We start from the raw sequence: 57671 nt of genomic DNA on the forward strand, positions 1-57671 counted from the left end.
TTCTCTTTGTCTGGCAAAATATTTGACACAGCAGGGTAAACGAACCTTCTATCTTAATTTAGAACAAATACATAGCACTTATTTATTTTTTCAGGAAGAGAAGGAGTCTTCTGTGGAAGTATTCTATTATCTGAAAAATAATATGAATAAATTAGTAGCAAAAGTTGAATCATTAAAATCTACCGACAGCTTAACAAACATTGATTATTTTTCCTTACCGGTCTTACCGGAGGAAATGGACCATATCACGGGTGAGGAAGTAGAATTACTCATTCAAGCCCTAAAGGATTCGCAAAGTTATGACTATATCATTGTTGATCTGGACGATTCTTTACATGAGAGGAACCAGGCTGCCATGCGGATCAGTGATGAGATTGTGTGGTTATTAAGCTCTGATCAGAATAGCTTTGCCAGATCACAATATAAATTGAATCAAAATATCCTGGACAAGCATATTGATAACAATAGGCTTCATTTTGTGTTGAATAAAGTTGGATCGAGCCCATTTGCCGGATTTAATAGCTATAACTTCAGTATTGAAATACATATTCCATTTCATTCGCACTGGCTGTTGGAAAATGAACAGACCAAGATGTTGGAAGATACCATTATCGGTGAGAAGTTATTCCAATCCGTTGCAGGGGAGATGGACATCGATATGGAGGTGTCTCTCGTTGAAGGTTAGTAATCAAGAGCAGCAGAATAATCAACAAATAGAAGAGAAGGCTGCACAGACAGAGGATGAAATAACTGCTTTATTGATTGAAAAATTGCGTGAGGTTTTAGACTTTATGCATTCCACCACGAATGAAGAGCTTTTGGAAATGGTGGAAGATACCGTCATAGAGTATGCGAAGGAGCATCAGATGACTTCGCAAATGATCAAGCGTATTGTCGATAGGATGTATCATGCTTTTCGCGGGCTGGGCGTGTTACAGCCCATCCTGGATGATCCCACGATTACAGAGATTATGATCAATAATCATGAGGAAATTTTTATTGAGCGGGATGGTCAAGTTTCCAATGCAAATGTCAAATTTGAAAGCCGGCAGAAGCTGGAGGATACGATTCAGACCATTGTATCAAAGGTAAACCGGGTGGTAAATGAGTCAAGCCCTATTGTAGATGCAAGGCTGGAGGACGGCTCTCGTGTAAATGTCGTCCTGCCCCCGATTGCATTGAAAGGGCCGGCTATGACAATCCGTAAGTTCCCGGAACGTCCATTAATGATTGAGGATTTGATCCGATTTGGTGCCCTTGATGAAGAGGTTGCCGATTTTCTGCAACAGTTAGTGGAAGCCAGGTACAATATTTTCATTGGCGGAGGAACTGGTTCAGGAAAAACAACCTTCTTGAATGTTTTATCAAATTTCATCCCGAAAGATGAGCGGTTGATTTCTATTGAAGATTCCGCTGAATTGCAAATTGTCAATATTCCCAATCTTGTTAGTTTGGAGACAAGGAATAAAAACACGGAAGGAAAAGGAGAAGTTACGATTCGTGACTTAATCAAGGCGTCATTGCGGATGAGGCCGTCACGTATCATTGTCGGTGAGGTTCGCGGTGCAGAGGCGTTGGACATGCTGCAGGCTATGAACACTGGTCACGATGGGTCCTTATCCACTGGTCATGCAAACTCAATTAATGATATGTTAAGCCGCTTAGAGACAATGGTACTTAGTGGTGCCGAATTACCGATTGATGTGATTCGGAAACAAATCAGTTCTGCGATTGATATCATGGTGCACTTAACAAGGTTTCGTGATCATTCCAGAAGAGTCGTACAGATCTCGGAAGTGTTAGGGATGGAGAATGGTGAAATTATTACCGCCCCCCTTTACGTGTTTGAAGAGGAAGGTGAAGACTACCGCGGTAAAATTATCGGTAAACTGAAAAAGACAGAGCATGCTTTGCAGTCTGTCAACAAATTGAAGTTAGCAGGCAAGAATGACGTGGTGGAGCAGTTTGCCAAAGCGTAATGGAAAGTGGGTCAAAGGATGAATATTGAACAAATAATTGGCTCTGTTGTAATTGTTATCCTGATAGGTGTCTTAGTGGGACGTCGTGTAATCAAAGGGAGAAAGACCAGACAGCTGGAAAGGGAACTGGAGAAGAAAGAAGGAGAAATAAGAGAGAAGAGTATAGCAGCGATTCGGAAGCGAAATATCGGTGGAGAGACACTGGTTGACTATGCTGTTTATGAGATGAATTTTCAAGAGAAGGTGAAGTATTCCCTTATCGCGGGTATTGTGATTTTCGGTATTTCTTATCTTTTCTATGATCATCTCATTATTTCGTTCATAGCGGCGTGTTTCGGGATATTTTATCCGAGATTTAAGAAAAAGGATTTAAGAAATAAACGTAAGGATGAACTCAGCTTGCAATTTAAAGAGGCTATTTCTTCTCTCGCCTCCTCTTTAGCGGCAGGGCAGTCGATTGAGAATGCCTTCCGTGATGTATTAAGGGACTTGAAGCTCCTTTATCCAGATGAAAATACTTACATCATTAAGGAATTTCAGCTGATTAATCGGAGAATAGAAAATGGAGAGATTGTCGAACGGGCTATTGCAGATTTTGCCAATCGTTCAGACGTTGATGATATTAAAAATTTCTCTGACGTATTTATCACTTGTAAACGTACAGGGGGCGACTTAGTAGAGATTATTAAACGAACGGCTGATATCATTACCGATAAAATTGAGATACAGCAGGATATCAAAGTTTTGGTTTCTCAGAAGAAGTTTGAATCGAAAATAATGGCGGTTGCCCCCTTGGGTATTACCTTATTTCTGAAAATGTCATCGCCAGATTTTGTAGCCCCTCTATATGAATTCGGTACACCTGGTCCTGTTATTATGACTGTCGTATTGATCTGTGTAGGCTGCAGTTTGTTAATCAGCCAGAAAATCATGGATATTAAGGTTTAGCGGTAAGCAGATAAGGAAGGAGCAGCGATTATGACATTGAAAATCATTATTCTCGTCATTGTAGTAGTGACGCTATTTGGCGTAATAAGGAACAAAAGGGTCTACTCTGCTTTTATTGAGCAATATAAAGATGAAATTACTTTACCAGTCTTAGCGCCGTTTGCTTTTGGAATTATTGATCGATTGAACCTATATAAGCGGATGCCGAAATTAATCAATGCTATCCACCAGAAAATGATTATTCTGCGGGGAAGTAAACTATCCGGAGATTTCACGAAGATTTATTTAGCAAAGATGATTACCTTAATTAACCTGATGCTCTTTTTTACCTTTGTTTTAGTAGAGATCAGTGATGAGGGAAACAGCAATCTGATTTATGGATTCCTCTTGATGATAGTAGTAAGCGTCTTTCTGGTGAAGGATTTGGATAAAAAAGTGAAGCAAAGGAAGGATTCGATTATTATTGAACTCCCGGAATTCGTCAATAAAATTATCCTACTGGTAAATGCGGGTGAAACGGTTCAGGGAGCGATGAAGAAAAGTGTCGATCAGAAGAAGAATCAGATTTATGATTCTCCATTATATTTTGAGCTGAATGAGGCTGTGAATAAGATGTCTGCAAACACCTCTTTCCAGGAGGTTATGAAGGATCTCAATTACCGCTGTGGTATTCAGGAAGTGTCAATTTTTACGACGACCGTGATGATGAATTACCGTAAAGGCGGAGCACTGCTGGTGCAATCATTAAATGAATTATCTGTATCACTATGGGACAAACGAAAAACTGTTACAAGGATAAAAGGTGAGGAAGCATCATCTAAGCTGGTATTTCCAATTATTTTTATATTTGCCGCAGTTCTTCTGATTGTTATATATCCTGCAATAGCAGTATTTTAAGAAAAAGAAAAGGAGAGATTTATGATGGAACAGTTAACAACATTTTTAAAAAATTTCTGGAATGATGAGGAAGGGTTGGAAACAATCGAAATCCTGTTGATTTTATCTGTACTTATTGTTATTGCAATTATGTTTAAAGATAAAATTATGGAATGGGCAAATAAATTATTTAACGATATTGATACTGAAATTATGAACTAATTTAAGTGGAGACTAGCTTGGTTGAACAAGTTTTTTCAATCAAGCTATGTGCTTTCCATAGGGGACACTTTTCTATAAAGATAAGTCATTTTACCATCGAAAATAATAAGCTGAAAAGAAATTTGAATTAGCTACATATGAATTTCTGAGGAGGACCGACCCATAATGATTAAAAATAAACGAATATCTGTTCTATTATTGTTAATCGCAGGTTTGCTGCTGGCAGCTTGTTCAAATGACAATGAACAAACGGAAGAGTCAGAGCCGGCTGATACAGAGCAAACCGAAACAGATACCTCGGAGGAGGGTGCGGAATCAGAATCAGCTGATGAAGCCGCTACAGAAGAAGAGGATGAATCATCCAGTAATGATGCGTATATCGAACATCAGCTTGGATTGAATATCGGTGACACAGCAACCGTTGTAAGCTCATCGGAGAAGTATAAGTATGAAGTGACAGTGAATGAGTTACAATTTCAAGATGAACTTGGAAATGTTCCATCATACGACAACAAATTTCTGATTGCTAATGTAACGGTAAAAAATATTGATGATAGATCCTTTAGTGCCTCTGCTATTTTTGAACCGGGCGTTGGAGTACAAGGATCTAATGAGTATAAACCGCCTGTAGATGCTGAAATTCTTCAAAACGTTTCCGGGATAGAACTATTTGAAGGAGAATTAGCTCCTGAAGACTCTATCACAGGAGATTATGTATTTCGTATAGAGGAAGCAGATAATTATAATCTGGCATTTGGTATTGAATCCGATCAAATTACCACTCGTGCAGAATGGGAATTCAGTGCAAAGGAAATACAATAAATAAATGTTAATCATTGATTAACATTTGCATGAAGGGAGCAACTAATATGAAGCCCTTTATCAAGGAAGAGCGGGGAAGCTTTACGATTGAATCTACCCTCGTTTTTCCGGCTCTTTTAATCTTTACCCTAATCGGAGTTTTCTTCTGTATTATTATTTTTCAAATGGGAACAGCAGGTTATATGGCACATAAGGTTTCTAGTGAACTTGCTTATACATGGAATAACTCATATAAAGACATAAAAACTGGGGACTTCGAGAAATCCAGGTACACGGGGTTAGAGGGAGAGCATGCTGGAGACAGTTTATACTGGCGAGTAACTGACAACGATATTTTAGGTTTTTTTAATTTGAGTGGTTTTAGTGGTGAAAGTTTAATAGAAAAAAAAATGGATAAGTCACTAGTATACGATGGTTCTATTTCTCTCAATGTAAATTATAACAATATTTTAATATACAGTGAGGTAGAAGTAAAAGCTGAATCTAGCTTATTTATTCCTTCTTTTCTAAAAAATATGATTGGCAGCAAGGTCCAGGCAACATCCAGCCATGTGGTTACTGAAACTCCTGAATTAGTTAGGACAGCTAATTTTGCCAAGTATTTATGGAGTGAGTTTGGCAAAGGCGGAGCAGTAGGTGATGCAGTTAATTCCATTAAGAAGTTCTTTGGTGGTGAATAATTTGAAAAAGAAAATAAAACGGTTGTTTTTTAAGGATAATGGATCTGTTTCGATTTATGCCATTATGATTATCTTGCCTATTTTTTTGCTGAATGCACTGCTAATCGATACGCTGCGTATCCTCAGTGCTGAACGTCAAATTGATAGTGCAATGGAGACTGCATTACGTTCTACGATGTCACAGTTTAGTTCTGACTTGGCAGGTGTCGGCTTATTTGCATATGGTGGGGAGGATGCGGGAGCTGATTTTACTACATATATGAATAATCAGTTTTATTCTTCCTCTGACCTGAGTGGTACACAGAATTTATCCAGACCAACGATTACCAATGCAACAGCCAGCTTTGATACGTCAAGAAATCTGGTTGATTATAATGTTTTCAGGCATCAGATTGTGGAGAGCATGAAGTACCAGGCGCCGGTACAAATGGGGACAGATTTATTTGAGTTACTGACAAATAATGATATTTCGTTAGAAGATGTGGAAAAAGCAGAAGAACTAGTGAAAAACTATGAAGAGATTCTGGATTTAATGAAAAAACGAAATGCAGAAATTGATAAAGCAATTGAACAGTTAACTCCTTATAATAAACTGATTAAAGCTGATATCGAAGCAGAGGTTATTGGTAAGAAAGTAACTTCAGATGAAGAAGCCATACCTGAAAACCTCGAAACGTTTCAACAGCTTGTTTTCTACCTTGACAGGTATCAGGAATTAAAGGAAAAAAAAGAAAGTGAAGAAGAATTAACCTCTGATGAAGAACAGGAAATAACAAACTATGAAGATGGAGTAAAAGCAAAACCCTATAAAAGTGTGATTGATATAGAAATGTATCATACAGGCATACCTGAGCATCTAGTAGGTTCTAATAGAGATACAAGTAATCCGGCAAGTGGCACAGCCAAAGATTATAATGATCAGATTAATGAATTAATGGGAGATAGCGAATCATTAGAAGAGTTAGAGGAGTTTACATTAAACGATGAATTTTTTACCACTATCCTGGATAATGAGGGTCAAATCTATGAAGATATACGATTTGACAAATCTTTAGAAGGAAGTCCGAACCAAGATAACTTGGGGACATTCAGTGTGGGTCAATTATTTTTAGCATTTTATGTAGCGATAGAAGGCGGCAATAAAGAGCTTGCCGATGCAATCATCCAGTCGATAGAAAGTAAATTAGGTAATCTGGAAAAAAAGCAAGTGAAAAAAATAGAAGACGAAATGCAAAAATATGATAAGGTGAAAAAAGCATTGGAGAATGTGGATATTAAAGCGGAAGAGGAAGCAGCAGATGAAAGCTTTGGCAGTTTATGGGCGGAATTGAACAAGTACAATGATATTAAAAATCAAATATCAGGTGATAATCAATTGTATGCCGAGCTAGATAGTATTGTCACAGAGTATAACGGAGTCACAGGTCAAGGTGGAGATGCTGAAGAGCCCAGCCGCTTACAATTTATTGAAGACGCATTTACGCGATTTAAAGAATTTGTTGAATTTATGCAAGGTTTTCCTACCTCTGTTCGTAATGAATTGTATATTAATGAATATATAATGGCGAATTATGGATCGAAGGAGCCTTATAAATTAGCTAGTGCGGAATCTTATGCATTTTCTACCAAGAAAGCACAATATATCACTTATGGTTATAATATAGCTGGCATGAATTATTTTATGTTTTTAAAGGACATTGCATTGATTTTATTTGTGGGCAACCTGATTGGACAAGCTGTACAAGGTGGTTTCGCCGGACCATTAGGTTTTTTTAAAGCATTAGGCACGGCGTTAGCAACTACAGCCAATGATTTAATACAACTCACCAATACTTCTAAACTGGATTGGAATCCTTTTTCAGCGTTTGGGGGGAAAGCTATACCAATGAATATGTCAATGTTTCTGAGAATTATTATGGCAATGAAGTCTACAAGTGAGCCTTACAATAATGAAAAGATAAGAAGATTACAAGCCGTAATAACAAGGGAAACAGATGTCAGGCTGGATACTAGCCCATCTTATATTGAGGGGAATGTAGAAGGCAGAATCAAGCTATGGTTTATACCGCAATTAGCCGAGGTGTTGCCAGGTAAAGTAGAGGGAAACTACTATATCTTTGATAGTCGAAAAGTATATTCATATTAGAGGATGTTCAAAACACGTACTATTAACTGGGAGGAATGACCAATGAAGAAACTATTTATTTTATTATTTGCCGTTTTGTTACTGGCAGCGTGCAGTGATGATGGGGAAGCCACAGAAAACAATGAAGAAGCAGCTAACGGTACGACAGAGGAAACGGAATCAGATCCAAACACTTCGGAAGAGGACGAAAATAAAAAAGTGTATCAGATTGGTGAAACAGCAGTCATTACAAGTGATTTGTATGAATTTGATTATCAGGTAACTGTTAATGACTTTTATTTTGCAGACGAAGTAAATGGAAAAACAATGGAAGATGTCATGACTAGTCAAGATGATGATTATACGCTGGCAGTCGTTGATGTAACGATTAAAAACATTAGCGATGAATCCTATATTCCACACCAAATGTTCTCTGCAAATTTATCAGGTATAGATGAGCAGGGAGGAGATACGTCTTATGATGAGTTCTTTCCTGAAGGGGATGAAGAATTGGCACCTGGTGAAGAAGTACAAGGTCATGTAGTGTATGTTGAAATGAGAGATTATCATGACAAATTCGCTTTTAAATATGAAGCTATGTCAGATCAGGAAGTCATTTTTGAATTACCAAACCCGGAAAAATAAATGATGAATCAGGTGAGGAGAAATCACTTCTCCTCACAAATAATCTCCATTATATTCAGATGGCAATGGTTATTTTGATAAAAAAATAGGAGTTGCTAAGGTTGAAAAAATCATTCATGATATTAGGCGCTTGCTTTCTATTACTTGCCGGATGCGGTAATAGTGAGACAAAATCTGAAGGCGACAGTCAGCCGCAAATGTATATAGAAGACTTAGACCAGGAAAAAGCAAAAGAAGCCATTGTAGAAGAGGCGCTGAACATGAACTTTTCCGGGGAAGCATATCAAGCAAGTGATATCGTTCATATAGAGGTCTGTGAGGCATTACATATAGATCATAAAAGCGATGGATTTACAGGGAAATTTATTACGTTTTTTGAAACAAGTGATGGAAATCACAAGGAGCACTTTTTAATTAATGATCAATATGAAATAGAAAAAATAGCTAATTATGACAGGATTCCCGATCGATGTGTGAACATTGACTAAGGCAGGTCCTAAAAGATGAAATGAGGGAGTTATGTTGAGATTTCTAAAAAAAGATAATGGAAGCATTACAGTGGAAGCAGCATTAATCATCCCTCTTTTGCTAACTTTTATACTATTTCTGACTTCATTAGTGAAAATATCAATCGCAGAAATGGCCTTACAAGAAGCTGTAAACGAGACAGCACAGTCTGTAGCACACTATTCTTATTTAGCGATGCTGGCTCAAAACCAAATTCAAAATCAGACAGATGGATTTGTTGATTCATTAACAGATAATGCTGCTGGTAAGCTTGGAAATGATGAAGTAGCTGAATATATTTTAAACAAATTAGGTGAGGTGGGGAAAGATGTCATCCCTACATCTGGAGAAGCACTTAACCATTTCTCTGATAGTATGTATCAAGATATTGTAAAAGGAATGTACCAGGAAAATGTGCCCTCTTCAAGCTTTTTCAGCCCGGAGAATATTCGTGTAACTAATTCTTCCTTCCCGCATGGGACAAGCGGGGATGCCGCAGATGTCAGGATTGAAGCAGAGAATACGATGCAAATGGTGCTTCCCTTCTTTGAGAAAGAGATCAAAATTAAGAAGGTGGCAGTGGAGCGTGGCTGGGTTGGAAATTAGGAAGGAAGGTGATCTGAACATTGCAGGGAAATTTTATTTTATTAATTATCTTTCTGCTCGTAGTAGCTTATTTCGATATCAGTAAACAGCGGATTCCCAATTGGCTTAATGTAACAGGGATTTTGGCAGGTATTTTATATCACTTATTTATACATCAAATCGACGGTTTATTGCAATCTGTGTTCGGAGTGCTGGCCGGCGGCGGGATTATGCTTGTGTTATATATATTTAAAGCAATCGGTGCAGGCGATGTAAAACTGTTTGCAGCGATTGGTGCGATTACAGGGGTGCTGTTCACCTTATATGCTACGATGTATTCGATTGTTTTTGCCGGTATTATTGGCGTTATTATTTTATTATTCACCAAAACGATTTTTATTAACATGCTGTTGGCTTTTATACATATCAAGGAGAGCATCCAGAAGCGGTCATTAACACCGTTAGAGTCGTTTAAAAAAAATGTGTCTAACCGTTTTCCGTTTATATATGCAGTTGTACCTGGTGTAATTACTGCATTTTATTATATGTATATCGCTTAAGGTGCGTGTTCAAAAAGTTATAAAGTTAGAAGCAGTCGGCTAAATTCTTAGGAGTTTCTGAACGGGGATGCATTCCACCGAAAAGGGTTGATGACTTTTTAGGCATCCTTTTAAAGAATAGAAACAGTATTAAACAAAGGAGGAATAGCTCGTGTCTAATCCATTGGAGCTATACCATATAGACCAATTAGAATCGAATGGCGGCTATGTGAAGCTGAAACAAACAAATGAGAAAGGCTTCACCGCGGATGATTTTCAAGATCTGCAATTAAAAATGATTCAATCAAATCATATTCCAAGATTATTACCGATAAGTCTGGAAGAAATAAATGAAGAAATCACTGTATTTTATAAAACAGAGGGATTACGCAAGTTGCGCCCTTTTGCTAAAGAACGTCCACTTTCAATGCAAAACTATTATGCTTTGTTTATTAATATTATTCAAGCCTTACAAGATTCAAATAATAATATGTTAAGTGAAGACCATTTTGTCCTTGATGAAGAGTATATCTATATTGGTGACGGCTATCATCAGGTTTATTTAATGTATATCCCATTAAAAGAGGGAGTGACCAATTCAACGCTTTATGAGAGCCTGAAGAAATTATTATTAAATATGGCAGGTGAGGTTAAAGGGCTGAATGGTGTGCAATTCAAAACCATCCTGAATTATATCAAAGACCCGGGTTTTAGCCTGCATGGTATTAAGCAGTTATTGAGTCAATTGCAAAAGCAGGGGTACCAGGGGGAGGATGAAGAAGCGGCCTATCAAAGAGAAGCTTCCCAGCCTAAAGAAATCATAAAGATAAAAAAAGTACGAAAAATGCCCCCTCTTGCCAGCAAGATAAAGACGTACTCTATTTTAATTGGTGTGTTATTGTTAGCCGGAGTATGGCGGTTATATATGGACGCAGGCAATACCGCTATGCTGATTGTTTCCATTATCTTGTCCCTCGTCGTTATTGCCGGGGTGTATGTGTATTGGTTTGTTTGGAGGCCGGGTGTCAAACCGATTATTACAGAAAAAGAAGTCAAAGTGAAAAGTAAGCCGGCCAAACAGGTGGCTTTCCGTAAAAATAATAAAGAAACAAATGTAGTAGAGCAACAAACTGTGGAAGAAATATCAGCTACGGCAATCACAAATAACCAGCAGGTGCAGAACCAGGGCGTTACGGAGTTTGAACCAATAACTTCCTCCGATGAAGAAAAGCAGGAAGAAATAAATGACCAAACAATGTTACTAGATGAAACGGAAATGATTCCAGAGCAAAGCAGGAAGAAGATCAGAAACTATTTAGTAATTGATCGTGATGGGGAAGAGGAAGAAATTCATCTTGAGAAGGATAACTTTGTTATTGGACGTGCAGAAAAGGGAACTGACTTGATCGAAAAGGCTGTAGGTATTTCCCGCTTACATGTGGAGCTGGTCAAATTATCGGATACTTATGGCATTAAGGATCTTGGAGCCAAGAATGGAACCTATATTAATAATGAAAAAATTATTCCCTATAAAATTTATGAGCTATCAAGTGACGATAGCATTCAAATTGGGAAAACAGTCTATACTTACAAGGTGTCCGAATGAATAATACAAAGCTGAGCAAGGTCATACAGATGGAAAAATTCAGTTTAACGCCTTCTCTTGAGAGATCGAATCAAGATGCATTTGGTTACTCCAGTGATAGACTGTCGTCCGGACAGGAAGTACATCTGACAGTGATTGCAGATGGGATGGGAGGTCACTCTTTAGGTGATGCTGCCAGCCGTTTTGCTGTTGACTATGTGTTGACATGGTGGCACAGCACTATTTGGATGAATGAAGAACCAGCATCCTTTCTATCGACCTGCAAAGAGAAACTAATTACCCTTTTTCATGAGATGAATGATCGCTTGATTGAGATCGGTAAATTAGAACAGGCGGATATTGGTACTACCTTAAGTGTTCTTTTATTTATCGGGGATCAATACTTTATCTGCCATGTCGGTGATAGCCGGATCTATCGTTATCGGGAGAATATCATTGAGCTGGAAGAGTCAAATGGTGATACGATTGATTTGAATAAAGAGAAGGTATTTCTCCAGTTAACGGTTGATCATTCCTTTGCTTCTATGCAAGTCGAGGAAGGCTTAATGACAGTGCAGGAAGCAAAATCTCATAATAAAGCCCACTATTTAACCCAATGTATGGGGGTGAAAGGTGAAGTAGAGCCATACACTGCTTCCGGTACTTTTACCGCTTCAGATTCCTTTTTGTTGTGCACAGATGGATTTTATACGTTATTTACAGATAACGAGTTAAATAAGGAGTGGGCGGCACAGATAGAGAAAAAGCAGTCACTGGAAGGGATTATTTCTCACTTTTATGCATTAACGAAAGCAAAGAAACGTACCGATGATGCGTCGGTTCTAGCGGTTAATTTTAATCAAAGAACTGAGGAATAGCTATGTGGAAGAAGCATGAGATGGTTCAGCATAAATATGAAATGATTGATTATGCAGCGGAAGGCGGGACATCTTTGTTGTATGAAGTTAAACTGACTCACGGAGAACATGCACTGCTGAAGGTGGTAAAGAGCCCGGACACTTTATTGAACAACCAAATTGATAATGAAGCAGCTATCCTTGCTACAGTAAAGCATGACCGAATCCCGAAGCTATATGATAAATTGACAGTAAATCAATACTATAAGGCTGTCGTAATAGAAAAATTAGAGGCTGTTGATCTTTCTGAAATAGTCGAAAAAGGAAAAAAGTTTACTTGGGAGGAAATCCTGGATATTGCAAAACAATTGGCTGACATTATCCAAGCCTTTCATCAGAATAAACCGGCAATCGTTATTAGAGATATTAAGCCATCTAACATATTGCTTGCTGAGGATCGGCAGGTATATCTGGTTGATTTTGGTATATCCGCTACTGTCGAACAGGCAGGACAGGTGAATGCATTAGGTACAATTGGTTATGCCGCTCCAGAGCAGTTCGAGAATGGTGTAGTGGATCTCCGCTCGGATTTATTCTCATTAGGTGCGGTTTTATTTTATTTAGTGAGTAATGGCAAGAATATTTATGCGAGTGACCATGAGATTATTCTTCGTAATCGGCTTCCCAAGACTTTTGCCAATATCGTCATAAAACTGACAGCTACGAATCCGGATAAACGTTTTACCAGTATTGAGAAGGTAATCTCTGCATTTGCCAAAGTAAACAGGCCCTACCGGGAGCGAATGAAAGAGCTGATTCATTCCCGCAACAGATAATATGTTATGGAGGTGAGCAAGATGAAGGAACAGAAATACGGCACTATCAAAGAAATGGCTGATCAAGTTATTTATGAAATTCCAAAATCGCAAACGAATATAATAGATGCAGAGCAATTGGAGGAACTGAATAGAAAGGATGATCTTTTCTTCGATTTCAAGCGGTATTCACTTGATGGTGATGTTGTCCGTATTTATTATCAGAAGCCCCAAGGATATAAGCCTTTATCCAGCTTTAAGCCTAAAAGTAATGATGTGAAGGTTAAAGCAGCTATGACTATATTGGCTGTCGAAAAATTAGTTGGTACACAGTATACTACACTTATCCATCCAGATAATATCTATGTCAATGAACAAGGAGATGTCCAATTTGCGCAGCGTGGTATTCGCTTTGTTTTATCAACGGACGAGCTGACGAGACGGCAGGTGGTACGTGAAGTAAAGCCGATTATAATCGGACTTTTTAGCGCAGTGAATTATGAAGACGTAAATAGCAGTAATATGGATGAATTGGCGCAAGAACAGCCGATTATCAGAGAAATACAGAAGGCTGTGACGATAAAAGAGTTAAGAAATGTGATTAGTCAGTTTGCAACAACAACAAATGCCAGCAAGGCTGATGGTATACTAATGAAGAACTTTCAAAAATATAACAAGTCCAAAATAATTGTACCTGCCGGGTTAGTGCTGGGGATGGTTTTAGGTATGCTTCTGCTTTATGTCATTAAGGTTGTACCAATGACAGAAGCTTCTACTGCAGATGCAGATCAACAGGAAGAGCTCACGGAATTAAAAGAGGCATTAGAAGCGGAAATTGCGGAAAATGATAAAATAATCGATAGTTATTATCTGGCAGTAACTGGCCAGGTAGAAGAAGCCATTGCCGGCTTTGAAGGTGTAGAGAAGCTAGATGAAGAGGCACAGCACGCCTTAATAGAGCAATATATCAAACTCGGAACAGTTGACAGCCTGAACAAGGCCAGCAAATTGGACCCCTCTTACCATGTTAAAGTGGTTAAAGAGTTAAGATCGATAGAGGGAGAGGAAGCCGAACAAGCCATTCTTGAGATGGAGTCCGATGCCCCAGAGGTAACGATCGAACAAGCATGGATTAACGAGGATTTTGAGCGTGTTATAGATATTTATGATGATATTTCTGATAATGATCGGGCTAAATATCTCGCCGGAAGAAGCTATCTGGAGCTCGATAATCACAAAGAAGCTCTGAAGCTCGGCGAAGAGCTGAATAATAAGGATTTGCAAGTGGACAGTCTGAAATTGAAAAAAGAAGAGATTAAATCAAAGGATATGAAGAAGAAGAAAAAAGAGAATGAAATAAAGAAAATAGATAAACAGATTAAAGAAATTAGAGAGAGTTAATGGACTGTATCAGTAGATGCAGTTTTTTTATGAGGAAGGTGCAGCGATTTCCTGGAATAAATTTGATGCAGTAATGAGCTGTGTGAATCTTCGTAGTGTTTTAGTTAAGATATAATATATAGGATGAAATTATATATGGATTGAAGTATTCATATTTCCCCTTTTATGTAATGAAAATGAATTATGTATTCTATTACTTTAAAACGTTATAATGTTATGTTGACTGAATGGGGAATTAATGATAATCTATTCCAAACAGAGTTAAACCAAAAACGAGATTATATGTTTAGATAGTTATCATATAAGTTTTTATTTTAATGACTAAGATCGGTCAAAGGATGATGGAAATGGCAGATAATATGGTTCTACAGAATATAAAAATGCTGGATGGTACTTCTGTAGATATTGTGATAGAGAATCGAAAAATTGTTAGTATTGCTTTACCAGGAACGGCGGCTGGTGAAAAAGTAATCGATTATCAAAATAAAGCTTATGTTTCCAGCGGCTGGATCGATATGCATGTACATGCCTTTCCAGAATTTGATCCATATGGAGACGATATCGATGAGGTCGGCTATAAAGCAGGAGTAACAACGATTATCGACGCAGGGAGCACAGGAGCTGACCGGATTCAAGATTTAGCTGACAGCTCCAAAAAGTCTAAAACAAATGTATTTGCATTTTTGAATATTTCCAGAGTTGGGTTAGAGCGGGTAGATGAATTATCAGACTTATCTTTATTAAATAAAGAGGTATTAAAGCAAGCTGTCCATGAGTATAAGGATTTTATCGTAGGATTAAAAGCAAGAATCAGCAGCAGCGTAGTGGGGTTGAATGATATTGAGCCTTTAAAAATAGCGCGGAAATTCTCTAAGGAAACAGACTTGCCGTTAATGGTTCATATCGGCTCAGGACCGCCGGATATTCATGATGTGTTGGATTTACTGGAGGAAGGGGATGTGATTACACACTTTTTGAATGGAAAGAAGAATAATTTATTTGATGATAAAGGAAAACCGCTGCCTGCATTTTTAAAAGCAATGGAGCGTGGTGTTCATTTAGATGTCGGGCATGGTCATGCAAGCTTTTCGTTTCAGACAGCTGAACAGGCGAAGGAATACGGGATTCATTTTCACACGATCAGCACAGATATTTATCGAAAAAACCGGCAGCATGGACCAGTATACAGCATGGCCAATGTATTAAATAAATTTCTGTGCCTGGGTTATTCCTTAAAAGAAATTATTGATGCAGTAACAGTGGACGCGGCAGCATGGTTAAATAAACCGGAGCTTGGCCGGATTGCGATAGGGGATATTGCCAATCTTACCCTATTTTCTGTAGAAGATGAGACAATAGATTTAATGGACTCAGACGGTGAAATACGTCAGGCGGAGCAAAGAATCACAGTCAAAGGAGTGGTTGTTAATGGCGAATACAATACATGCTAAGTACGGGTTGAAGCGGGTGATTAATGCAAGCGGAAGAATGAGTATCTTAGGTGTTTCTGCTCCATCAGATACCGTCATGGAAGCGATGAAATCCGGCGGTCAGAGCTATGTTGAAATCTCAGATTTAGTAGATAAGGCAGGAGAACATATTGCTGGGCTGCTTCAATCCGAGGCTGCTGCTGTTGTCAATTCTGCCTCCAGCGGTATTGCACTTTGTGTTGCAGCGATTGTCACAGAAGGAAACCGCAGAAAAAGTGAAAAACTGCATCAGGAGGCTATTCCCAAAAATGAAATTGTTATGCTGAAGGGCCATAATGTGCAGTATGGTGCGCCAGTAGAGACCATGATTGCTCTTGGCGGAGGAAAGCTTGTGGAAACAGGCTACGCTAATGAGGGAAGGAAAGAGCATATTGCGGATGCGATCAATGAAAATACAGCCGCCGTTTTATTTGTAAAATCGCATCATGCTGTCCAAAAAAATATGATTTCTGTGGAGGAAGCCTGGGAAGTTGCGCGGGCATATCGTGTTCCATTCATCGTTGATGCAGCAGCTGAAGAGGACTTGAAAAGATATGTAAAGATTTCCGATTTAGCGATTTATAGTGGATCGAAGGCGATTGAAGGACCGACATCTGGTATTGTGGCAGGGAAAAAGGATTATGTGAAGTGGGTAAAAACACAGCTCCATTATATTGGAAGAAGCATGAAGGTTGGCAAGGAAACAACATTTGGACTGCTGCAGGCATTGGATGAATATTTTGTAAAAGAAGATAATAGTGAGGCTGAAAAGAGAAGCTTAGAAGCACTGCAATCACTGAATACCATCGATGGTATAACAGTAACTATCGTGCAGGATGAAGCCGGGCGTGCAATTTTCAGAGCACGGATTCACATTGATTCTGTTGTGGCAGGAATCACCGCCAAAGAGGTAAATGACAAGCTTCGTCACGGGGATATAGCCATTTATACGCGGGATTATGGGGTGCGTCAGGGCTTTTTTGATATTGATCCCCGCCCATTGCAGAGGGACGACATGGATGTAATTGAATCGGAATTAAAATCCATTTTGGGGGGAAGCAAATAATGCAGATCCATTCTCGTTTTTATAAAAGTAGAGTCGCGCTAAATGTATTAGCGAATAGTATTGAAAATGCAAAAGAAGTCTTCGATGCAGCAGAGGGACATGTGCTGGTGGGTGTGCTTTCTAAGGACTATCCAACAGTGGATGCAGCTGTTACAGCCATGAAAGCATATGGAGAAGCGATTGAGGATGCTGTTTCGATTGGATTGGGTGCAGGTGACAACAGGCAGGCCGCAGTTGTTGCAGACATTGCGAAATATTATCCAGGCTCCCATATTAATCAGGTTTTCCCTGCTGTAGGGGCAACACGGGCAAATTTAGGAGAACAGGATAGCTGGATTAACGCACTGGTATCGCCGGCAGGCAGGGCGGGATATGTCAATATTTCTACGGGACCGGTTAGTGCAGCAGCTGGTGAGGCGGCTATTGTTCCCATTAAGGCTGCGATTGCACTTGTCCGTGATATGGGTGGAAATGCCTTGAAATACTTTCCGATGAGAGGGTTACAATCAGAAGCAGAATTCCGTACTGTTGCCAAAGCCTGTGGTGAGGAAAACTTTGCTTTAGAGCCAACAGGCGGGATTGATCTGGATAACTTCGCTGCCATTTTAGAGATTGCTTTAGAAGCAAAAGTGCCTAAAGTGATTCCGCATGTGTATTCTTCCATTATTAACAAGGAGACCGGAAAAACCAATGCGGAAGATGTTAAAAAGCTTCTGACTATCAGTAAAGAGCTGGTTGATACATATGCCTAAGAACATTGTCGCATTTGGCGAAGTAATGATGCGCTTGCAGGTGCCGGGTTATGAATTACTTTCGCAGGCAAGTAATTTGCAGTACTCTTTTTCAGGCACGGGAGTCAATGTTGCATCTGCTATGACAAAGCTTGGACACAACGGTTATCTAATCACAAAGTTGCCGGACAATCCCTTGGGAGATGCAGCAATAGCCTTTCTGCAGCGCTTAGGAATAGAGAGGGACTTCATTACAAGAGACGGTAAGTACATTGGAGTGTATTTTTTAGAAAATGGCTTTGGGCAGCGGGCGAGCCGGGTCACCTATACCAATCGTTTAGAGAGTACATTTAATACGGCAGATATTTCTGATTATGATCTGGATTTAATTGCAGCGAATACAGATGTTATTCATTTTTGCGGCATCAGCCTGGCGATGACAGATAATGTTCGTACAAGTATGAAAGCGCTGGCTAAAAAGGTAAAAGAAAACGGCGGGCTGATTTGTTTTGACTGCAATTATCGCCCTTCCTTATGGGAGAGAGGCTATATGGAAGCGAGACCGTATTATGAAGAGCTGCTTTTACTCGCAGATATCGTTATGATGAATGAAAAAGATGCGCTATATATACTAGGAGTGGAAACGGAGAAAACGAAGAGAAAAGACCAGCTTCAAGATGTTATTCCAAAAGTAGCAGCAAAGTACAGCATTCCGATGATTGCGGGTACTCACCGGGAGATTAATGAGGATAATACACATTCTTTGGAAGGTTATCTGTATAAAGAGGATAAATTTGTATTTTCGAGCGAGCTAACCTTCCCTGTATATGATCGTATTGGTGCAGGAGATGCATATACTAGCGGTATTCTGCATGGGGAATTATCGGGATTTGCACCGGAAAAAACAGTGTCATTTGCAGCGGTTGCAGGTATGCTGGCGTGTACGATTGTTGGGGATACGCCGATGGCAACGGAAGCGGAGATTTTAGCTGCTATGTCGGGGAGTGTAGGGGATGTGAAGCGGTAAGTGAAGGTGAAGAATAAGGAATGCATATTATGAAGAAGGATTAAAGAAGAAGGGCTCCCGTATCGAATCACGATACAGGACCCTTCTTCTTTAATGGATTTATAAAAAAACAAAGCCGCCTACTCCATCTCTATGATAAAGTTAGGAGTAACAGTTTTCTGAACAAAAAATAATGACGGTCAGGTGATCATTATGCATAGAGATCTTTCCCCTCTTTTTGAAGAACTCCAGAAAATGCGGGATAAATATTTTCATACAGAAATTTTCAAGTCATCCCTTCACAGACGGGCAGTGCCTGATAAGTGGAGTGTTGCCGAGTCGATTTATCATTGTTATTTGTTGCTAAAGCTTACACGGATTACATCAGCCTATTATTTACCGGTTGCCCGTTTTTATATGAAGCTTCGCCGCCCAAAGGCGAAAAAGTATATAAGTGATATGCCGAATATATATCGTGGGAAGACGATGAAGGCGCCCTTTATTTTAAAGCCGAAAATGAAGCGGGAATATACGCTTGCGGAGCTGAGAGATCTACTGGAGGAAGAGACAGAAAAGATGAAATTATGTGTAGCGTCTCTTACGAAAGAACAGTGTTACTGGATTAGATATCCAGACCCTGTACCGAAATATCCAAATGTTGTGCAGGTGGTGAAGCTTTTAAGGATTCATGAGGAGCATCATTATAAGGTGGTGACAGAAAGGGAGTCTAAGTTTAGAAGGGAAGAATGAGGAGGAGTATCTTTAATGCGTACAATTATTGCAGAAGAATACCGGGGCGGAAGCTTAGAGAATAAGCATAATGGAATGATATGCGTGTTAAATGAAAAAAAAGAAGTTATTTATGCAAAAGGAGATGTGGATCATACTCCTGTATTTTACCGATCTGCCATGAAACCGATCCAGGCGATACCTGTATTCGATACAGATATTGAAGAAATATATAGTCTGGCGGCAGATGAAATGGCATTGTTTTGTGCATCACAGCGAGGGGAAAGCTATCATCAGAAAAGCTTAAACGCTTTAATAAATAAATTAAATTTAAACGAAGAATCACTTATCTGTGGTGAGAGCTACCCCTTAAATGAATCTCCTAAAATTGATTATATTTGTAAGGGTCATAAAAAACGGAAGCTGTTGCATAATTGTGCAGGTAAACATCTCGGTTTCCTGGCTTATTCAAGGGAGCTGGGGCATAGCATGGAAGGTTATGGAGAATTTAATCATCCGATTCAGGAACGAATTAGAGCGGAAATTGAGGCTTTAAGTGAATTTCCCAAAGAAAAAATGAGTGCAGGAAAAGATGGCTGCGGAGTACCGGTATATGGCGTCCCGCTGCGAAATATGGCTTTATCTTATCTTAAATTTGTGAAGCCGGAAATGATGAACGATAAGAAAAAAGAGAAGATATTGGAGAGAATTGCTGACACCATGCAGGCTCACCCGGAGATTATCGCATCTCATAATTTTATCTGCACCGTATTGCTGGAGGATGAGAATATTATTGCAAAAGGCGGGGCGCAGGGAGTATATTGTCTTGCTTTGAAAGAAGAGAAAATCAGTATTGCATTAAAAATTCAAAGTGGAACAGAGCTGCTCTGGCCATTAGTTGTTGCTGAAATTTTAAAGAAAATAAATTATAAAAATAAGCAAACCATTGCAAACTTATACCAATTGCGTTCCTCTAAGGTACTGAGTGATGCCGGGGAAGTAGTCGGCGAAACAAAAATTATCCTATAGGGAGACGTGAATGTTAAGTAAATTTGCTTTATGAACTCATTGTTCATCGAAAGGAGCTTTGGAATGATTGAATGTATTGTCCAAAATGCAGAAGATGCAAAGAATGCTGAAAAACTGGGAGTAACAAGGTTAGAATTGGTTTCAGCCATCCAATTAGGCGGGTTGACACCAACTTATGGAACGGTCAAAAGTGTATTGGACAGCGTTCAGATACCTGTGCAGGTAATGATCAGACCGCATGATTATGGATTTATATATACTTCAGATGATAAAGAGGTTATGAAGAAGGATATTTCTTTACTAGATGAAATGGGGCATAATCGGATTGTTATTGGGGCATTGAACGAAAATAAAACGATAGATACCGTGTTTCTCGATGATTTATTCAGGGAATTTCCTCGTTTGAATGTTACATTTCATCGTGCTTTTGATGAGGTTAGGGATCAGACAGAGGCCTATCATACTTTAGCGGCTTACCAGAAAAATATTCAAAGGATTTTAACTTCTGGCGGTGCAGATGATTGTGCGGGAGGAGTGGATGCTTTAAGGGCGCTTGTTCAATTACAGCATAAATTGCAAGGACCAGGCATCTTGCCGGGAAGCGGATTGGGTGTTGATAATATACGGGCTTTACATAATGTGATTCAAGCGGATGAATATCATTTTGGGAGTGGGGTTAGAAGGAATCGGTCTTTTGAGGAGAGGGTTGATAAGGATAAGGTGGAAGGGGTAAGAAGTGTTTTGGGTTGAAAGGTGCATCCATTCGGTATTGGCAGTGAAGTCTTTAAATGTGGGAGAAATACCATTATAAAGCGGCGGTTTAAAGAATTAGGATTGCAGAAGGATGAAAAGCTTTCGATGGATATATACTTCAAATAGTTATTGAAGCAGTTTATATGACTACCTTTTTTCTTCGGAATATGATTCAATAATGACATGAATTGATTAATGAATGGAGAAGATTATGTTACATTTTCATATTATTGCCCCTTATCAAGCAATGATTCCTATTATAGAAGAATGTCAGCAAATGTTTTCAGATATTAACATCACCTATTCTGTTGGAGATTTGCAGGAGGGGGTGAAGGCAGCGGTACAAAAAGAAAATGAAGCTGTTGATATATTTATCAGCCGGGGAGGAACGGCTAGAATTTTAAAGGAGCACGTGACGATTCCTGTTGTAGACATCCACTTATCTGGTTATGACTTAACACGCTCTTTAACATTAGCTAGTCAAATTCAAGAGAAAACAGCCGTGGTTGGTTTTTCTAATATTACAACGGGTGCCAGCTCTATTATTGAACTATTGAACTTACCATTAAAGGTTTTTACTGTCACCAGATCAGAAGAGGTAGCTCCCTTATTACTGCATTTAAAGGAAGAGGGATATTACCATATTCTTGGAGATGTCATTACAGTTAAGACTTCTGAAGCGATTGGTTTGAGAGGGATGCTGCTGCAATCAGGAAAAGAGTCTATCATCCGGGCAATCGAAGAAGCTGCCTTTTTAGCAGAACAGCTGCAAAAGCAAACACACCTTAAAACCTTATTTGAAGAATTACTAGTTACAGAGCATCGGAATATCATTGTATTTAACCAGTTTAATGAAGTGGTATATAAGCATTTTGAAGATTTTGCTGATAATCCGTTATCTCAGCAGGATTGGTATGTGCTGAACAGCTCTATGCAATCGGAAAAACATCGATTGACGAAGTATTATCCATATGGTGAGGAGCAGATACGTATTACAGGGTATCGGGGGAAAGAGCAATTTAAACTGTACTTTTTAGAAAAATACTCTTTAAATAGGCTTCAAGAGCAAGGGATTAGACTGAAATCAGAACTGCAGAAGGAGCCTGTTGCCAGTCAATCTGAACAAATAAAAAAGCATATGAAAACGATGATTGCTTTATATAAAAAAAATAAACCCATTTTAATAACGGGGGAGAAAGGCACAGGAAAAAAATTCTTGGCGACACAGGTTCATATCAACATCGCACCAAATGATTTAGTAATGGAAATTGACGCTGCTTTATGTAATATGAAAAAAGCAAATGATTTATTTTCCTTGAAACCAAAATGTTTGATTTTGTACAATGTGATCCCTGACCAGGAAATGCTCGGATGGATTAGAGATATAAAAAATCTGTGTGAACAGAATAATGTACAGCTGTTTATTACTTCGGAGCATAGCTGGCCGCATGAGACTGTTGAACATGAAAAGCTTCACCAGATTCATCTTCCAAAGCTTGTTGAAAGGATAGAGGATTTACAGGAGCTGGCTGTTTACTTTTTAGCTGACTATCATCAAAAATACGGAACTACTGCGATGAAAATTTCAGAGGAAGCTCTTGCCTATTTAAAAGGATTATCCTATCAAAATCATGTAGATAGTCTGAGAGATTTAATGAAACAAGCTACGTTAAATGAAAAGGACTACATCCTTCATAAAAAAACACTTGCAACCGTATCAGAACAAAGTCAATTACCTCAGACATTCCCGATTAATGGAACCTTGAAAGAAATGGAAGCGACGATTATTGCACAGGTTTTGCGGGAAGAGGATAACAATCAAACGAAAGCGGCAAAACGATTAGGAATTAATCGTGCTACATTATGGAGAAAATTAAAAGAGTGATTGTAAGAAGTCTATGAATGCCATCATATAAGGTATTGATAGGCTTTTTTCATTGAAAGAAGGGATAGTAATGATTGTGTTGCAATATTAAACTATTTTATTTAATTTATATTTATGTGTTGCATTATAAATCAATTTCGTCTAATCTAGTAATAGAGCGATTATTGAAAACGCTTTATAAAAATGTGGGGGAGATAGTAATGAAAATTAAAGCAACCTTAGATCGTATTCCTGGTGGAATGATGGTTGTACCATTATTATTGGCTGCAACTATCAATACATTCTTTCCAAATATATTAAGAATTGGCGGTTTTACGGAGGCATTATTTGTTGACAGCTCCAGCGCGCTTATTTCTTTATTTCTCTTAATTGCCGGTACGCAGATTACGTTTAAAACGGCAGGAACATCTGTTAAAAAAGGTGTGACGTTATTAACGTTTAAATGGGGAATTGGGGCAGTAATCGGTTTAATCGCTATTATTTTGGCTGACTCTAATGGTTTATTTTTAGGGCTTGCCCCAATCGCTATTGTTGCAGCTATGACCAACTCAAATGGAGGGCTTTATATTGCTTTTGCAGGTCAATATGGGAAAGAAGACGATAAGGCAGCCTATCCATTCTTAGCTTTAAGTGATGGTCCATTCTTAACCATGGTTGCCTTAGCTATTTTTGGAACGATGGGATTCGCTGAAGGGATGTTCTCACCAACTGACTTTATTGCAGTATTACTTCCGTTAGCGGTAGGTATTGCTATTGGTAACCTAGACAAGGAAATGGGAGACTTTCTCTATAAAGGAAGCGATAAATTAGTTCCATTCTTTGCTTTTTCATTAGGTATGAGTATTAATTTTACTGCCATTATTAAAGGCGGATTGAGTGGTGTATTATTAGGGGTAATAACAGTATTACTCACTGGAGGAATCGGGTATCTTATCTTTAAATGGATTGGCTGGAATCCGATTGTCGGAGCCTCAGAAGGATCAACGGCGGGAAATGCCGTTGGAACACCAATGGCTATTGCAGCTGCGAATGCGTCCTTTATGCCTGTCGCAGAATTGGCAACAGTTCAAGTGGCAGCGAGCGTTGTGACAACAGCGATATTATTACCAATATTTATCGGTGTATTGGCAAAACGTTTAGAGAAGAAAACGGGTAAACCAATTAAAGAGATAAACCCGACGATGTAAACAATTAAAAAAGCCATAAATCTATGGCTTTTTTAATGATGGAAGGAGAAGTATGATGAATTTAGCAATAATTGCAGATGATTTGACAGGTGCGAATGATAGCGGTGTTCAACTGGCGAAATATGGTCTGCAAACATCTGTGTTTTTTAAAATGGATAAAGATAATATCCAGAGTAATGAGGCAATTGTATTTGATACGGATAGTAGAGCGATAGCTCCGGCTGAGGCAAAGAAAATAGTGGCTAAGGTTACTCGTTTCTTATTAGATGAAGGAATGAATAATATTTATAAAAAGATTGATTCAACCATGAGAGGCAGTATTGGTGCAGAATTAGCGGGAATGCAGCAGGAGCTTCAAGCCGATTTTATCTTTATTGCTCCCGGATATCCGTCAAATAACCGCAAAGTCATTGATGGCTATCATTATTTGAATGGAAAGCTTTTGGGAGAGACAGAAATTTCACTTGATCCGGTAACACCTGTTACAGAATCTTACCTGCCTGCGTTGCTGGAGAAACAAATTGGCGAAGAGACTGGGTTAATCAGCCTTGCAGAATTACGCTCTTCGGAAAGGTTTATTGAGAAGTTATATACTTTAAAAGCACAGGGAATTACGTATATTATTGTTGATTCCGAAACAGAGGAAGATCTGCAATTATTTCTATCAGAGGTAAAAAAAATATCTGCGTCTATCGGTTTAGTGGGATCAGCAGGATTAGCAAATTATTTACCTGCTTATTTTGGATTAGAGGCGAAGGAACAGACTTATCAGATAGTTAATCAACATAAGCCAATCTTAACAGTCGTAGGAAGTGTCAACGTTCATTCTCGAAATCAGTTAAAGAAGCTGCTCGTTAATCAGAGTGCATATCCGATAAAAATTGATTCGTATAAAGCTGTTTCTTCTTTGACCGAGAGAAAAGAAGAAGAGCAACGTGTTTATAATGAAGTTAAAAAACAAGTGGCAACTGGACACGACATTGTTCTATATTCTTCTGGTGAGCGTGATGATATTGATTATGCACGGAAAATTGGTGAAAAAAATGGTTATAATTTTACTGAAACAAGCAGAGAGATTGTCAGGATGATTGGTGCAGTTGCTGCTCAACTGTTAAATGAGAATATGTTTCAAGGGATTATTATGACTGGCGGAGATACTGCAAAGAAAATTTGTGAGCATTGGAATATTACTGGATTTACACTTTACGATGAGCTGGAGGTCGGTGTACCCATCTCAAGCTTTATTGGGATAGAAAACTTATTTGCAATAACGAAGGCTGGTGGATTCGGTCAAGAGGATGTCTTAATTGATGCCAGTAAGAAATTGAAGGGAGCATAAAAAATGAAACAAAAACCAATTATTGGAATTACAATGGGGGATGCTGCGGGCGTCGGACCGGAAATCATTGTGAAAGCATTGAACCATGAAGAAATATATGAGAATTGCCGCCCTGTTGTAATTGGAGATAAGAAAATTCTTGAAAGAGTTTTACCAATTGTTAAATCAAACCTGAAAATTAAAAGTGTAGAAGGACCAGAGCAAGCCAATTTTATGCATGGCACCATCGATGTGATTGATTTACATTTATTGTCCTCTGATCTGCCTTTTGGAAAAGTATTAGCAGATGCCGGAGATGCTGCTTATCAATATTTAGCGAAAGCAGTTGAACTTGCAAAAGAAAAACGCATTCAGTCTATTTGTACAGCGCCATTAAACAAAGAAGCCCTCCACAAGGGAGGACATCTGTATCCAGGTCATACTGAAATCTTGGCAGATTTAACAGAGACAGAGGATTTCTCTATGATGCTGACAACGCCTAATTTGCGGGTGATTCATTTAACAACTCATATGGGATTAATTAAAGCAATTGAAAGTATTACACCTGAAAGAACGTATAAGGTGGTCAAACTGGCATATGATACTTTGCGTAATGCCGGAATGGAGAATCCTCGAATTGCCGTATGCGGCATTAATCCACATGCAGGTGAGAATGGGTTATTTGGCAATGGAGAAGAGGAAGAAAAGCTGGAGCCAGGTATTCAGCGTGCAAAAGAAGAGGGAATCGACGTGACTGGCCCGCTTCCAGCAGATACATTATTCTTCAGAGCTGGCCGCGGAGATTTTGATATGGTTGTTGCCTGCTACCATGACCAGGGGCATGCTCCGATTAAAGTAATGGGAATAGAAGAAGGCGTCAATATAACAGTAGGCTTAAAAGGCGGTATTGTTCGTACCTCTGTCGATCACGGTACAGCGTTTGATATTGCAGGGAAAAATATTGCTGATGAAAAAAGTATGATTGCAGCAATTCGATCTGCATATGAATTGGCGCCAAAATAAATAAAAACATCCTATTGCTCGCATGATGCCGGGCGATAAGGATGTTTTTGGCTTGTTGACGTTTTTAAGGCCGGACAGAATAAACAAATGTAATAAGGCTTCTTTTTTTAGTGTTTCAAATAATGGTATCATAGAAAGTGAAGCAGGTAGTGAAATATGAGCTACAATCTTCTAAGGTACGGAGTGATGCTGGGGAAGTAGTTGGCGAAACAAAAATTATCTTATAGAGGATGTTCAAAAAGTCCACAAATGCTAAGCGGCGAGGCAATGAACTTCTACTAAGTTCGTCCATGTCGTGTTGGCAACTTCTGTGAAGGGCCGTTCGTAAAATCATATTGCCTTGACCTTCAAGATCTAATTTGGCACTTTTTGAACACGCACTTATAGGATATCTATAGGTGGATGGACACCAGATTTTGTGTATAGTGAAAAATGCAAAATTAATATTCTCCAGTAAGAATAAATTATAAAAAAACATGTTGCAATAATCAGAAACATGTGATAAATTATAATAAATCAAATTACATGAATCCGCTTTCAATAAATTGAATCCGCATTCACAAGAGGTGAAATGATATTTTGAAAGGAAGAGTGAGTGCCTACGATGTAGCAAAATTAGCAAAAGTTTCACAGAGTACCGTTTCAAGAGTTCTTAATAATTACCCGCATGTAAGAAAAGAAACGAGACAAAGAGTACATGATGCGATCAATACTTTAGGTTTTTCACCAGATGAAATTGCCAGAAGTCTGGCGAGCAAGAAAACAAATACAATTGGACTGATTGTAGAAGATATTTCTAACTCGTTTTATGCGGAAACAGCGCATATTATTTTGAGGGAAGCTCAGAAATATGATTATGAAGTGATTATTATTGATGCAGAAACAGATGAAAATAGTTTTGAGAGGGCGATTTCCACACTTAATGGAAAAAGAGTGGATGGAATCATTGTTGCCTCTACCCGGATGGATAATCAGAAGGTAAAAGAATTCTATGACAAAGGATTTCCTATTATTTTTTATAATCGACGGATTTATGGTATTGAAGAAAGTCATTATGTAGAAGTGGACAACAAATTAGGAGCTAAAATGGCAGTTAATCATCTGGTTGAAAACAAGCATAGAAAAATTGCATTTATTTCGGGGCCTACCATATATTCTACTTTTTATCAACGTTTTGAAGGATATAAAGAAGCTGTTCAGGACAATGGCTTGGAGTACGATGAATCGCTTATTTATAAAGGAGAAGTAAGTTACGATCAAGTATTTCAGTTTGCACTAAATCTAATGAGGGACGAAGATAGGCCGACTGCATTTTTTGCTTCGACGGACCAAATGGCATTGGCTATCATGGATGCAGCAGCGAGAAGTGGAAGGCATATTCCGTTTGATGTTTCTGTTATTGGTTTTGATGACATTGAGATTGCGAGTAATCCTTATATTAGCTTGAGTACAATCTCCCAAAGAAAACGAGAAATGGCTGTACTGACATTGCAAAAGTTATTATCACTTATTAATAGTGATGATTCAAATGATGAGCCGAATAAAATTACTTTGGAGCCGGAACTAATTATTCGTAAAACAACAGGTGTTAATAATCAATAGTATACGAATATTTCAGGAGGTAGAAAGATGGCTGGATATAAAGCATCTGAGCTGTTTAATTTATCTGGTAAAATAGCAATTGTTACAGGGGCAAGCAAGGGAATTGGAAGAAGTATTGCTTTGTTATTAGCGCAAAATGGAGCTGATGTTGCTTTAATGGCAAGGAATGAAGAGGAATTGATGGAGATTACCAAAGAGATTGAAAAATTAGGTCAGAAAGCTCTGCCGATTGCAGTTGATTTAACAGATATTGATGAAATTCCAAACGTCATCGAGAAGGTATATAAGCATTTTGGAAAGATAGATATATTGATTAATAATGCTGGAATGAATATCCCAAAGCCGATTGAAGAAGTGACAGAAGAAGATTGGGATCAGGTTATCGATATAAATGTAAAAAGCGTATTTTTCATCACCAAGGCTGCAGGAAAATATATGAAAGCTGCTGCGCAGGGAAAAATAATCAATGTTTCTTCACAAATGGCTTTTGTAGGATATTATAAACGATCTGCTTACGCTTCCAGTAAAGGGGCAATCACTCAATTGACAAAATCCCTGGCGATTGAGTGGGCCCCGTATAATATAAATGTCAATGCTGTAGCACCAACTTTTATTGAAACACCAATGACAAGAAAGATGCTGGATGATGAAGATTTTAAAAAAGATGTGCTAAGCCGTATCCCTTTAGGTAGGTTAGCAAAAGAAGAAGATTTGTTTGGTGCATTTGTATTTCTGACATCAAATGCGGCAGATATGGTAACGGGTCAAACACTGATTGTGGACGGAGGATGGACTGTTTGGTAATTTTTGAATGCGGATTCAATAAAAAGCAGAAAGAAGGTTGAAAGTAGTGATAAGTAAGAATAAGGGTGAAAAAAGTATTATCAATTTTAATGATTTTCAAATACCAGGCGTTATTCGCTTCGGGGAAGGTGCTTTAGCATCTATAAAGGACGAGGTGCTATCAAAAAATCCTTCCAAACTATTTATTATCAGTGATAAAGGAGTCGAAAAAGCTGGATTAGTAGCTGAATTGAAGGAAGTATTGAAGACGTGTGACATTCCAATAGAGACAATGACAGATATTGCAGGAGAGCCGACCTTTTCGCTCGTTGAAGACACAATAAAAACACTAAACCAATCTAAAGCTGATTTTGTCATTGGGATTGGTGGGGGAAGTGCATTGGATGTCGCAAAGGCGAGTGCTGCCTTGCAGGATAAGAATGATCTGGAAAATTACTTTAGCGGAAAGAAAACAATCGAAAATCGAACAGTGCCTTGTGTCCTTTTACCGACAACATCTGGAACGGGTGCAGAAGTAACAAAAAATGCAATTTTTGGAGACGAAGAAGAAGGGGTGAAAAGAGGAATCGTCAGTCCTGCTTTATTACCTGATATCGCTATCGTAGATCCTGAACTAACTGTTTCCTGTCCGCCAAGAGTAACAGCGGCTTCCGGAGTAGATGCTTTTACACATGCAATTGAATCGTATATATCTATCAATGCGACAGAGCAGACACGGATTTATTCTGAAAAATCCATGAAGTTATTTGCAGAGCATATTACGAATGCTGTACATAACGGCAATAATGTAGAAGCCCGAACAGGTATGAGCTGGGCGAGCCTATTGGGCGGTGTCTCATTAGCGAACGCAGGTGTAGGAGCTGTTCATGCAATGGCTTACCCATTAGGAGGAACGTATCATATCGAGCATGGCGTGGCAAATGCGTTGTTAATGCCTTTTGTCTTTAAAGTAATTGGAAAAACATGTACGGACGATATGGTTAGAGTTGCTTCCTTCGTAGAGATCGGCAATTTTACAAACGCTAAACATCAGGCGCTGGAAGCTGTGGTCAATTACTTACTACAGCTGCTGAAGGATTTAAATTTACCGACTTCTTTGAAGGAATTAGGGGTGGGAAAAGCGGACCTGCCTAAACTGGCTGAGCAGGCGTCACAGGTTAAAAGGTTGTTGGCGAATACACCTTATCGATTGAATGTAGAACAGATTCTTGGTATTTATGAGGATGCTTATGAGGGAGGAAGGTGAAAGGCATGGAAGTTAAACTATATCAATTCTTTATAGATGGCAAGTGGGAAGAAGGAACGGAGCATTATGATTTGATAGCTCCTTACAGTAAACGTGTAATTGCTCAAATACCTCTGGCTGATGAAGAAATCGCTGAAAAAGCCGTTAAGAGTGCTAAAGCTGCTGCCGGCAGTATGAGAAAACTTTCACTGTTAGAGAGATCAAATATCTTAGAAAAGGTATCTGCTATTTTTACTGAAAGACTGGAAGAATGTGCTGAGATAGTAGCATGGGAAAATGCAAAACCGATACAGGCAGCAAGAGGAGAGGTTCAACGAACAATTGAAACTTATAAATTTGCAGCAGATGAAGCCAAAAAAATTGCTGGAGAAATTATTCCGATGGATGCTGCTAAAAATGGATCTGGCAGATTTGGATTTACTAAAAAAGAGCCTTTGGGAGTAATTGCAGCAATTACACCATTTAATTTTCCATTTAATCTTGTAGCCCATAAATTAGGTCCTGCATTTGCCATGGGGAACACCGTTGTTCTAAAACCGGCTTCTCAGACACCTTTAAGCGCCATTATGACAGCAAGAATTTTTGAAGAAGCAGGGCTGCCGAAAGGAGCACTCAATCTTATTTTTGGATCCGGGAAGATAATTGGGGATTTCCTGGTAACTCATGAAGATATTAAAATGGTTACTTTTACAGGAAGTGTGCCTGTAGGTAAAGGAATACGAGAAAAAGCAGGTCTAAAGAAAGTGACGTTGGAATTAGGATCAAACTCTGCAGTAGTGATTGATAACACAGACGACATCCGTTCAGCAGCTTCAAAATGTGTTCAGGGGGCTTTTGCTTACTCTGGTCAAACTTGTATTTCTGTCCAGCGAATCTATGTCCAAGCGGATTTATATGATTCATTTTTGGAAGCGTTTGCTAAAGAGGTGGAAAATATTAAAGTAGGTGATCCATTAGAAGAGGATACGGTTGTCTCTGCGCTTATTCATGATAAAGAAGCAGAGAGAGTAGAACAGTGGATAAAAGAAGCCAGGGTTGAAAATATATATCGTGGTGGAAAAAGGTCAGGTTCTGTAATTAAACCTACCATCTTAACAAATGTAGATTCAGATTTATCTGTATCAAAAGAAGAGGCTTTCGCTCCTGTAGTAGTGATCAATAAATACGACACATGGGAAGAGGCGGTTCAATTGGTAAATGATTCACAATATGGTCTGCAGGCAGGGGTATTTACCGATTCGCTTCAGAAAGCCTTTCAAGCAGTGGACGAGTTAGAAGTTGGGGGAGTCATTATTAATGATATTCCGTCTTACAGAGTAGATCACATGCCATATGGAGGAGTGAAAAATAGCGGGACAGGGCGTGAAGGGATCAGATTCTCCATGGATGAAATGTCTGAATTAAAGCTGGGAGTAATTAACCTGGATTAACTCTGCCTGTATAACGTCAAATTGGTGTATCAACAAAATGATTTTCTTTTAATTTATCTGTAGAAAGGAAGATTTTAAATGAAGGATACAAAAGATAATAATACATTGACTAATAAGGAAGAAACGACAGCCCCATTGGAAAAATCGAGGCCTGGCAAAGTAACTGGAGATCAGAATGAAAATAAGCAGAATGACCTTTCCAAGCTTGTATACTATGCAGATAGTGCAGAAGTAAATATGGTCGACTCAAAGGATGATGATGACTATTTAAACATAGACACAAAAAATATAAGAAAACAAAGCATGGAGGGATTTGGGGACTATCATAATATTATCGACTACATTATCAGAATAACACGGCAAATTTGGAAAGAGAAAGATATCGGTTTAATTTATGATACGTATAGTCATGGTGTTCAGGTGCATCGTGGGCTTATCAACAGTCATGGTGTCAATGAGGTGGTCGCTGGAACGCTGCAAACCTTACAGTCCTTCCCGGATCGTACAGGACTAGGCTGGAGCATTGTATGGTCAGGTAATGATAAGGAAGGCTTTTTTACCTCACATCGGGGAAGGTCCATAGGGACAAATTTAGGTGATACCTTATACGGTCCGGCTACTGGAAAGAAAGTGGTTTTTCGGACGACAGCGGATTGTCTGATACATGAAAATAAAATATATGAAGAATGGCTGGTAATGGATACGTATCATCTGGTGCAGCAGCTTGGATTCGATCCGGTGGAGATTGCCAAACGAACGGCAAAACAAACGAGCAAACTTGCTCCGGCTCTTCAATTTAATATTGCGCAATCTGCTGAGGCAGGATTACAGCCGAAAGCATATAAACCGAGATATGAAGAATTTGAAATTGGAGACTTTATGTTAATGCTTTTTAATCAAGTATGGGATAGACGTTCTATTAATAAAGTCAAAGAATTTTATGATGAAAATGCTGTCATTCATTATGTATGTAATAAAGATATGATTGGTCACAACGAAATACAGGGGATGTTTATTAATCTATTTGCTTCTGTTCCGAACTCTAAGGTTATCTTAGAAAGAGTAACCTGTAATAAGAGAGATAATGAAAAGGACTGGGATGTTGCTGTCCGATGGAGGATTCAAGGTTTACACAGTGGGATTGGATATTTTGGTACTCCAAGTGGAAAGCCAATTGAAATCCATGGAATGAATCATTTCAAAGTAAGAAATGAAAAAATCCAGGAGGAATGGATGCTTTTTGACGGGATGGAAGTGCTTCGTCAAATCTATACCGTTAGTGAAGCTGACGGAGGAAGTGAAAATGATAACCAGGGATATGATGATGGAAACTTTACAGGTGTATCCTGAACAGAGAAGTTAACAACGTTTCATATATGATTTAAAACGGAAGATAGTCAACATTAAACATATGAGGTGATTCGTTTGAAGAAAAGTATTTTGGCAATCATGCTGATTGGATTCATTGCCGTGCTCGCAGCTTGTAATAATGGTAGTGACGGTGGTGCAGATTTAGAAGATCAGACAGTAACAGTCGCTGTTACGGAAGGAAACATCGGACAGTTTAATGCATGGGAGGCACGCAGTGAACAGTTTACCGAGGAAACTGGAATTGAAGTCGAGTTTATTGGTATTCCATATGATAATTTGCTGGACCGGATAACAGCTGAAGGAATCTCCGGGGATGCATCCTTTGATGTAGTTACGCACTTAGATGTAATGGGACCTTCTATTTCTCAGTTCTTAGAGCCATTAAATAATTATGCGGATGATGATTTTTTTGACCGCTTTCCAGAATCGATTGTAGAGTTATCAACTTATGATGATAAGATTTATAGCTTGCCATTACGTGCGAATGCACAAGTATTATTTTATCGAGAAGATGTATTTGAAGATTTAGGACTTGAACCGCCAACTACTTGGGAAGAACTGGAGGAAGTGGGCGAAACAATCACAGCAGAAACGGATAAATCAGCTATAACACCATACTACCAGGCAGGAAACAACGGACAGAACTTGGCAATATGGGCAACCTATTTATGGGGAAATGGCGCTGAAATTTTAGATGAAAATAATAACCCTGTTTTTAATACCTCTGAAGGAGTGGAAGCAACAGAAAAATATATTGGTTTGTTAACGGAAGGTCTTGCTCCAGAGGGGGCTGTGTCCTTTGCGGAACAAGAATCAAGAACACACTTTAAGCAAGGCAGATCAGCAATGTGGATTGGCTGGTGGTGGGTGTACTCTGATTTTAATGCAAGTGATTCATCAGCAGAGGAAGTACAAGGTAATGTAGGCTTTACTACTGTTCCGACATGGGAAGGCGGGGAACAAGTTGCGAGCGTATCTACATTCCCGCTTGCGATGATGGAAAGCTCGAAAAACAAAGAGGCTGCCTGGGAATTCATGGAATGGCTCAGCAATCCGGAAAGTGAAAAAAGTATTGTTATGGACTCTTTGAATGAAGAAGTACCGGCGGACCAATTTTCTACAGATATCGTACAGCTGGAAAATCTGAGAGATGAAGAATTAAATGAACTTGGAGATGGTTTATTTAATATTGGCGGAGACAGCTTTGAGAATGCGAGAACATTCCCTACCATACCGCAGTGGCCGCAAATATCAGATATTTTAAGCAGGGCGATATCTAATATGGCTACTGGTGAGGATGTGCAAAGCGAATTAGATGCAGCAGCAGCTGAAGTAGAACAATTATTACAGGAATAATATAAGAGGATGTTCAAAAAGCCCAACAAAAATGACACGGCGGGAAAAGGAACTTCTACTAAGAACGCCCACGTCGTGTGGGCAACGTAGAAATCGCCAACCCCAGGACGTCGCATTCTTAACCGACTGATCCTTTTTATCGGACTTTTTGAACACGAATTATAAAAAAGCTAAAAAGATTTTAATACGAAGGAAAGTGCGTATTAGTGGGAGGAGAAGGATGGAAAATAGATTTTTCAAATACATTTTATTAGCTCCTGCGTTGCTTATTATGGGTGCAATTACTATTTTTCCATTAGCCAGATCCCTTTGGATCAGTCTTCATGAATGGAACCTGACAGAAAGTCTTGAAATCGGCTCGTTTATCGGTTTTGATAATTATGTGAGAGCCTTCAGTGACGCGAATTTTTGGAATAGTGCATGGGTAACATTGATATTTACTGTTGCTACTGTAGTGGCGACAATTGTTTGTGCTATTTTGGTGGCACTTCTATTAAGTAAGGAAAAACCTTACATTTCATATTTGCGGGCAGTGTTGATTATTCCATTTGCTTTAAGTCCTGCTCTCGTAGGTTATTCCTGGAGGTTTATGCTAAATCCCGATTATGGAGTATTTTCTGCGATAATTGGTTTTTTCATTCCTCCATTAGCTGATGTTGTCTGGTTAGGTAACGCGGTGACTGCAATGATTGCGCTTATCTCTGTTGCGGTCTGGATTTGGCTTCCGTTTATGTCTTTAATGTTTATAAGCGGAATAATGGGGCTGCCAAAAGAAGTATATGAAGCAGCGAAAATGGATGGTGCGAATGGTTTTCAAACTTTTTTTCGCATAACCTTACCAATGATTCAGCCAATCGTTCTGATCGCAACAATATTGATGACGATGTTTGCATTAAAACAGTTTGATCCGATTGTCACACTGACCAGTGGAGGACCGGGAAATTCAACAGAAGTATTAAACTTCTTGGTATATAACACCTCCTTTAGATACTTTGACATGGGTTATGGAGCAGCTCTGGGATATATCTTAGCGATTATTACAGTAGCATTTGTATTAGTATACATGAGGAAATTGGTCAAAGGAGATGATTGGAACTAATGAATACCGTAAAAAGAAAAAAAGTAATTTACTCTGTTTTTGAATTGATAGGTGTATTATTAGTTGTTACTTTTCTCTTTTTTCCAATTCTGTGGATTCTGTTGACCGCATTTAAGTCTGGGGAGGATGTATATTCAATAAGTGTTATTTTTGAGCCGACGTTAGATAATTTCCGCAGAATATTCAGCTCAGCCTATAATTTTGAAAACTATTATATGAACAGCTTAATTGTAGTATTTTTCACCCTCATTATCACCTTACCAGTGAGTATTTTAGCAGCATACAGTATATCCAGATTTAAAATACCAGGAAAAACACTGCTCATGTTTGCAATCTTAGCAACCCAATTTATTCCGCTAATTGTCAATGTCATTCCATTCTTTTCTGCATTTCGGAATTGGGGACTATTGGATACGACAATAGCACTGATTATTGTTAATCTGGGGCATACCATTCCATATGCGATATGGCTGATTAAAGGATTTATGGATAGTATTCCAAAAGATATGGAAGAAGCGGGAGCAATCGATGGTGCAAGCAGGTTAAGGATTATATGGAATATTGTGTTGCCAATGGCGAAACCAGGGATTATAACAGCTACTGTATTCTGTTTTGTTGTTGTATGGAATGAATTTATGTTTGCTCTCATTCTTACAAGTCAAGAAGCAGTTACACTTCCTGTAGCTCTATCCTACTTTGTTGGAGAAAATGGAGTTATTTGGAATGAGATGGCTGCAGCTGGAATAATCTATGTTATTCCTACGATTATCTTTATGCTTATTGTGCGTAAACAATTTGTAAAAGGCATGAGTGCAGGAGCGATTAAATAAGTCATCGTGTAACAAAAACACATTGTTGTAAAAAAACAAGTGCAGAGGAGAAGTGTTGTGGAATACATTAAAAAGTCAAATTATAAAAAAACAGAAACATCAGAAGAAACAGAACAAACTGTAAAGGATATTTTAATAGATATCCGTTCACATGGGGATGAAGCAGTAAAGAAGTATGAGAAAAAATTTGGCAAGTCGGATAGGACTTCGATTCGGTTGAGTAAGGAAGAGATTGAAAGTGCAATTGAAACATTAACAGATGAAGAAAAACAATTGATAGACAATGTTGTAGAGCGTGTTTCTAGTTTTGCGCAGGCGCAATTAGACTGTCTGTTACCATTGGATAACGAATTTGGAGAAGGAATCCGCCTGGGTCACAAGATCATCCCGGTTGAAACCGTTGGAACGTATGTCCCTGGCGGGCGCTTCCCATTGCTTTCAAGCGGTCCCATGGCGGCAGCTCCAGCTAAAGTTGCCGGAGTAAAGAAAATAATTGCCTGTAGTCCGGCTAACTATAAAGGCAGTATTCATCCGGCAGTTATATATGGATTAACGAAATCTGGGGTAAGTGAGATTTATGCGATTGGTGGTGCGCAGGCTATTGGAGCGATGGCATACGGTACAGAAACTGTTCCGCAGGTGGATGTGATTTCCGGGCCGGGCAATCGATTTGTAGCGGAAGCAAAGAGGCAGGTATTTGGAGAGGTTGGTATCGATTTGGTTGCCGGTCCAAGTGAAGTAGTTGTATTTGCTGATGAAGATTCGAAACCGGATTTAGTTGCTGCAGATTTATTGGCACAAGCAGAGCATGATCCGAATGCCAGAGCTATTCTAATCAGTACCTCAAAGGAACAAGCGGAAAAGACGATTGAAGAAGTAACGTCCTTGTTAGAGCAGTTTAATGAAACCTCTCCTGCTCATGAATCGTGGGAGCGGATGGGAGAAGTAATTATCGTTAACTCGGTTGACGAAGGAATTGACTTCTGTAATGAAATCGCTGGTGAACACCTTCATTTACATTTAAAAAATAGTAAAGATATCGCAGGAAAAATAGATAACTATGGTTCTCTGTTTATTGGTGAAAATAGTTCTGTTGTTTTCTCTGATAAAGTCTCAGGAACCAACCATACGCTGCCTACCAATCGGGGTGGAAGATATACAGGCGGTCTGTGGGTGGGAAGTTACGTGAAAGTAGCAACCTTCCAGGAAATAACAGGTGATGGAGTGAATTATCTGGCCAGGCATGCAAGCAGGCAGTCTGAAATAGAAGGGTTAGAAGGACATCATTTATCCGCGTTCAAAAGAAAACGGCAATAGAGCTGGTTTAAAGAAAACCAATTCATTTTATTAAAATACAGCATTCAAGGAGGAAAAAAATAAATGAGTACGAAAAAAACAAATTACACAAAAGAAATTATCGAAAGAGATTGGGTTGTCCGTTTTAATGAAATAAAAGATAAAGCTATCCCGCTAATGTTTATCGATAGTATCATCCCGGGACATAACCGGCTTAATTATGCTTTAATCGGTGATACAGCAAGTGAAAATGAAAATTACAACCCGGTAATTACGGAGCCGCATGGCTTTCAAATTGGTATGGTAAAGGCTCCTAAAGGCAACGGTCCTGCATATCATACACATGAATATATTGAAACATTTTTTGTTTTAACTGGAGAATGGCGTTTTTATTGGGGAAACAGTGCCGATGAAATTGAAGGAGAAACGATTTTAAAGCCATGGGATATGATTTCTTTACCTCCTTACATGTATAGAGGATTTGAAAATATTGCCGATGAAGATTCCTGGCTATTTTCTATATTAGAGCAGCACGAGGTCTTTGATCGTCCAGATCCAATTTGGGATCCAAAGGTAGTGAAAAAAGGGGAAGAATATGATTTCCGTGTAGATGATAAGGGTAAAATGATCCCTCCAGAAAATTTTAGTCAGCTTGAAGAAGAAATGGCAAAAAAATTAAAAATGGGTCAGAAATAAACAAAAGCGTAACCATTTATTCTGAGTGAGAGCCTGTCGGACTGGTAAGTAATTTTGAATGTACCTGTGCAAGTCAGGCAGACCAACTGGTAAATTATTATAAAGGGTGATTTAGCCTTGGAAAAGATAAGTTATTTGAAGCGAAATAATAAAATTCCACTTCTATTGCTGCCTGGTACACTTTGTAACGAAAAATTATGGGAGCATCAGATAGCGTATTTAGCAGATATAGCATCTATCACAGTTGGAGATTTAACACAGAACAATACGATCGAAGGGATGGCGTCCAGTGTGTTGAAAAAGGCGCCTGAACGCTTTGCACTTGCCGGTTTATCACTGGGTGGTATGGTTGCAATCGAAATGATGAGACAAGCACCGGAACGGGTCACACAGCTGGCTTTGCTGGATACCAATCCCAGACCCCCTGCAAAAGCGCAAATGGAAGCATGGCATCAATTTATCCAGATGAGTAAAGAAGGTAATTTTATAAGTATAACAAAGGATTATCTGATGCCTGGTTTGATTCGACCGGCTCATCAGGGGACGCCCCTGACTCAAACAGTAATTGATATGGCAGAGGAAGTCGGACCGGCTGCCATGGAAAGACAGATGACAGCATTGATGCACCGTCCTGATGCATTTGAGGTGTTACCAATGATTGGATGCCCTGTGAGTGTAATGGTTGGAGAAGAAGACAGTGTCTGTCCTGTTGAAATGAGTAATGAAATAGTCCGGGAAATTCCTAATTCTCATTTGACGGTAATCAAAGATGCAGGACACCTCAGCAGCTTAGATAATCCGCTGGAAGTTTCCCGTAAGTTAAAAGAATGGTTACAGCAAAATTTCCGTAAAGGGAGTATTTGAAGCGTATGACAAAAAACTTGAAAGAAAAAATTTTGACTAATGAAAAAGCCTTAGGTGGATTTGTAAATGCATATAATCCTTCACTGGTTGAGATGCTCGGATTTAACGGGTATGACTTTGTAGTAATTGATAATGAACATGGAGCATTCAGTCAATCCGAAATTACAGAGATGATACGGGCTGCGAAACGGACTAATATGTCACCCATAGTACGTACCTCTTATGACCCATCGTCCATACAAAAGGCGTTGGACAATGGTGCAGAAGGAGTCCAGGTACCAATGATTAATAATCAGGAGCAGGCGGAGGAAGTTGTTTCCAAAGCGAAGTATCCTCCGGTCGGAATGCGAGGCGTTGCCTACTCGATTCCGGCAGCACAATATGGAACACTAAGTGGAAGATCCTATTTAGATCAGGCGAACAAAAATAGTCTTATTTCTGTACACATTGAAACAAAAGAGGCTGTACAAAACTTTGAAGAAATCATTGTTGTAAATGAAATTGACATAGCTTTTATAGGTTCAACAGATTTAGCTGTGAATTTGGGGTATGACAATCCCGGTCATCCAGAGGTGCAGAGCGTTATATCGAATCTGTTTAAGAAAGCAAAACAGCATGATATAAAAATGGGATTGGTAGCATCTGACTCGGCTTCGGCAGCGAAAGCTTTTGAACAGGGCGCCAGTTATGTTGCTGTTGTTATCAATAAGGTAATCATGGAAGCCTTAAATGAAGTGGTCTCCAATTCTAAAAACGGAATAAATGAATGAAACAGAAAGTACATCTTCGCTCAAAATGAATGTTTCTGACATCATTCATTAGAGTTACTAATCATGAGGAGATGTACTTTCTCCCTGTTTATAGGAAATATAGATGGGAGCTTAAAAATGTAAACAATTGTGTTTCGGGAAGGAGAATTTTTATGGGATTTACGATAGACGAGCTATTAAATGGATATCAAAAGCGTCAGTTTACTCCTGTTGAAATGATTAATGCGTACTTACGTAAATGTAAGGAGAGGGATTCGACACTTCATTCCTATATTACTTTGATGGAAAAAAGAGCGCTTGAACAGGCTGGAAAATATGAAAAAGTCTGGGTAAATAACGAAAAAATGAGTTTGTGCGGTATCCCTGTTTCATTTAAAGATGCGATTAATATTTCAGGGGTCCCTACAACGAACGGATCACAAATAGATTTAACGAATATTGCCAAGCGAAATGCGGAAGTGGTAGATACATTGGAGACAGCAGGCTGTATCACCTTAGGGAAAAATAATATGTCAGAATACGCCGCAGATGTTACTTCTAAAAATAAATACTTTGGAGACGTGTTTAATCCCTTAAATAAGAAAAGAACTGCCGGAGGGTCAAGCAGCGGGTCTGCTGTAGCGGTAGCAGCAGATTTATGCATCGGTTCTATCGGTACAGACACTTCGGGATCAGTACGGATACCGGCAGCATGCTGTGGAGTGGTAGGAATTAAGCCTACAGTTGGTTTGGTAGGGATGAAAGGAATCATGCCTCTTTCCTGGACATTGGATCATGTTGGAGTAATTGCAAATAATATGGCTGATGTGACATATTTGACGGAGGCACTAATCGGTGTGAAATACCGCCAATTCGATTATAAAAATGGATTAATTGATTTAAAAATTGGTCTTCCTAATGCATACTTCAACGCATTTAATGATAATATTACAGATTCGATGATGGAACTGGTTATAAATACTTTGGAGAAGCTGGGAGCACAGATTAAAATGATTGATGTTTCCTTTCTGAATAACGATACAGTAAGATTATCCAGAACAATAGGGACTTCAGAAATCACTGTTATACATAATGATAAATATAACCTTCATAAACAGAAGTATAGTAAGGAGCTGGTACAGACCTTTGAAAGAGGAAATAACATTCTTGCGTTTGAATATCTGAATGCCCTGAAGACAAGAGAAGCATGGAAGCTGAAAATGGATAAGCTCTTAGAGGAAGTTGATATCATGATCACGCCGACTATGCCGATTTTGCCACCATACATTGAGGAAGAGCAGGTATTTAACGGGAAAGAATATGAATCTATTGGAGATTATATGGTCAAGTACACATCACCCTTTAATTTTACAGGACATCCGGCTTTGACACTCCCATCCGGGATGAAAAAAGATGGTCTGTCCGTCGGGTTTCAAATGGTTACAAGCTATTATAGAGAGGAGCTTCTTTTTAGAGTGGGTAAAGTTTATGAGCAGTTTATTAAATAGGTTACGAGATTGTCGGTCTTGTGTGTCAGCGGGGCGGGTCGTTACTGACAGTTTAATCTTCTGTTTTTTGAAGCATGAGCCGTGCAGCCAGTACACTGCGATAAACTTTTTATAAAGTTAATTTGGATTAGTTGAGTTTTCCCTCCAATATAATGGTGATAAAACCGAACATAAATTTAAAGGGAAACAATAGATACCCCTATTAAAGCAATATTTAATCAGCTTGTAATCCTTAAAACGATCCCATTATCCCAATAATTCCCAAGATGACAACCCAACAATTTTATGCCATAATATACTTTGATAAACATACTGGTACCTTTAAATCAGTCCAGAGAGGCTGACAAGGACAGCGCAAATATAATGACTACTGTGTGGATACTCTGTGTGAAAGGTGTATTCAGGTGTGCATTATACAGAAAAAGCTTCCTGTCAGGACTTGAACAGGAAGCTTTTTTTGTTCATTTCTTTTAAAACGGAAGTCTTTCGGTACCAGTTTCTTATAATCTACTTAATGGAGGAATTGGTATGTCACAAATAGATAAAGAATTTTCATTACAGGCAGTGCCGCGCTCGCATCGAAACGGGTTTTGGAAGATTTTAGCGGTCATGCTGTCGCTCAGCTTTTTCTCAGCAAGTATGATGTCTGGAGGAACGTTAGGAACAGGGCTTACCTTTTCTAATTTTATCTGGATTGTACTGGCTGGTAACCTGATTCTTGGGCTTTATACAGGATCGCTTGCTTACATTGCTTCTAAAACAGGATTATCTACACATTTATTAGCGCGTTACGCATTTGGAGAAAAAGGATCTTATCTAACTTCCTTTTTGCTTGCTTCTACACAGGTGTGCTGGTTTGGAGTAGGGCTGGCGATGTTTGCTATTCCCGTTGCCACAGCGACAGGATGGAATGTATATATACTTATCGCCGTGTTGGGTTTATTGATGACTGTTTCAGCAATTTTTGGAATGAAGACTTTAACCATATTAGGGTTTATTGCAGTACCGGCAATTGCAATCTTTGGAAGCTATTCAATGACCAATTCAGCACAGGAAATTGGCGGATTGCAAGGATTATTTGCTTATGAACCAGCACAGATAATGAGCGTAGGATTGGCTTTAACCATTTGTGTAGGATCATTTATCAGTGCGGGAACGCTGACTCCTGACTTTGCCCGCTTTGCAAAATCAGCGAAATCAGCAGTATGGGCAAATATTATTGCTTTCTTCCTCGGTAATTCGTTGATGTTTTTATTCGGCGCAGTGGGTGCGATGGCTTTCGGTGTTGCAGACATCTCGGATGTGATGTTTTTACAAGGGCTGATGATTCCTGCTATTATTGTGTTAGGCTTAAACATTTGGACAACCAATGATAGTGCGTTATATGCTTCTGGTTTAGGGTTTGCTAATATCACCAAATTACCAAAGAAAAAAATCGTTGTGTTCAATGGAATTGTCGGAACCATTGCTGCTATGTGGTTATTCAATAATTTTGTAGGATTTTTAAATGTTCTGGGATCGGCACTGCCGTCCATTGGAGCGATTATATTAGCGGATTATTATCTGGTCCGTCGCAGGAAATATGCGCCCTTTAAAACAATGACATTTAAAGCTGTAAACTGGGTGGCAATCGTTGCCTGGGCAGGCGGGGTAGCAATTGCTAATTTTGTGCCGGGAATCCCGCCGATTAACGCATTATTAGGAACGTCTATCATTTATGTTGCCGGAATGAAACTAATGTCTCAAAAAGAAACGGTCACAGCACCATTAAAAGAGAAGGATGAGGTAGTCAGTGATTATTAAAAATGCAAAGCTAAGAGGAAAAGATGGCCTTTGGCATATCGTTGTAGAAAATGGGAAATTTAACGCGGTAACGCAGGAGTTGCCGCAATCTGAAGCGAAAGAAGTAATTGATGTAAATGGTGCGCTGGTTCTCCCGCCTTTTATTGAACCGCATATTCATTTAGATACGACTTTAACAGCAGGAGAGCCTGCCTGGAATCAAAGTGGAACGCTATTTGAAGGTATCCAGCGCTGGTCTGAACGTAAAGAGACATTAACGATGGAAGATGTGAAAAAGAGATCCAAAACAGCATTGAAGTGGCAAATTGCTCAAGGTATTCAGAATGTCCGTACCCATGTAGATGTGACCGATCCAGACCTGACAGCTTTAAAAGCAATGCTTGAAGTGAAGCAGGAAATGGCTCCTTATGTAGATATTCAGCTGGTTGCTTTCCCACAGGAGGGGATTCATTCCTATCCAAATGGTAAGGAGCTGTTGGAAGAAGCATTGAAAATGGGTGCCGATGTTGTCGGCGGTATTCCGCATTTCGAATTTACAAGAGAATATGGCGTAGATTCGATGAGAGTCGCGTTTGATCTTGCTGAGAAATATGATAAATTAGTGGATATTCATTGTGATGAAATAGATGACGAGCAGTCCCGCTTTGTAGAAGTAGTCGCGAAAGAGGCGTATGAACGCGGTTTGGGAGAGCGTACCACAGCAAGTCATACGACAGCAATGGGCTCTTATAATGATGCATATACATCGAAGCTCTTCCGTTTACTGAAAATGTCCAATATCAATTTTGTATCTAATCCGCTTGTAAATATTCATCTTCAGGGCAGATTCGATACGTATCCAAAACGCCGCGGCTTGACCCGTGTGAAAGAGCTGCAGGAGGCAGGGCTTAATATTTGCTTTGGTCATGATGATATTTTTGACCCGTGGTATCCGCTGGGAACGGGCAATATGCTGCAGGTGCTGCATATGGGGATTCATGCATCGCAATTAATGGGCTATGAGCAGATTATTAATTCGATCGATTTAATTACAAAAAACAGTGCGAAAACACTGCATATAGAAGAAAATTACGGTATTGAAGCAGGTAAGCCGGCGAATTTTATTGTCTTGTCCGCTGATAATGAGTATGATGCGATTCGTAAGCAGGCTGTTGTGACACACTCGTTTAGAGATGGGAAAATGATTGCTCATACAAAACCGAGTGAGGCATCGATTTTGTTAAATGATACGGAAGAGAAAGTAACCTTTAATAGATAAAGTAAAAAAAGCGCAGCCTGGCGGGTGCGCTTTTTCTTTATCTTCTAAGATATATGCAGCACTTGAACGATGCATCATTAAAATATATAAACTGAAATCGCATACAAAAATATATTGACAAATTAAAACGGTTTTGTTATCTTTGCTATAACGTTTTAGCCGATAGATTTAGATAAAAAATAGAAAGGGGGGAGTTATATGGCAACAATACGTGAGATAGCAAAACAGGCAAATGTTTCCATAGGTACCGCTTCTTTTGTGTTAAATGGAAAAGCAGAGCAAATGAGAATTTCTGAAAAAACACAGCAAAAGGTTTTAGAAACAGCAAAGAAACTAGGTTATAACCCCAGTTTATCTGCTAGACGTTTGCGAACAAAAGGAGAAAAAGAAGTACCTGTTATTGCGATTCTCTGGACACTCGATACGAGAACATCGTTGATTTCACGCTTTATGCAAGGAATTCAAACGAAATCTCTTTATCAAGATGGCTTATTTGAATTAGTTATTCAACCGTATGAAAATGATAAATTAAATGAAGTTAAGAGTCTTCATACGGGTTTACGGTTTAATGGTGCTATTGTTGCAAATGCTTCAAATAAAGATATGGCTTATTTAGAAAAAGCTGATTTAAGTGTCCCCGTTGTTGTCTATCAGAGACATTCTAATAAATATGGAACTGTTTGCGTAGATAGTGAGAATACTGGAAAAGAGTTAGCTTCTTTATTTATATCTAATGGGCATAAGCATGTAGGGATGATTATTCCTAATGTTTCATCAGAAGCTATTGAACTCCGTCGAAAAGGTTTTAGAGAGAGATGGAGTCAAGGATCAGAGGTTTCGGATATTCAGGAATGGTTTGGTGAGTTTTCTGAAAAAGGTGGCTATGAAGCAGCTCTGCATTTATTACATCATCATAAAGAAATGCCGACAGCTCTTTTCTTTTTAAGTGATCATATGGCAATGGGAGCACTGGCAGCATTTCATCAAAAAAATATTCGAATACCAAAAGATATTGAGATAATCGGTCATGATAATATTAGCTCAACACAATTTACACTCCCTTCTTTATCAACTGTACATCTACCAGTTGAAGAAATGGCAGAAGCTTGTGTCAGACAGCTTTTGAAAATAATCAATCATGAAGTAGATACATCCGAATCGATAAAATTTGAATCTTATTTAGTAGAGAGAGATAGCAGTTTAGATAGATTATAACTATCTATATTTATCTCTTTATTGCTAAAACGTTTTAGTTAAAGCAAATCATTATTTCTTATTTTTCAAACTAAAAAAGGAGGGTTATTATGAACTTGCCAAAGGTAGCAATAGTAGGTGCGAGTCATTGGCACGTACCCTTGTACATTGAAGAAATTAAAAATATGGATTGTATGGTCTGTGGAGTTCAAGATCAAACCCCTGAGGTTGCGAATGAATTAGCAGTTTTTTTCAATTCTGTATCTTATACGGATATAGACAAACTCCTGAAAGAAGCAAAACCAGACTTTGTTTTTGCATTTGCTAAACATAGTGATATGGCGAGTTTAGCCAAAAAATTAATTGATATGAATATTGCATTTGCAATGGAGAAACCTGTAGGTCTAAATTTTGAACAAGTGAAAACTATTGAAAAGCATGCTAGCGATAATGGTGTATTTTGTTCAATTCCTTTTGTTTGGCGTTTTAGTGAAGCGGTTACAAAATTGCGGGAAAAATTTAATCCTGAAGAATACAACCATTTATCCTTTCAATTTATTGCTGGACCACCAGATAGATATATAGAAAATGGCACACCATGGATGTTGGATTCTGATATTGCTGGCGGAGGCTGTATGACTAATCTCGGAGTTCATTTTCTAGATTTAGCACTATTCCTGACCAACTCAAATAGTCTTAGAGTTCTATCATCAAATTTCCATTACAACTTTAATTACTCTGTAGAAGATTATGCAGTTACACACCTTGAGACTGACAGTGGGGCAACAATAAGTATTGAAGCAGGTTATGCATTTCCAATGTCTGAATCTAAAAAAAGAGAAAACAGCTGGAAATTAGTTACTCGTAATGGATATCACACATTGTCAGAAAACTGTTTAGAATTACGTGTGTTTAATGAAAACGTAGAAAAAATACCTGTTGTTACCGATTCCGATGATTTATATCCAATTTTTGTAAGGGAAACTTTAAAGGATTGGATGGCAGGGCGTTCTCCGTCCATTAACCTTAGTCACATGTCGAGTGTGAGAAAGGTTTTAGATGATATTAATAAGATTGCGTCTAAGTAAAATAACAACACGGAGGTAAAATTATGAATCCAATCAGATTTGGGTTAATTGGTTGTAGTCCTATAGGTCATATTCATGCGAAAACTATTACCAAAAACCCGAATGCCGAGCTAATTAGTGTTACAGACAGCAATCGTAAAAAGGCCAAAGAAGTTTCAGAGAGTTTTTCTGCTAACGTTAGTAAAAGTATAGAAGATTTGGTCCAACATCCAAAAATAGATGCTGTAAGTATTTGTTTACCTCACCATTTACATTACAGTGCTTGTTTAAGTGCTATTAAAGCTAAAAAACATATTTTAATTGAGAAGCCTTTAGCGTTATCTATTGATCAAAGTCAAGACATAATTTCTAAGGCTGAGGAAGCAGGAATAAAACTAGGCGTTATTTTTCAAAATAGATTTGTCACTGAGTTTCAACAACTGAAACAACTTATTAAGGATGGCGCTCTAGGTAAGATCAACTTAGTTGATATCGATGTAAAATGGCTAAGGGAAAAAAGTTATTTTGACAATAGCTGGAGAAATGACAAGTATAAAGCTGGTGGTGGGGTGTTAGTGACTCAGGCTATTCACTTTCTTGATCTTGCTTTACATTTGTTTGGACCTGTGGTGGAAGTTAATTGTACAGTTCAAAATTTACGGAAATGGATGGAAGTCGAGGACTTAGCAGTTGGTCAAATTCTATTTAATGAAGGTTTACTAGGGAACTTTGTTACTAGCACTGCCATGTCACTGGAAGAACCAGCCAGACTTACGATTCATGGTAGTTTAGATTCAGCAACATTTATAGAAAGTCGTGGTTATACAAAACTTGTCATTCACGATTCAGTGGAAAATGAACGAAATGTTAATTTACATCAAGACTCATCAGTACCTAGCCTAATTGAATCCGAAGGACATGAATTTTTATATAAGGATTTTATTCATGCAATAAGAAATGACAATAAACCAATTATTGATGGATATGAAGGTTTAAAGAGTTTGTTTCTACTAGAGGCACTTTATAAGTCAGCTGAAAATAGAAAATGGGCTACTGTTAGTAGTAAACATAGAATTGAAAATTAGGAGGATGTTATATGAATATACAAGAATTATTTAGTCTGAAAAATAAAGTTGCATTAATTACAGGGGGCGCTAAAACTTTAGGGTATGATATGGCACTGGCACTTGCAGAAGCTGGTGCAAATGTAGCTATAACAAGTAGAAACTTAGAAGACGCAGAAAAAAGTGCAGATGATATTAAGGAAATTACAGGGCAGGATGTATTAGGGGTATGCTTAGATGTAACTAATGAGGAGCAGATTATTTCAACTATTCAAAAAGTTAAAGAATATTTTGGAACCATTGATATCCTTGTTAATAATGCAGGTAACGTGGTTAGTACACCTGAAAATAGCACGCTTGAAAATCGTCCGCTTTCAGAGTGGCAAAGAACGATTGATATCAATCTAACGGGTGCATTTCTTTGCTCTAAATATGTTGTAGCTGAAGTAATGAAGCCAGCTAAATCTGGTAATATTATAAATTTAGGTTCGGTAACGGGAATGGTCGGTAAAGATAGACGTGTATATGATGGAACATCTATTGGTGGATCTACAATTGACTATCATGCTTCCAAAGCCGCCATTATTAATATGACTAGAGATATGGCTGGGTACCTAGCTGAAAGTGGTATACGTGTGAATTGTATAAGTCCAGGCCCGTTTTGGAGAAATCAAGATCCAAATTTTGTTAAGGCTTACAGTAAACAGATACCCCTTGGTAGGTTTGGAGAAGAAGGAAAAGAAATCAAAGGTGCAGCTGTTTATTTAGCGTCAGAAGCTTCCTCCTATGTTACCGGGCATAATTTAGTTATTGATGGAGGCTTAGTAGCTTGGTAACTAGTACTAAAGGAAGGGACTGATAAGAAGATGAAGCAATTAACAATATTAGAAAAAGAAAAGCTCGAATTAGTTGATAGTCCTTCACTCGAAGTTCCGCCTAATTTTGTGAAGGTTAAAGTCCAGGCTTGCGGGATTTGTGGAAGCGATATCGCCTTATTAAATGGTTTTAGAGATAGAAAAACTGAATTATATTTTGGTCATGAGTTTACAGGAGTTGTCGAAGCAATAGGTGAGAATGTACATGGTCTAAGCAAGGGAATGAGAGTAGCTAGTGGAATTATTAAAACCTGCGGAGTGTGTTGGAACTGTAGAAATGGTCATCCAAATTATTGCAAAGGTCTAAATAGTGTCCTTAAACCGGGTGGATTCGCTGAAGAAACATTAGTGGAACATTCGGATGATTTTCAGTTCTTAACTCCTTTACCAGAAGAGGTAGACGATATAGCAGGAACGCTTCATGAAACTGTTAGCTGTGTTTTAAGGATTGTAGAACGTGCACAAATTAAAACTGGTCAAACTGTTTTGATAATTGGGTTAGGAGCTATAGGTGTCATAGCAGGGGAACTCTTTAAATATTTAGGCGCATCTAAAGTTATTGGAATGGATATAAGCCTTGAAAAAACAAAGGTCGCGCAAGAACTTAAGTTTGATAAAGTTATTGATCGTAATAACAAAAAATGGATTTCTGAAATATATGAGGAGGTTGGTCCACAAGGAGTAGATATTATAGTAGAGGCAACGGGATCATCCATGGTTTTATCTGATGCTTTTGAGGTAGCCAGAAAAGGTGCTCAAATTATAATAGGAAGTGTTTATCATGGTCCTGCAAATAATCTGGATCTACTCCCCATTTTGAGAAAAGAACTAACTGTAATTGGAGCGAAAGGGTCGTATCCTTATACAAATTCCAACGATGAATCAACCGCTATGAATTTATTAAAATCTAATGTATTTACATCCAGTAAAATCACAAAGGTATATAAAAAAGAAGAATTTGCTGACGCATTTGAAGATGCAAAGGGTGGTAAGTGCATTAAACCTGTTATTAGGTTTAATGATTAAATATAGATTCAATATTAGTAGGTGATTTTTTAATCAGATAATTAGATTACCTGTCAAGATATAATCAAAAAATTAGGTTCGTCGCTATATAGTGTTTAATTCCACTTTTTGTGCTTCCCCAACAATGAAGCTAATTATTTGAGTAACAGGTGGTGAATGTTGATCGAGCAACTGAACTAATTCCCTTGTCCTACTGAGCTTTGAGCGATTCGTGACCAATAACTAATGTAACATTAAGTAATGGCAAAAGTTTAGTCCTAGTAATTTGTTGTTTCAACACTAGATAGCGGAGAGCCAAAAATTAAAGAGGTGAAACATAATGAAAAAAATATTATTTGCTATTTCAATGGTTCTGTTTATAACCGTGCTTAGTGCATGCGGTGAGAATAATGAAACAGCACAAGGTAGTGAAGATGTTGAACAAATCGTATTAAGAGCTGGTCATAATCAGGTGCCAGATTATCCAGACGGACAGGTTATTCATCATTTTGCTGACAAAGTAGCAGAGTTGTCAGATGATAAAATCAAAATTGAAGTCTATGATAATGCAACTCTTGGAAACGAAAATGAATTATTTGAAGGAATGAGAGTGGGCTCCGTTGATATGGGTAAAGCGATTACTTCAGTCATGTCAAGTACAGTAGAATCATTTGGAGCATTTGATCTACCTTATTTATTTGAAGATAAAGAGCATATGTTCGAGGTGTTAAACGGTCAAGCTGGAGAGAGTTTACTACAGGACCTAGAAGAAAAAGCAGGCGTAAAAGGTCTATTTTGGTTGGATCAAGGTACTAGAAACTTTTATACAGTTGACACTCCAGTAAAAGTACCAGAGGATTTAAACGGCTTGACAATAAGAGGTGTTCAAAGTCCTATAATGGTAGATGCGATTAATGCAATGGGGGGAGCTGCAACCCCGATGCCTTGGGGAGAAGTCTATAATAGTTTAAGCCAAGGAGTAATAGATGGTGCTGAAAATGCTCCAGATGCTATTTGGTATTCCAAACAGTACGAAGTTGTGAACTACTACAGTCAGACAGAACATTTTAGAACACCTTCATTATTTATGATTAGTTTAGAAAGTTGGGATAATCTTTCTGAGGAAAATCAAGATTTAATCCTACAAGCAGCAGAAGAATCAGAAGAATGGGGCAAGGATTTATATGAGGAGGTAGTAGATGATTTATTAAAACAAATGGAAGAAGACGGATTGGAAATAGTGGAAGATGTAGATGTAGAAGCATTCAGAGGATTAGTAGAACCGGTTTATGAGAAACATTCAGAAAGTGTTGGGCAAGATCTCATTGAAAGCATAAGGAATAGATAAAACACTATAAAGACTGGGATTCTCAGTCTTATCATAAAGGAGTTAGTTAAATGGAAGGGAATTCAAAAAGACGATATAATCTCTTAGAGTGGATAACAGCTATAATCCTTATGGTAATTTTAGCAGTCACCTTTGCTAATGTGGTAGGAAGATATATTGCTAATTCGCCTATTTTCTGGTCTGATGAATTAAATACTAATCTTTTTGTTTGGTTAACATTTTTAGGAAGTGCAATAGCTGTTTCTACAAATGAACATATGTCTATTAGTTTTTTCTTCAATAAATTACCAACTAAGTTACAAATGATATTAAAATATGTTGGTATTATTATTACGATTATTACCTTTTGCTACCTAGTAGTACAGGGTGTAATGGCAACAATGGCGCTGAAAGACCAGAGATTATCGTCATTACCATTTTCAAGGGCTTGGTCATTTGCTCCAATCCCTATCGGCTTTTCTGTGATGATTTATTTTTTAATAATAAAAAATGTTTTTAAGAATAAAGGAGGTCTATAGATGGTAATAGCAGTTTTATTTATCACCTTTTTTGCCTTGTTATTTATCAATGTACCAATAGGCTTCTCTATTATTATCGCTTCACTTGGATCCATGTTATTAAGTGGAAATAGCGGGTTTACAATCATCCAATCACTCCAGACATCTGCAGCTTCAAGTTCATTATTAGCGATTCCTTTTTTTGTTACAGCTGGACTCATTATGGATCGAGGAGGCATAATTAGACTGCTTTTGGATTTCGCAAACGCAGTGGTTGGTCATATTAAAGGAGGATTATCCCTAGTCAATGTACTCAGTAGTATGTTGTTTAGTGGGATTTCGGGATCTTCAGTAGCTGATACTGCAAGTATCGGTTCTGTTTTAATCCCTGCCATGAGAGAAAAAAAATATGATATGGGTTTTACTGCAGCTATAACAGCGAGTTCAGGTACTTTAGGTGCAATATTACCACCTAGTATTCCAATGGTTATTTTAGGTTTAACAGCAAATGTATCAATAGGATCATTATTTCTAGCAGGGATAATCCCGGGAATTTTAATGGGAGTAGCTATGCTATTATACGCATACTATTATTCTGTTAAACAACAATATCCTACAGAACCTCGAGTCCCATTAGGGCAAGTCGTTATAAGGTTATTTAAAGCTATTATTCCATTGTTTACCGTAGTAATTATTATTGCTGGAATTGTTGGTGGAGTGTTTACTCCCACTGAGGCTGGAGCAATCGCATGTGTTTATGCTTTATTTTTAGGAATGTTTGTATATAAGAAAATTAAAATTTTGGATTTACCTGGGATATTTCTAGATGGAGCAAAAATCACAGCTACGGTTATGATAGTGGTAATTGGTGCTTCTGTATTTGGTAAAGTATTAACATATGAACGTATTCCGCAAATGCTAGTTGATTTTCTGATAACCATTACAGATAACCAGTACTTACTACTGCTATTAATTACTCTACTATTATTGGTACTTGGAACTTTTCTTGATCCAACTCCAATTATTCTGCTAGTGGCGCCAATTCTATTTCCAGTAATCTTACAAATTGGGATAGATCCAATTCACTTTGGAATGATTTTTATCATTACAATGGCAATCGGTCAGATTACACCACCTGTAGGTGTAGTATTGTTTACTGCACAAAGTATAGCCAAAATTCCAATAGAGCAGATTATAAGGTCACTAGTACCACTTTGGGGAGTTATGATTGTAATTCTGCTTTTAGTAATATTTATTCCGGCAATTTCTACGACCATACCCAATCATTTTAACCTGTAAAAGGTAGAATATGGGGTGGATGCCTATTATAGAAGATAGATTTGAAGGTACTAAATCTTGAAATTAAAATCGGAAAACAGCAAATAATAATTAAAAAAATAATATAGTCTATTTTCAGAAAATATTAAGGTGAATAGTTTTTTCATGAAGGAGTGAGATAGATATGGCAGAAAAGAAATCGTATGTGTTTGAAGAAAATAATGTTCCATTTCAGATATGCCATGCAACGAATTGTCTTGCATTAGATAATAATGACTTGCTGGTTACATGGTTTGCTGGTAGTCGTGAAGGAAATAATGATATCGCAATTTGGATTAGCCGCTTTTCAAAAGGTGAATGGGAAAAGAGTGTTGTAATTGCTGATGATAAAGAGGAGCCCAATTGGAATCCTGTGCTTCATCAATTGAAGGGGGGCAGGCTTCTTCTTTTTTATAAAGTTGGAAGAGATATACATTCTTGGAGAACAATGATCCGTATTTCTGATGATCGAGGAAAGACGTGGACTGAGCCAAGAGAGCTGGTACCTGGAGATAAAGGAGGAAGAGGACCAGTAAGAACAAAAGTTTTAACACTTTCAGATTATTCGTTATTGGCTGGCAGTTCTAGTGAGCAAGGAGTGTGGACTACTTTTACTGACCGTTCAATTGATGAGGGAAAAAGTTGGGTACGAAGTGAATCTATTGCTTTGGACGATATTTCCTATCATGGAGAAAAAACCGTATCACATACAGATATTGAAGTCTCAGAACAATCTTTTTATGGTAGAGGAATTATCCAACCAACGCTATGGGAATCAAAGTCAGGGAATGTCCATATGCTTATGCGCTCTTCAGAAGGTCGAATATATCGAGCTGATTCAGCAGATTTTGGAAAAACATGGTCTTCTGCTTATGCAACATCGTTACCCAATAATAACAGTGGAATTGATGTTGTTCAATTGACAAATGGTTCGCTTGTGCTTTGCTATAATCCAGTAGCAGAAAACTGGGGAAAGAGGTCACCTTTACGTCTGGCAATTTCAAAAGATAACGGTAATACTTGGAAGGACATTTATACGCTTGAAGAGGGAGAAGGAGAGTATTCCTATCCATCGATAACAAGAAAGGACCAGACGATTTATTTATCGTATACATGGAATAGAAAAAGAGTTGCTGTTTGGCAATTTGAAGAAAAGGAATTGGAGGAATAGGAAGAATGAGTAATCAATTTCCAGGTGGTGTATGGCCAGTAATGCTTACCCCCTTTACGAAAGATAATCAGATTGATTATCCTGCGCTTGAAGAATTAGTTAATTGGTATATAGAAAAAGGAGTTGATGGTTTATTTGCAGTTTGTCAATCTAGTGAAATGTTTTTTTTAACTGAGGAAGAAAGTATACAGATTGCTTCTTTTGTTAAAGAAAAAGCTGCTGGCAGAGTTCCTGTTATTGCCTCTGGTCATACTGCGTCAGCACTGGAAGATCAAGTAATACAAATCAAAAAGATGGCTGCTACTGGAGTAGATGCAGTAATTTTGATTACAAATCGACTTGTTGATGAACATGAGGATGAAGATGTATTCCGTGAAAATATTTATAAATTAATAGAACAAGTACCTGCGGATATTCCATTAGGTTTTTATGAATGTCCCAAACCGTATAAACGGTTAATTTCACCAAATCTATTGAAAGAGCTTGCATTTACAGGGCGTTTTTATTTCTTAAAAGATACTTGCTGTGATCGAGAACAAATAGAAGAAAAACTAAAAGCTGCAAGGAATACAAATTTAAAAATATATAATGCGAATACGGCTACATTATTAGAAACGTTACAGGCAGGAGTGGCTGGATACAGTGGCGTAATGGCAAACTTTCAGCCTGATTTATATGTATGGTTGATGTCAAAATTTAAACAAGACCCCCAAAAAGCAGAAACATTACAAAATTTCCTGAGTATGTCAGCTTTGATAGAGCGTCAAAATTATCCAGAAAATGCAAAGTATTTCTTGCAATTAGAGGGGCTCTCATGGACAAATAAAACACGTACAAGCCTTGTACCACTTACACCTACGGATAAATTGGAAGTACAACAACTTCAATCCTTAACTTCCGAATACCGAATGCGTTTTATACAAAATAGGTAACGGTAAGATTAGCATTTAAACTTTTAAAATATTTAATCTTTCGATATAAAAAGATTTTGGTAGGTTAAGTGATTTAGAAATTTTCTTAAATTAAGCAGGTTCAAAAAAGATGATAAAGAGGGAGGAACCAACATGTTAACAAATAAAGATAATTTTTCAAAAAATGCTGGAAATAGATGGGTTGGAGAATTTCCAAAAATCGGGATTCGTCCTGTCATTGACGGCCGGCAAGGAGGAATTCGAGAATCCTTAGAAGAGGTTACGATGAAAATGGCAACAAGTGTGGCAAGTCTGCTAAAGGAGCAGCTACACTATCCAGATGGCTCTCCGGTAGAATGTGTCATTGCAGATACGACCATTGGCGGTGTTGTGGAAGCAGCTCAAGCACAAGAAAAGTTTAAGAAAGAGGGTGTTGCCATAACGATTACCGTCTCTCCCTCCTGGTGTTATCCAACAGAAACAATGGATCAAGATCCTCATACGATTAAAGCAATATGGGGATTTAATGGTACGGAAAGACCAGGAGCTGTCTATTTAGCGGCTGCTTCTTCTGCACATAATCAAAAAGGATTACCAGTGTTCAATATTTATGGACAGGACGTACAAGAAATGAGTGATTCTTCCGTTCCTGAAGATGTACAAACGAAATTAGTACAGTTTTCCAAAGCTGCGCTTGCAGTCACAACGATTCGTGATAAATCATATCTTTCCATCGGTTCGGTATCGATGGGGATAGCAAGCAGTGTTGTCATCGAAGAATTTTTCCAGAAATATCTAGGAATGAGAAATGAATACGTAGATATGAGTGAAATCATAAGAAGACTGCAGAATGAAATTTATGATGAAGAAGAATATGAATTAGCTTATACATGGGTACGGGAAAATTGTAAAGAAGGAGAAAATACAAATTTACCAGAGGCGCAACGAACGGAAGAACAAAAAGAGGAGGATTGGAAAACCGTTGTTAAAATGGCGCTTATTGCAAGAGACCTTATGATTGGAAATCCAAAACTAGCCGAGAAGGGCTTTGGAGAAGCTGCATTAGGGCATAATGCCATCGCTGCCGGTTTTCAGGGACAGCGCGCATGGACAGATTTTATGCCGACTGGAGACTTTATGGAAGCTATCTTAAATTCATCATTTGATTGGAATGGGATAAGAGAGCCTTTTATGATGGCTACTGAAAATGATACGTTAAATGGAATTACGATGCTGTTTGGACATATGCTGACAAATGCAGCACAAATATTTGCTGATGTTCGCACCTATTGGAGCCCTGAGGCCGTTAAACGTGTAACGGGTAAAGAATTAACAGGAGCAGCATCGAATGGAATCATTCATTTGCTGAACTCGGGACCGGCTTCCTTAGATGGCACAGGGCAGCAAGAAAAGGATGGTTCACCTGCTATGAAGCCATTTTGGGAAATTTCAGAGGAAGAAGTAAATAAATGTCTGGATGCCACGAAATGGTGCCAAGCTGTTGATTTCTTTCCCGGAGGAGGTTTCTCTACGGACTTTACAACAAAAGGCGGCATGCCTGTAACGATTGCGCGAATCAATATCATTGATGGGCTTGGACCAGTTCTGCAACTTGCGGAAGGTTACAGTGTAGAGTTAGAACAGGATGTGCATGATACGTTAGATAAAAGAACGGATTCTACCTGGCCAACTACTTGGTTTGTTCCTAAATTGACAGGAGAGGGTGCATTTAAAGATGTTTATTCTGTAATGTATAATTGGGGATCCAATCACTGTGCGGTAAGTTATGGACATATTGGTGATGATTTCATTACGCTAGCTTCGATGCTTCGAATTCCGGTTTCGATGCATAATGTAGATGAAAGTCGTATTTTCCGTCCTAGTGTTTGGACTGCGTTTGGGAGTGGTGACTTTACAGGAGCGGATTATCGCGCTTGTCAAACATATGGACCATTATATAAATAATGATAAATCATTTTGAGTTTGCGAACGCTGAAGTGATGAAGGAGGGGAAAGACTTGTTACGAAAATATACCATTGGTGTTGATTTTGGAACAGAATCGGGCAGAGTTCTCTTAGTGGATGTACAGAATGGGGAAGAGATTGCCACACATGTTACGCATTATAAACATGGTGTTTTAGATGAAAGTCTGCCAAATGGGGAAACGCTTCCGCCGGACTGGGCGTTGCAGCATCCTGGAGATTATTTAGATGTGCTCTATCGATCTATACCGAAAGTAATCGAAAAGGCGCAAATCGATAAAAGAGATATTATTGGGGTAGGGATAGACTTCACATCATCTACTATCTTACCATTAGATCAAGCAGGGGAACCGTTATGCTTTCAACAGGAGTGGGAAAGTACCCCGCATAGCTGGGTGAAATTATGGAAGCATCATGCGGCGCAAAAGGAAGCAGATGAAATAACACAGCTTGCACAGGAGCAAGGCGAAGATTTCTTAAGTTTATATGGCGGAAAAATTTCTTCGGAATGGATATTTCCTAAAATATTGCAAATTGTTAAAGAG

Annotated in this window: 54 protein-coding genes (2 of these 54 running past the window's edge); all 54 read left to right on the forward strand. The window is 38.4% G+C overall.

The window, feature by feature from the left end:
* A protein-coding gene (locus FLK20_RS13705; protein WP_152657157.1) for an AAA family ATPase crosses the window boundary here: on the forward strand, positions 1-685 show its 3' portion. 416 nt of this gene lie to the left of the window's left edge; the window shows 685 of its 1101 coding nt (coding positions 417-1101); the start codon falls outside the window, past its left edge; the stop codon is at positions 683-685.
* A 106-nt stretch (positions 686-791) separates the two neighbouring features.
* On the forward strand, positions 792-1979 hold the full coding sequence (locus FLK20_RS13710; RefSeq protein ID WP_227995059.1) for a TadA family conjugal transfer-associated ATPase: 1188 nt from the start codon (positions 792-794) through the stop codon (positions 1977-1979).
* Between the two features lie 18 nt (positions 1980-1997).
* Positions 1998-2927, forward strand: a complete 930-nt coding sequence (locus FLK20_RS13715) for a type II secretion system F family protein (RefSeq protein WP_152657159.1) — start codon at positions 1998-2000, stop codon at positions 2925-2927.
* A 30-nt stretch (positions 2928-2957) separates the two neighbouring features.
* On the forward strand, positions 2958-3824 hold the full coding sequence (locus tag FLK20_RS13720) for a type II secretion system F family protein (protein ID WP_152657160.1): 867 nt from the start codon (positions 2958-2960) through the stop codon (positions 3822-3824).
* A gap of 24 nt (positions 3825-3848) precedes the next feature.
* Entirely contained in the window at positions 3849-4025 is a 177-nt protein-coding gene (locus tag FLK20_RS13725; protein WP_152657161.1) for a Flp1 family type IVb pilin, read from the forward strand.
* A 165-nt stretch (positions 4026-4190) separates the two neighbouring features.
* Positions 4191-4847: a DUF4352 domain-containing protein gene (locus FLK20_RS13730; protein ID WP_152657162.1), complete on the forward strand. Its 657-nt coding sequence runs from the start codon at positions 4191-4193 to the stop codon at positions 4845-4847.
* A gap of 47 nt (positions 4848-4894) precedes the next feature.
* Positions 4895-5527, forward strand: a complete 633-nt coding sequence (locus FLK20_RS13735) for a TadE/TadG family type IV pilus assembly protein (protein WP_152657163.1) — start codon at positions 4895-4897, stop codon at positions 5525-5527.
* Positions 5484-7673 (forward strand): hypothetical protein, encoded by a 2190-nt coding sequence (locus FLK20_RS13740; RefSeq protein ID WP_152657164.1) that lies wholly within the window; start codon positions 5484-5486, stop codon positions 7671-7673. Before FLK20_RS13735 ends, FLK20_RS13740 begins: the two co-directional genes overlap by 44 nt.
* Positions 7674-7715: 42 nt before the next feature.
* Entirely contained in the window at positions 7716-8297 is a 582-nt protein-coding gene (locus tag FLK20_RS13745; protein WP_152657165.1) for a DUF4352 domain-containing protein, read from the forward strand.
* A 101-nt stretch (positions 8298-8398) separates the two neighbouring features.
* Positions 8399-8785 carry an outer membrane protein assembly factor BamD gene (locus FLK20_RS13750; RefSeq protein WP_152657166.1) on the forward strand — a complete coding sequence of 129 codons (387 nt, stop codon included), beginning with the start codon at positions 8399-8401 and terminating at the stop codon, positions 8783-8785.
* Between the two features lie 34 nt (positions 8786-8819).
* Positions 8820-9410, forward strand: coding sequence for a TadE/TadG family type IV pilus assembly protein (locus tag FLK20_RS13755; protein WP_194165628.1), 591 nt, complete (start codon positions 8820-8822; stop codon positions 9408-9410).
* Positions 9411-9430: 20 nt separating this feature from the next.
* A complete protein-coding gene (locus tag FLK20_RS13760) occupies positions 9431-9949 on the forward strand; it encodes an A24 family peptidase (RefSeq protein ID WP_152657168.1) in 519 nt (172 codons plus the stop codon).
* 151 nt (positions 9950-10100) lie between these two features.
* Positions 10101-11534: a DUF6382 domain-containing protein gene (locus FLK20_RS13765; protein WP_152657169.1), complete on the forward strand. Its 1434-nt coding sequence runs from the start codon at positions 10101-10103 to the stop codon at positions 11532-11534.
* Positions 11531-12391, forward strand: coding sequence for a PP2C family protein-serine/threonine phosphatase (locus FLK20_RS13770; RefSeq protein ID WP_152657170.1), 861 nt, complete (start codon positions 11531-11533; stop codon positions 12389-12391). Before FLK20_RS13765 ends, FLK20_RS13770 begins: the two co-directional genes overlap by 4 nt.
* A gap of 2 nt (positions 12392-12393) precedes the next feature.
* On the forward strand, positions 12394-13206 hold the full coding sequence (locus FLK20_RS13775; RefSeq protein ID WP_152657171.1) for a serine/threonine protein kinase: 813 nt from the start codon (positions 12394-12396) through the stop codon (positions 13204-13206).
* Positions 13207-13227: 21 nt separating this feature from the next.
* Positions 13228-14586, forward strand: a complete 1359-nt coding sequence (locus FLK20_RS13780) for a type VII secretion protein EssB/YukC (RefSeq protein ID WP_194165629.1) — start codon at positions 13228-13230, stop codon at positions 14584-14586.
* 347 nt (positions 14587-14933) lie between these two features.
* A complete protein-coding gene (locus tag FLK20_RS13785; RefSeq protein WP_152657173.1) occupies positions 14934-16037 on the forward strand; it encodes an amidohydrolase/deacetylase family metallohydrolase in 1104 nt (367 codons plus the stop codon).
* The gene (locus tag FLK20_RS13790; RefSeq protein WP_152657174.1) at positions 16015-17121 is read left to right on the forward strand and encodes a DgaE family pyridoxal phosphate-dependent ammonia lyase; all 1107 of its coding nucleotides are present in this window, start codon (positions 16015-16017) and stop codon (positions 17119-17121) included. The genes FLK20_RS13785 and FLK20_RS13790 overlap by 23 nt, the downstream gene beginning before the upstream one ends.
* Positions 17121-17873: a 2-dehydro-3-deoxy-phosphogluconate aldolase gene (gene dagF / locus FLK20_RS13795; RefSeq protein ID WP_152657175.1), complete on the forward strand. Its 753-nt coding sequence runs from the start codon at positions 17121-17123 to the stop codon at positions 17871-17873. Before FLK20_RS13790 ends, dagF begins: the two co-directional genes overlap by 1 nt.
* The gene (locus FLK20_RS13800; protein WP_152657176.1) at positions 17866-18879 is read left to right on the forward strand and encodes a sugar kinase; all 1014 of its coding nucleotides are present in this window, start codon (positions 17866-17868) and stop codon (positions 18877-18879) included. The genes dagF and FLK20_RS13800 overlap by 8 nt, the downstream gene beginning before the upstream one ends.
* Before the next feature lie 192 nt (positions 18880-19071).
* Positions 19072-19608 (forward strand): DinB family protein, encoded by a 537-nt coding sequence (locus tag FLK20_RS13805; protein WP_152657177.1) that lies wholly within the window; start codon positions 19072-19074, stop codon positions 19606-19608.
* Between the two features lie 15 nt (positions 19609-19623).
* Positions 19624-20616 (forward strand): asparaginase, encoded by a 993-nt coding sequence (locus FLK20_RS13810; protein ID WP_152657178.1) that lies wholly within the window; start codon positions 19624-19626, stop codon positions 20614-20616.
* 63 nt (positions 20617-20679) lie between these two features.
* Complete coding sequence (locus tag FLK20_RS13815; protein ID WP_152657179.1) at positions 20680-21366, forward strand: copper homeostasis protein CutC; 687 nt, start codon at positions 20680-20682, stop codon at positions 21364-21366.
* A gap of 214 nt (positions 21367-21580) precedes the next feature.
* Positions 21581-23254, forward strand: coding sequence for a sigma-54-dependent Fis family transcriptional regulator (locus FLK20_RS13820; RefSeq protein WP_194165630.1), 1674 nt, complete (start codon positions 21581-21583; stop codon positions 23252-23254).
* 200 nt (positions 23255-23454) lie between these two features.
* On the forward strand, positions 23455-24441 hold the full coding sequence (locus FLK20_RS13825; protein ID WP_152657181.1) for a 2-keto-3-deoxygluconate permease: 987 nt from the start codon (positions 23455-23457) through the stop codon (positions 24439-24441).
* A gap of 55 nt (positions 24442-24496) precedes the next feature.
* Complete coding sequence (locus FLK20_RS13830) at positions 24497-25780, forward strand: four-carbon acid sugar kinase family protein (protein ID WP_152657182.1); 1284 nt, start codon at positions 24497-24499, stop codon at positions 25778-25780.
* Positions 25781-25783: 3 nt separating this feature from the next.
* The gene (gene pdxA / locus FLK20_RS13835) at positions 25784-26782 is read left to right on the forward strand and encodes a 4-hydroxythreonine-4-phosphate dehydrogenase PdxA (RefSeq protein WP_152657183.1); all 999 of its coding nucleotides are present in this window, start codon (positions 25784-25786) and stop codon (positions 26780-26782) included.
* A gap of 579 nt (positions 26783-27361) precedes the next feature.
* Positions 27362-28384 (forward strand): LacI family DNA-binding transcriptional regulator, encoded by a 1023-nt coding sequence (locus tag FLK20_RS13840; RefSeq protein WP_152657184.1) that lies wholly within the window; start codon positions 27362-27364, stop codon positions 28382-28384.
* A gap of 27 nt (positions 28385-28411) precedes the next feature.
* On the forward strand, positions 28412-29188 hold the full coding sequence (locus FLK20_RS13845) for an SDR family NAD(P)-dependent oxidoreductase (protein ID WP_152657185.1): 777 nt from the start codon (positions 28412-28414) through the stop codon (positions 29186-29188).
* Between the two features lie 46 nt (positions 29189-29234).
* Positions 29235-30434, forward strand: coding sequence for an iron-containing alcohol dehydrogenase (locus FLK20_RS13850; protein ID WP_227995055.1), 1200 nt, complete (start codon positions 29235-29237; stop codon positions 30432-30434).
* Positions 30435-30439: 5 nt separating this feature from the next.
* Positions 30440-31864, forward strand: coding sequence for an aldehyde dehydrogenase family protein (locus FLK20_RS13855; protein WP_152657187.1), 1425 nt, complete (start codon positions 30440-30442; stop codon positions 31862-31864).
* Between the two features lie 78 nt (positions 31865-31942).
* On the forward strand, positions 31943-33214 hold the full coding sequence (locus FLK20_RS13860; protein WP_152657188.1) for an ester cyclase: 1272 nt from the start codon (positions 31943-31945) through the stop codon (positions 33212-33214).
* Between the two features lie 66 nt (positions 33215-33280).
* Positions 33281-34591: an ABC transporter substrate-binding protein gene (locus FLK20_RS13865; protein WP_227995057.1), complete on the forward strand. Its 1311-nt coding sequence runs from the start codon at positions 33281-33283 to the stop codon at positions 34589-34591.
* Between the two features lie 220 nt (positions 34592-34811).
* Positions 34812-35690: a carbohydrate ABC transporter permease gene (locus FLK20_RS13870; protein ID WP_152657190.1), complete on the forward strand. Its 879-nt coding sequence runs from the start codon at positions 34812-34814 to the stop codon at positions 35688-35690.
* On the forward strand, positions 35690-36520 hold the full coding sequence (locus FLK20_RS13875; RefSeq protein ID WP_152657191.1) for a carbohydrate ABC transporter permease: 831 nt from the start codon (positions 35690-35692) through the stop codon (positions 36518-36520). The genes FLK20_RS13870 and FLK20_RS13875 overlap by 1 nt, the downstream gene beginning before the upstream one ends.
* A 57-nt stretch (positions 36521-36577) precedes the next feature.
* Positions 36578-37837 (forward strand): histidinol dehydrogenase, encoded by a 1260-nt coding sequence (gene hisD / locus FLK20_RS13880; protein ID WP_152657192.1) that lies wholly within the window; start codon positions 36578-36580, stop codon positions 37835-37837.
* Positions 37838-37900: 63 nt separating this feature from the next.
* Positions 37901-38512, forward strand: coding sequence for a cupin domain-containing protein (locus FLK20_RS13885; RefSeq protein WP_152657193.1), 612 nt, complete (start codon positions 37901-37903; stop codon positions 38510-38512).
* Positions 38513-38629: 117 nt separating this feature from the next.
* Positions 38630-39376, forward strand: a complete 747-nt coding sequence (locus FLK20_RS13890; protein WP_152657194.1) for an alpha/beta fold hydrolase — start codon at positions 38630-38632, stop codon at positions 39374-39376.
* A 5-nt stretch (positions 39377-39381) separates the two neighbouring features.
* Positions 39382-40146 (forward strand): HpcH/HpaI aldolase family protein, encoded by a 765-nt coding sequence (locus tag FLK20_RS13895; protein WP_152657195.1) that lies wholly within the window; start codon positions 39382-39384, stop codon positions 40144-40146.
* A gap of 152 nt (positions 40147-40298) precedes the next feature.
* Positions 40299-41633 (forward strand): amidase, encoded by a 1335-nt coding sequence (locus FLK20_RS13900; RefSeq protein WP_194165631.1) that lies wholly within the window; start codon positions 40299-40301, stop codon positions 41631-41633.
* 528 nt (positions 41634-42161) lie between these two features.
* On the forward strand, positions 42162-43436 hold the full coding sequence (gene codB, locus FLK20_RS13905; RefSeq protein WP_152657197.1) for a cytosine permease: 1275 nt from the start codon (positions 42162-42164) through the stop codon (positions 43434-43436).
* Positions 43426-44694: a cytosine deaminase gene (locus tag FLK20_RS13910; protein WP_152657198.1), complete on the forward strand. Its 1269-nt coding sequence runs from the start codon at positions 43426-43428 to the stop codon at positions 44692-44694. The genes codB and FLK20_RS13910 overlap by 11 nt, the downstream gene beginning before the upstream one ends.
* 198 nt (positions 44695-44892) lie before the next feature.
* Complete coding sequence (locus FLK20_RS13915; protein ID WP_152657199.1) at positions 44893-45909, forward strand: LacI family DNA-binding transcriptional regulator; 1017 nt, start codon at positions 44893-44895, stop codon at positions 45907-45909.
* An 89-nt stretch (positions 45910-45998) separates the two neighbouring features.
* The gene (locus FLK20_RS13920) at positions 45999-46976 is read left to right on the forward strand and encodes a Gfo/Idh/MocA family protein (RefSeq protein WP_152657200.1); all 978 of its coding nucleotides are present in this window, start codon (positions 45999-46001) and stop codon (positions 46974-46976) included.
* A 23-nt stretch (positions 46977-46999) separates the two neighbouring features.
* A complete protein-coding gene (locus tag FLK20_RS13925) occupies positions 47000-48040 on the forward strand; it encodes a Gfo/Idh/MocA family protein (RefSeq protein WP_152657201.1) in 1041 nt (346 codons plus the stop codon).
* An 11-nt stretch (positions 48041-48051) separates the two neighbouring features.
* Positions 48052-48855, forward strand: coding sequence for an SDR family NAD(P)-dependent oxidoreductase (locus FLK20_RS13930; protein ID WP_152657202.1), 804 nt, complete (start codon positions 48052-48054; stop codon positions 48853-48855).
* A 30-nt stretch (positions 48856-48885) separates the two neighbouring features.
* The gene (locus tag FLK20_RS13935) at positions 48886-49920 is read left to right on the forward strand and encodes a zinc-dependent alcohol dehydrogenase (protein ID WP_152657203.1); all 1035 of its coding nucleotides are present in this window, start codon (positions 48886-48888) and stop codon (positions 49918-49920) included.
* A gap of 319 nt (positions 49921-50239) precedes the next feature.
* On the forward strand, positions 50240-51247 hold the full coding sequence (locus FLK20_RS13940) for a TRAP transporter substrate-binding protein (protein ID WP_152657204.1): 1008 nt from the start codon (positions 50240-50242) through the stop codon (positions 51245-51247).
* 50 nt (positions 51248-51297) lie between these two features.
* Positions 51298-51765 (forward strand): TRAP transporter small permease, encoded by a 468-nt coding sequence (locus FLK20_RS13945; RefSeq protein ID WP_152657205.1) that lies wholly within the window; start codon positions 51298-51300, stop codon positions 51763-51765.
* Complete coding sequence (locus FLK20_RS13950; protein ID WP_152657206.1) at positions 51766-53043, forward strand: TRAP transporter large permease; 1278 nt, start codon at positions 51766-51768, stop codon at positions 53041-53043.
* 163 nt (positions 53044-53206) lie between these two features.
* Positions 53207-54232 carry a sialidase family protein gene (locus FLK20_RS13955; protein WP_152657207.1) on the forward strand — a complete coding sequence of 342 codons (1026 nt, stop codon included), beginning with the start codon at positions 53207-53209 and terminating at the stop codon, positions 54230-54232.
* Between the two features lie 5 nt (positions 54233-54237).
* Positions 54238-55164 carry a dihydrodipicolinate synthase family protein gene (locus FLK20_RS13960; protein ID WP_152657208.1) on the forward strand — a complete coding sequence of 309 codons (927 nt, stop codon included), beginning with the start codon at positions 54238-54240 and terminating at the stop codon, positions 55162-55164.
* Between the two features lie 132 nt (positions 55165-55296).
* Positions 55297-57108, forward strand: a complete 1812-nt coding sequence (locus tag FLK20_RS13965) for an L-fucose isomerase (protein ID WP_152657209.1) — start codon at positions 55297-55299, stop codon at positions 57106-57108.
* A gap of 53 nt (positions 57109-57161) precedes the next feature.
* Positions 57162-57671, forward strand: partial view of a ribulokinase gene (locus tag FLK20_RS13970; RefSeq protein ID WP_152657210.1) — the start only. 1155 nt of this gene lie beyond the right edge of the window; the window shows 510 of its 1665 coding nt (coding positions 1-510); its start codon is at positions 57162-57164; its stop codon lies beyond the right edge, outside the window.

The organism is Oceanobacillus sp. CFH 90083, from assembly GCF_009389585.1.
GTDB lineage: Bacteria > Bacillota > Bacilli > Bacillales > Amphibacillaceae > Oceanobacillus.

What these genes read in the sequence shown, in the direction of transcription:
- FLK20_RS13735 (WP_152657163.1), top strand. Translation starts at nt 4,895, where the DNA reads ATGAAGCCCTTTATCAAGGAAGAGCGGGGAAGCTTTACGATTGAATCT.
- FLK20_RS13950 (WP_152657206.1), top strand. Translation starts at nt 51,766, where the DNA reads ATGGTAATAGCAGTTTTATTTATCACCTTTTTTGCCTTGTTATTTATC.
- FLK20_RS13855 (WP_152657187.1), top strand. Translation starts at nt 30,440, where the DNA reads ATGGAAGTTAAACTATATCAATTCTTTATAGATGGCAAGTGGGAAGAA.
- FLK20_RS13810 (WP_152657178.1), top strand. Translation starts at nt 19,624, where the DNA reads ATGCGTACAATTATTGCAGAAGAATACCGGGGCGGAAGCTTAGAGAAT.
- FLK20_RS13930 (WP_152657202.1), top strand. Translation starts at nt 48,052, where the DNA reads ATGAATATACAAGAATTATTTAGTCTGAAAAATAAAGTTGCATTAATT.
- FLK20_RS13955 (WP_152657207.1), top strand. Translation starts at nt 53,207, where the DNA reads ATGGCAGAAAAGAAATCGTATGTGTTTGAAGAAAATAATGTTCCATTT.
- dagF (WP_152657175.1), top strand. Translation starts at nt 17,121, where the DNA reads ATGCAGATCCATTCTCGTTTTTATAAAAGTAGAGTCGCGCTAAATGTA.
- FLK20_RS13780 (WP_194165629.1), top strand. Translation starts at nt 13,228, where the DNA reads ATGAAGGAACAGAAATACGGCACTATCAAAGAAATGGCTGATCAAGTT.
- FLK20_RS13900 (WP_194165631.1), top strand. Translation starts at nt 40,299, where the DNA reads ATGGGATTTACGATAGACGAGCTATTAAATGGATATCAAAAGCGTCAG.
- FLK20_RS13935 (WP_152657203.1), top strand. Translation starts at nt 48,886, where the DNA reads ATGAAGCAATTAACAATATTAGAAAAAGAAAAGCTCGAATTAGTTGAT.
- FLK20_RS13710 (WP_227995059.1), top strand. Translation starts at nt 792, where the DNA reads ATGCATTCCACCACGAATGAAGAGCTTTTGGAAATGGTGGAAGATACC.
- FLK20_RS13945 (WP_152657205.1), top strand. Translation starts at nt 51,298, where the DNA reads ATGGAAGGGAATTCAAAAAGACGATATAATCTCTTAGAGTGGATAACA.
- codB (WP_152657197.1), top strand. Translation starts at nt 42,162, where the DNA reads ATGTCACAAATAGATAAAGAATTTTCATTACAGGCAGTGCCGCGCTCG.
- FLK20_RS13730 (WP_152657162.1), top strand. Translation starts at nt 4,191, where the DNA reads ATGATTAAAAATAAACGAATATCTGTTCTATTATTGTTAATCGCAGGT.
- FLK20_RS13800 (WP_152657176.1), top strand. Translation starts at nt 17,866, where the DNA reads ATGCCTAAGAACATTGTCGCATTTGGCGAAGTAATGATGCGCTTGCAG.
- FLK20_RS13790 (WP_152657174.1), top strand. Translation starts at nt 16,015, where the DNA reads ATGGCGAATACAATACATGCTAAGTACGGGTTGAAGCGGGTGATTAAT.
- FLK20_RS13715 (WP_152657159.1), top strand. Translation starts at nt 1,998, where the DNA reads ATGAATATTGAACAAATAATTGGCTCTGTTGTAATTGTTATCCTGATA.
- FLK20_RS13785 (WP_152657173.1), top strand. Translation starts at nt 14,934, where the DNA reads ATGGCAGATAATATGGTTCTACAGAATATAAAAATGCTGGATGGTACT.
- FLK20_RS13895 (WP_152657195.1), top strand. Translation starts at nt 39,382, where the DNA reads ATGACAAAAAACTTGAAAGAAAAAATTTTGACTAATGAAAAAGCCTTA.
- FLK20_RS13830 (WP_152657182.1), top strand. Translation starts at nt 24,497, where the DNA reads ATGAATTTAGCAATAATTGCAGATGATTTGACAGGTGCGAATGATAGC.
- FLK20_RS13925 (WP_152657201.1), top strand. Translation starts at nt 47,000, where the DNA reads ATGAATCCAATCAGATTTGGGTTAATTGGTTGTAGTCCTATAGGTCAT.
- FLK20_RS13770 (WP_152657170.1), top strand. Translation starts at nt 11,531, where the DNA reads ATGAATAATACAAAGCTGAGCAAGGTCATACAGATGGAAAAATTCAGT.
- pdxA (WP_152657183.1), top strand. Translation starts at nt 25,784, where the DNA reads ATGAAACAAAAACCAATTATTGGAATTACAATGGGGGATGCTGCGGGC.
- FLK20_RS13820 (WP_194165630.1), top strand. Translation starts at nt 21,581, where the DNA reads ATGTTACATTTTCATATTATTGCCCCTTATCAAGCAATGATTCCTATT.
- FLK20_RS13885 (WP_152657193.1), top strand. Translation starts at nt 37,901, where the DNA reads ATGAGTACGAAAAAAACAAATTACACAAAAGAAATTATCGAAAGAGAT.
- FLK20_RS13920 (WP_152657200.1), top strand. Translation starts at nt 45,999, where the DNA reads ATGAACTTGCCAAAGGTAGCAATAGTAGGTGCGAGTCATTGGCACGTA.
- FLK20_RS13875 (WP_152657191.1), top strand. Translation starts at nt 35,690, where the DNA reads ATGAATACCGTAAAAAGAAAAAAAGTAATTTACTCTGTTTTTGAATTG.
- FLK20_RS13775 (WP_152657171.1), top strand. Translation starts at nt 12,394, where the DNA reads ATGTGGAAGAAGCATGAGATGGTTCAGCATAAATATGAAATGATTGAT.
- FLK20_RS13725 (WP_152657161.1), top strand. Translation starts at nt 3,849, where the DNA reads ATGGAACAGTTAACAACATTTTTAAAAAATTTCTGGAATGATGAGGAA.
- FLK20_RS13815 (WP_152657179.1), top strand. Translation starts at nt 20,680, where the DNA reads ATGATTGAATGTATTGTCCAAAATGCAGAAGATGCAAAGAATGCTGAA.
- FLK20_RS13870 (WP_152657190.1), top strand. Translation starts at nt 34,812, where the DNA reads ATGGAAAATAGATTTTTCAAATACATTTTATTAGCTCCTGCGTTGCTT.
- FLK20_RS13860 (WP_152657188.1), top strand. Translation starts at nt 31,943, where the DNA reads ATGAAGGATACAAAAGATAATAATACATTGACTAATAAGGAAGAAACG.
- FLK20_RS13745 (WP_152657165.1), top strand. Translation starts at nt 7,716, where the DNA reads ATGAAGAAACTATTTATTTTATTATTTGCCGTTTTGTTACTGGCAGCG.
- FLK20_RS13825 (WP_152657181.1), top strand. Translation starts at nt 23,455, where the DNA reads ATGAAAATTAAAGCAACCTTAGATCGTATTCCTGGTGGAATGATGGTT.
- FLK20_RS13965 (WP_152657209.1), top strand. Translation starts at nt 55,297, where the DNA reads ATGTTAACAAATAAAGATAATTTTTCAAAAAATGCTGGAAATAGATGG.
- FLK20_RS13720 (WP_152657160.1), top strand. Translation starts at nt 2,958, where the DNA reads ATGACATTGAAAATCATTATTCTCGTCATTGTAGTAGTGACGCTATTT.
- FLK20_RS13940 (WP_152657204.1), top strand. Translation starts at nt 50,240, where the DNA reads ATGAAAAAAATATTATTTGCTATTTCAATGGTTCTGTTTATAACCGTG.
- FLK20_RS13845 (WP_152657185.1), top strand. Translation starts at nt 28,412, where the DNA reads ATGGCTGGATATAAAGCATCTGAGCTGTTTAATTTATCTGGTAAAATA.
- FLK20_RS13960 (WP_152657208.1), top strand. Translation starts at nt 54,238, where the DNA reads ATGAGTAATCAATTTCCAGGTGGTGTATGGCCAGTAATGCTTACCCCC.
- FLK20_RS13805 (WP_152657177.1), top strand. Translation starts at nt 19,072, where the DNA reads ATGCATAGAGATCTTTCCCCTCTTTTTGAAGAACTCCAGAAAATGCGG.
- FLK20_RS13915 (WP_152657199.1), top strand. Translation starts at nt 44,893, where the DNA reads ATGGCAACAATACGTGAGATAGCAAAACAGGCAAATGTTTCCATAGGT.